Raw genomic sequence first — 55,764 nt, forward strand, 5'->3', positions numbered from 1 at the left:
GGTCGCCGAGCACATCGAGGCGGTCCGGGACCGCAGGCGGTAGCGGCCGGCCCGCGCGTCGGTCAGCGGACGGCGCCGGACGTGGGCCGGTCCGCCGCGCGCCGGGGCGCGTCGGCCGCCGGCCGGGGCGCCGGCGGCACCGGCCGGGGCGCCGCGAGCAGCGTGCCGCGGGCCACTCCCCGCAGGGTCAGCGCGGCGACGACCGCCCAGACGGCGACCAGGACGACGTACAGCCCCGTCGCGAGGACCTCGTAGGCGACCAGGCCGGTGTGCCGGGCCAGGGCGGCGGCGCCGGTCACACAGGTGCCGATCGGGAAGGTGAACGCCCACCACGTCATCGTGAAGCCCATCCCGTGCCGGCGGGCCCGCACCACGTGGGCGGTGGCCAGGCACAGCCACAACAGGGCGAATCCCATGACGGGCACGCCGTAGAGGACGGCGAGGACGGCGAAGCCGCGGCTGTCCGGCGCGGGCACCGCCCCCGGCGCGGCCTCCGCGAAGGCGCCGGCCGCCGTCGTGGACTGTCCGAGCGGTCCGAGGACGAGGAAGAGCGTCGGGGTGAGCGCGAGCGGCAGCGGACCGCCGGTGAGCAGCCGGCCGAAGACCACCGGCAGCATCACGAGCGTGCCGAGCAGGCTCAGACCGAACAGCGCGACACAGGCCAGCAGCAGGGTCTCCCGCGCCTGCCCGGCGGGCAGGCGCGGCACCAGCAGCGGCCCCGACGCCGCCGCCACCATCGGCGCCACCAGCGGCAGCAGCCACACCGGCGTGGCCTGCCCCGGCTCGACGCGGTGGCGTACGGCCATGAGGTACGGCACGGTCACGGCGCCGGCCAGACCGATGGCCGTACCGGCGGTGAAGAGGACGGCGTCGAGGGCGACGGCCGCCCCGGTGCCGATCCAGTCCCGGCCGACGGTGAGCGTGGCGCCCCCGACGGAGACCAGGGCCATGGCGAGGCAGCCGTAGAAGGGAGCCGCCGCCGGGTCGAGCAGGTGGGCGCGGGCCTGGTCGCGGTGGTGGCGCCAGTGCAGGGCGCGCGCGACGAGCAGGGTCAGCAGCAGGGCGAGCGAGAGGGCCCAGAGGGCGGTGCAGGCCTGCCTCGGCGCCGGCCGGGGCAGCGCGGCGCCGGCCGTGGCCACGACGGCGGTGCCCATGACGGTGGCGTACCAGTTCGGGCCGAGGTGGCGGACGGCGGTGATCATGGTCCCACCATGACGCCCGCAAGCGCCCGCGACCAGGGAGGATGTGTCTATGGGGGCATAAACTGGGCTTATGGCCAGTGGGCAGACGGAGACAGGGACATTCACGGAGGAGGGGGCGCGTCCGCCGGGACCGGCGGGCTCGATCGCGCACCGGGTTCCGGACCTCGGGGCGCTGGAACTGCTGCTGGCGGTGGCCCGGCTGGGCAGCCTGGGCGCGGCCGCGCGGGAGCTGGGCATCACCCAGCCGGCCGCCAGCAGCCGGATCCGCTCCATGGAACGGCAGCTCGGGGTGGCCCTGGTGGACCGTTCGCCGCGGGGGTCCCGGCTCACCGACGCGGGGGCGCTGGTCACGGACTGGGCGCGCCGGGTCGTCGAGGCCGCGCAGGCCTTCGACGCGGGCGCGCAGGCGCTGCGGGACCGGCGCGACTCGCGGCTGCGGGTCGCGGCCAGCATGACCATCGCCGAGTACCTGCTCCCCGGGTGGCTGCTCGCCCTGCGCGCGGAGCGGCCGGACACCGCGGTGTCGCTGCTCGCGGGCAACTCCACGGCGGTGGCCGAGCGGCTGCTGGCCGGGGAGGCGGACCTGGGCTTCGTGGAGGGGCTGACGGTGCCGTCCGGGCTCGACTCGGCGGTCATCGCCCACGACCGCCTGATCGTCGTCGCCGCGCCCGCCCATCCGTGGGTCCGGCGGCGGCGCCCGCTGGCCGCGCGGGAGCTGGCGTCGACCCCGCTGATCCTGCGGGAGAAGGGGTCGGGCACCCGGCAGGTGCTGGACGCGGCCCTGGGCGGTCTGGCCCGGCCGCTGATCGAGCTGTCCTCGACGACGGCGGTCAAGGCGGCGGCGGTCAGCGGGGCGGGGCCGGCGGTGCTGAGTGAGCTGGCGGTGGGGGAGGAGCTGGCGATGCGGCGGCTGGTCAGGGTGCCGGTGGAGGGGGTGCTGCTGGCGCGTGATCTGCGCGCGGTGTGGCCGACGGGGCATCGGCCCACGGGGCCTGCGCGGGAGTTGCTGTCGTTGACGCGGGGGTGAGGGGTGGGCCGGGGTCCGGGGGCCGGGTGTTCTCGCCCCCGCCGCCCCTTCCCGTCCCGTCCCCGGGGGCTGCGCCCCCGGACCCCCGCTTCGGCCCTGGACGGGCCTCGTCCTCAAACGCCGGACGGGCTACTGGTGACGGCACCCCCGCCCGCCGCCGCCACCAGCCCCCGCATCACCCGTACGTCCTCGTCCATCTCCGGGTGCCACTGCACCCCCAGCGCCCACCCGCCGGCGTCGGGTGTCAGTTCCACGGCCTCCACCGTGCCGTCCGCCGCGTGCGCCGCCGGGACCAGGCCCGTGCCGAGGCGGTCCACCGCCTGGTGGTGGTAGGTCGGCACGGAGGTCTCCTCCGGGACGAGAGCGGCGTACAGAGTGCCCGGTACCGGCTTCACCGGGTGCCGGCCGAAGACGCCGACGGACTCCGTGTGCCCCTCCAGGTGCTGCGCCAGCGTGCCGCCGACGGCGACGTTCAGCAGCTGCATGCCCCGGCAGATGCCCAGCAGGGGGACGCCCGCGGCCAGGGCCGCGCCGATCAGGGCGAGCTCCCAGACGTCCCGCTCCCGCGCCGGCGGGCCGGTACGGGGGTCGCGTTCGGCGCCGTAGCGGAGCGGCTCCACGTCCGGGCCGCCCGCGATCACCAGACCGTCCAGCCGCGCCACGGTCGCCGCCGCGTGCGCGGGCTCGTCCGGCGGGAGCATCGCGGCCAGCCCGCCCGCCCGCTGCACGAGCCGCGGGTACCCGGCCGGCAGCAGCGCCGCGTCCAGCTCCCAGACGCCCCAGCGCGCCCCGGCCTCCAGATACGTGCTGACGCCGATCAGCGGCCTGCCCGTCACCCTCGCCATGACTCGCTCTCCCACCCGTCGCTCGGATCACCACGGATCGAATGGACGCGGATCGAACCATTGGAGCATGCCCGGTGCGGCCGGGCGTCACGCCAGGAAGCCCCTGAGCAAGGCGGCCGTTCCGGCGCAGTGCTCCCGCATGACCTCCCGCGCCCCGGCCGCGTCGCCGTCCAGCACGGCCTCCACCATGGCCGCGTGCTGGCGCTGGGAGTGCTCCAGGTTGCGCACGAGCAGCGGGATGCAGTCCAGCAGGTCGTTCACCGTCGCCCGGACCGCCGCGTACCGCGCGGTCAGCGACGGTGAGCCGCACAGCTCGGCCAGGGTGAGGTGGAGCAGGGTGTCCCGGCGGCGGTAGTCGGCGAGCGGCGCGTCCCGGGTGCGGGCCAGCGCCCCGCGCAGCCGGCCCCGCTGCTCCTCGGTGAGGCCGTGCTCCGCGCACAGCCCGGCGGCCCCCACCTCGAGCACCTCCCGGAAGCGCAGCACGTCCTCGATGTCGGTCGCGGCGACCCGCCGCCGCAGCTCGTCCTGCCCGGCCGCGTCCGCGCGCGCCAGCACGAACGTTCCGCCGTACCGGCCGCGACGGGACTCCACCAGCCCCTGCTCCTGGAGCACCTTGAGCACCTCGCGCAGCGTCACGCGGCTGATCCCGAGCCGCTCCGCCAGGTCCCGCTCGGCCGGCAGCCGCTCCCCGCCCGGCACCAGGCCCAGCCGGACGACCTGGAGGATCTGCTCCAGCGCCTCCTCGAAGCCGTTCCCCGCCCGCACCGGCCGCAGCACCGGCGCCAGCCGGTCGCCCGCGCCGCCGTCAGCGTCCACCGGCATCTGGCCGTGCCCCCTTCCCAAGCAATGGTTCTCACCCATACCTTAGGCTCCCGGCCGCCCCGCGAACCCGCCAGATCCCCGCACACCGCAGCGCAGAGGAAGCCTGAGGAGGCCCTCCCGTGGCAGACCGCACACCCCCGCTCGCCGTCGAGGAACTGCACGCCCTCGTCGCGGGCGGTGAGATCGACACTGTCGTCCTGGCCTTCCCCGACATGCAAGGGCGTCTCCAGGGCAAGCGGTTCGCCGCCCGCTTCTTCCTCGACGAGGTCCTCCACCACGGCACCGAGGGCTGCGCCTACCTCCTCGCCGTCGACACCGAGATGAACACCGTCGACGGGTACGCGATGTCCTCGTGGGACAACGGCTACGGCGACTTCGCCCTCCACCCCGACCCCGCCACCCTGCGCCGCGTGCCCTGGAACGCCGGCACGGCGATGCTGATGGCCGACCTCGCCTGGCACGACGGCTCCCCGGTCGCCGCCGCCCCCCGCCAGATCCTGCGCCGCCAGCTCGACCGCCTCGCCGGGCTGGGCCTCACCGCCCAGGTCGGCACCGAGCTGGAGTTCATCGTCTTCAACGACACCTACGAGCAGGCGTGGGACTCCGGCTACCGGGGGCTCACCCCGGCCAACCGGTACAACGTCGACTACTCCATCCTCGGCACCGGCCGCGTCGAGCCCCTCCTGCGCCGCCTGCGCAACGACATGGCCGGCGCCGGCCTCACCGTCGAGTCCGCCAAGGGCGAGTGCAACCCCGGCCAGCACGAGATCGCCTTCCGCTACGACGAGGCCCTGGTCACCTGCGACCAGCACGCCGTCTACAAGACCGGGGCCAAGGAGATCGCCGCCCAGGAGGGCGTCTCGCTGACCTTCATGGCCAAGTACAACGAGCGCGAGGGCAACTCCTGCCACATCCACCTCTCCCTCGCGGACGCCGACGGCACCAACGTCATGGCCGGCTCCGCCGAGGACCCGCACGGCATGTCCGACACCATGCGCCACTTCCTCGCCGGACAACTGGCAGCCCTGCGCGACTTCTCCCTCCTCTACGCCCCCAACATCAACTCCTACAAGCGGTTCCAGCCGGGCTCCTTCGCGCCGACCGCCGTCGCCTGGGGCCACGACAACCGCACCTGCGCCCTGCGCGTCGTCGGCCGCGGCCGCTCCCTCCGCTTCGAGAACCGGCTGCCCGGCGGCGACGTCAACCCGCACCTCGCGGTGGCCGGCCTGGTGGCCGCCGGACTGCACGGCGTCGAGCGGAAGCTGGAACTGCCCGACCCCTGCCCCGGCAACGCCTACACCGCCGGCCACGCCCACGTCCCCACCACCCTGCGCGAGGCCGCCGAGCTGTGGGAGAACAGCCCGATCGCGCGGGCCGCCTTCGGCGACGAGGTCGTCGCCCACTACCGCACCATGGCCCGCGTCGAACTGGAGGCCTTCGACGCCGCGGTCACCGACTGGGAGCTGCGCCGCTCCTTCGAACGCCTGTGAAAGGTCACCCCGTGCCCGATCCGCACGACAGCGACAGCGACGGCGCCCCCCTCGCGGCGGACCCGCACCAGCTGACGGTCCTCAACCCCGCCACCGAGGAGGTCATCGCCACCGTCCCCGCCGCCGACGCCGCCGACGTGGACCGCGCGGTCGCCCGCGCCGGCGCCGCCCAGGCGCTGTGGGCCGCCGCCGCCCCCGCCGACCGCGCCCGGCTGCTGCGCCGCTTCGCCGACGTCGTCGACGCGCACGTCGACGAACTGGCGCTGCTGGAGGTACGCGAGGCCGGCCACCTCCTCGGCAACGCCCGCTGGGAGGCCGGAAACGCCCGTGACCTGCTGCTCTACTCGGCGGGCGGGATCGAACGCCTCCTCGGCCGGCAGATCCCCGTCCCCGGCGGCTGGAACGTCACCTTCCACGAACCCCTCGGCACGGTCGGGGTGATCGCCCCCTGGAACTTCCCGATGCCCATCGCCGCCTGGGGCTCCTTCCCCGCCCTCGCCGCGGGCAACGCCGTCCTCCTCAAGCCCGCCGAGACCACCCCGCTCACCGCCCTGCGCCTGGCCGAACTGGCCCTGGAGGCGGGGCTGCCCGAGCACCTCTTCCAGGTGCTGCCCGGACACGGCCGCATCACCGGCCGCGCCCTGGTCGACCACCCGGACGTCGCGAAGATCGTCTTCACCGGGTCCACCCGCACCGGCCGCGAGATCATGGAGCGCTGCGCCCGGCACGTCAAGCCCGTCACCCTCGAACTCGGCGGCAAGAGCCCCAACGTCGTCTTCGCCGACGCCGACCTCAAGGCCGCCGTCGACCCCTTCTCCTTCCTCGACAACGCCGGCCAGGACTGCTGCGCCCGCACCCGCATCCTCGTCCAGGAGACGGTGTACGACGAGGTCGCCGACCTTCTCGCCCGCGAACTGTCCGCCGTGGTGGTCGGCGACCCGGCGGACGAGGACACCCGGATGGGACCGCTGATCTCCCGTCAGCAGGTCGACCGCGTCCGGTCGTTCGTGCCGGACGACGCCCCCGCGCTGCGCGGCAGCGCCCCCGACGGCCCCGGCTTCTGGTTCCCGCCGACCGTGCTCACCGGGGAGCGGCCCGACTCCGCCGCCGCCCGCGAGGAGATCTTCGGACCCGTCGCCGTCCTGCTGCCGTTCACCGACGAGCAGGACGCGATCCGCCTCGCCAACGACACCCCCTACGGCCTCTCCGGCTCCCTGTGGACCCGGGACGTCGGCCGCGCCCTGCGCGTCGCGCAGGCCGTGCGCGCCGGGAACCTGTCCGTCAACTCCCACTCCAGCGTGCGCTACTGGACCCCGTTCGGCGGCTTCAAGCAGTCCGGCGTCGGCCGTGAGCTGGGCCCGGACGCCCTGACCGCCTTCACCGAGACCAAGAACGTCTACCTCAGTACGGAGGGCCCCGCACAGTGACCCCTGAGACCGCACAGACCGTCTGCCGCCGACTGGTCGGCCGTACCGCCGTCATCACCGGGGCCGGCAGCGGCATCGGCCTCGCCACCACGCGCCGCCTCGCCTCCGAGGGCGCCCACGTCGTCTGCGGAGACATCGACGAGACCCGCGGCAAGGCGGCCGCCGACGAGGTGGGCGGCACCTTCGTGAAGGCCGACGTCACCGACCCCGACCAGGTCGAGACCCTCTTCCGGACGGCGTACGACACCTACGGCAGCGTGGACGTCGCCTTCAACAACGCCGGCATCTCCCCGCCCGACGACGACTCCATCCTGGAGACCGGCCTGGAGGCCTGGAAGCGCGTCCAGGAGGTCAACCTCACCTCCGTCTACCTGTGCTGCAAGGCCGCCCTGCCCTACATGCGGCGCCAGGGCCGGGGCTCCATCATCAACACGGCGTCCTTCGTGGCCCGGATGGGCGCGGCCACCTCGCAGATCTCGTACACGGCGTCCAAGGGCGGCGTCCTCGCCCTGTCCCGCGAACTCGGCGTGCAGTTCGCCCGGGAGGGCATCCGCGTCAACGCCCTCTGCCCCGGACCGGTCGACACCCCGCTGCTGCGAGAGCTGTTCGCCAAGGACCCCGAGCGGGCCGCCCGCCGCCTCGTCCACATCCCGCTGGGCCGGTTCGCCGAGGCCGAGGAGATCGCCGCCGCCGTCGCCTTCCTCGCCAGCGACGACTCCTCCTTCGTCAACGCCACCGACTTCCTCGTGGACGGAGGGATCTCCGGCGCCTACGTCACCCCCCTGTAGGCGCCCCGGCCCCCGGGTGCCGGGCCCGCGTCCCGCCCGCCGGGTGCCGGGCCGCGGCCGGCCTACAGGAAGGTACGGCCCTCGCCCCGGTAGGTGGGCACCGTCGCCGTCACCACGTCCCCCTCGACCAGGTGCAGCACGTCGAACCGCTCGCACAGCTCACCGGCCTTCGCGTGCCGGAACCACACCTTGTCGCCGATCAGCAGATCGTCGGCGGGGGAGCCGAGCAGCGGCGTCTGCACCTCGCCGGGACCCTCCTGGGGGTCGTAGCGGAGCCCCTCCGGCAGGTACGGCACCGGCAGCCGGTCCGGTCCGGCCGGGCCGGAGGCCGGGTACCCGCCGCCGAGGACGGTGACCACCCCCACCCCCGGCCGGCGCACCACGGGCTGCGCGAAGAGGGCGGCCGGGCGGCCGCTGAACGAGGTGTAGTGGTCGAACAGCCGCGGCACGTACAGGCCCGAGCCCGCCGCGATCTCGGTCACCGCCTCCTCGGCGGCCGTGTGCTGCACGCTGCCGGTGCCGCCGCCGTTGACGAACTCCAGGTCCGGCGCCACCGCCCGCACCGCCCGCACCACGGCCGCACGGCGCTCGGCGAGCTCCCGGCGCGCGGCGGCCTGCATCAGCCGCACCGCCCGCGACCGCAGCGGCCGTCCGGCGACCGCGTCGCCGACCCCGGCGATGTGCCCCTCGTACGCCATGATCCCCACCAGCCGGAACCCCGGCCGCCGGGCCACCGACCGGGCCAGGTCGGCGACCTGGGCGGGGGAGTGCAGCGGCGAGCGCCGCGCGCCGACCCGCACCCGCCCGCCCAGCATCCTCAGCGAGGTGTCCAACTCCAGGCAGACCCGCACCACTTCGCGTCCGCCGGCCCGCGCGGAGTCGATCAGGTCGAGCTGGGCGACGTCGTCGACCATGACGGTCACCGCCTCGGCGAGCTTGGCGTCGCCGGCGAGTTCCGCGAAGCCGGACCGGTCCGCCGACGGATACGCGAGCAGGACGTCGTCGCATCCGGAGCGCGCCAGCCACAGCGATTCGGCCAGGGTGAAGGACATGACGCCCGCGAAGCCGTCCTTCGCCAGGACGCGTTCCAGCAGGGCGCGGCAGCGGACGGACTTGCTCGCCACGCGGACCGGCTTGCCTCCCGCCCGGCGGACGAGATCGTCCGCGTTGGCGTCGAAGGCGTCGACGTCCACGAGGGCGAGCGGTGCGTCCAGGTGGGCGGTGGCCCGGTCGTAACGGGCCCGGTCGGTGGCGCGCGCAGTCATGGACGCAGCCTGCCAGACCGGATTACCGCGGGGTAGGGGGATGATCCGGGCGGATGCCCCGGGGTCCCGGGACTGGTTCCCGTTCGCGCGGCGACAAGCCGTAGAGTGACGCGCACGCACGGACGAGCGGCTCCGGCCCGGCAGCCGCGCCGGGATGCCGGTCCGCCCGTGCGGGTATGCGTGCCCTGACGGACCCGTAGGTCCGCGCCGGGCCGCCCTGGGCACGAGCAGCGAGCGCCCGCGCAGGAGAACGACGGCCCGGGCACGAGGAAACGGGGGGCGCATGAGCACGGACGCACGCCGCGCCCCGGTCCCCCCGCGCCCGTCCGCCCCACCCCCCGCCGCCGGCACCCCCCAGGCCCCGGGCACACCCGCCGCCCCCACGACGCCGCCGCACCCCACGACCCCGCCGCGCCCGGCCCGGCCGCCGAGGGCGGGGGCGCCCGAGGACGAGGAGACGCCGGAGGCACCCGCCCGCGCCGAGTCGCCCGCGCCCCCGCACGGGGGCGGCCCGGAGCGGCCGACCGCGGCCCGGGGCGCCGGCGACACCGGTCGGGACACCGCGGGGGCCGGGCCCGCCCGTCCCTCCGACGACACCGGCGCTCCCGACGCGCGCCCGAACGGCACCCGCCCCGCCGGCCCGGACGCCACGGACACCCCCCGGCCCCCCGGCTCCGGCACCGCGTGGACCCCGCTGCCCCGGACCTGGGCGCCCAGCCCCGCCGAGCCTCCCCGGGAGGCCCTGTCCACGGCCGTACCCGGACACCGGGCCGGCCAGGCGGCGGGACCCGCGTGGACCCCCACGACACCGGCGCGGCAGTCGCCCTCGGCGGAGGCCGCGCAGTCCTCGCGGGCGTCGTCCGCCGCGCCTGTACGTGGAGGAGTCCCCGAGCGGGACGTGCCGTCCTCGCGGGCGTCGTCCGCCGCGCCCGCGCGCAGCGGCTCCGCCGAGCAGGCCGCGCAGTCCCAGCGGGCGTCGTCCGCCGCGTCTGTGCGAGGGGGCGTCCCCGACCGGGATGTGCCGTCCTCGCGGGCGTCGTCCGCCGCGCCCGCGCGCAGCGGCCTCCCCGAGCAGGACCCACGGTCCCCGTGGGCGTCGTCCGCCGCGCCCGTGCGGGGTGTCCCCGAGCGGGACGTACAGACCTCGCGGGCGTCGTCCGCCGCGCCCGTGCGGGGTGTCCCCGAGCGGGACGTACAGGCCCCGTGGGCGTCGACGACCGCGCCCGTGCGGGGGGAGTCCTCCGAGGACGACTCCCGGCCGGCCTGGACCCCGACGGCGCCCGTGCGGCCCCCCGAGGCCGACGGCCCGGACGGGTCCGGGGCCGTGCGGGTTCCGAGGCCCGCCGGGGCGCCGGAGACGGCGGCCCGGTCCGCCGGCCCGGTCGGACCCGACCCGGCGCTCTCCTGGAGCGCCCCGGCGACACCGGGCGCCGCGCCCCGCGCCACCCGGCCCGTCGTCAGGTTCGCTCGGCCCGAGGGGTACCGGGACCTGCCGCCCCCCCGGCGGAGCCGGACCGTCGCGGCCGCCGTCTGTGTCGTCCTCGGGCTCGGACTCATCGGCGGAGCCGTCACCGGCAGCTGGCTCGTCGGCGACACCGCGGACGCGGGCGAGCGGGGGGCCTACGCCACGGCCGGCGGCCTGTGGCACAACGTCCCCGTCGACCAGCTGTTCCCGCCCACCGTCGACGGACAGGGCGCGGGCCCCGGCGGCGCCGACCGCACCTGGACGCGGATCGCCGTCGCCCCGGACGGCGGCTGCGCCGACGCCTTCGACCCGCTGCTGCTCAAGACGCTCGCCCCGGTCGGCTGCACCCGCCTGCTGCGCGCCACCTACACCGACGCCACCCAGAGCTACGTCACCACCGTCGGCCTGCTGTTCACCAAGGCCGACGCGGCCGGCATGCGCGCGCTCGACGCCCGGTTCGAGAAGGAGGCCCTCGCCGCCCGCACCGACCTGATCCCCCGCCCGTACGCCGCCGAGGACACCGTTGCCGCCGCCTTCGGCGACCAGCAGCGCGCCTCGTGGACGATCTCCGTCCTCACCGACGCGCCCGTCGTCGTCTACGCCGTCTCCGGCTGGGCCGACGGCCGCACGGTCGCCACGCCGCAGCCCGCCGCACAGGCCACCGCGTCCGGCGCCACCACGGCCCCCGCCCAGGGCGGCCTGGGGCACGAGGCGAAGGGCCTCGCCGACCGCATCGAGCGCGCCCTGCGCAGGACCGCCGTCTCCCCCTCGGAGCAGCCCTCATGAGCAGCAGCCGTACGAGCCGGACGACGAGGACGCACCGGGCCGGCCTGCTGTGCTGCCTCCTCGCCGCCTCCCTCGCCCTGCTGCCCGCCGCCCCCGCGCACGCCGACGGCATCCGCGCCCAGCAGTGGGCGCTGGAGGCCCTGCACACCGACGAGGTCTGGCAGACCACCAAGGGCGCGGGCGTCACCGTCGCCGTCCTCGACACCGGGGTCGAGGCCGACCACCCCGACCTCGACGGCAACGTCCTGCCCGGCAAGGACCTCGTCGGCTTCGGCGCACAGGACGGCGACCGCGCCTGGGCCCGCCACGGCACCGCGATGGCCGGCATCATCGCCGGCCACGGACACGGCACCGGCGGCGCCGACGGCGTCATGGGCATCGCCCCGGAGGCCACGATCCTGCCCGTCCGCGTCATCCTGGAGGACGGCGACCCGGCCCGCACCAAGGCCCGCACCACCCGCGGCAACGCCCTCGCCGAGGGCATCCGCTGGGCCGCCGACCAGGGCGCCGACGTCATCAACCTCTCCCTCGGCGACGACTCCGCCTCCGCCCACCCCGAGCCCGCCGAGGACGAGGCCGTCCAGTACGCCCTGAGCAAGGGCGCCGTCGTCGTCGCCTCGGCCGGCAACGGCGGCGAGAAGGGCGACCACATCTCCTACCCGGCCGCCTACCCGGGCGTGATCGCCGCGACCGCCGTCGACCGCTACGGCACCCGCGCCTCCTTCTCCACCCGCCGCTGGTACGCCACGGTCAGCGCCCCCGGCGTCGACGTCGTCATCGCCGACCCGGACCACAAGTACTACGAGGGCTGGGGCACCTCCGCCGCGGCGGCCTTCGTCTCCGGCGCCGTCGCCCTGGTCAAGGCCGCCCACCCGGGCCTGACCCCGGCGCAGATCAAGAAGCTCCTGGAGGACACCGCCCGCAACGCCCCCACCGGCGGCCGCGACGACTCCCGAGGCTTCGGGTTCATCGACCCCGCCGCCGCCATCGAGGCCGCCGCCACCCTCGCCCCGGAGGGGCTGCGCTCGGCCTCGTACGGGGAGGAGTACTTCGGCCCCGGTCCCGACACCGAGGCGGGCGAGGACGAGCCGAGCTGGGCCGGCCCGCTCGCCGGCGGTACCGGGGGAGTGCTGCTGGTGGCCGCGGTGGTGCTGTGGCGGGGCCGCCGCGAGCGGGAGCCGTACGACATCGCCCTGTGAGACGCCACGAGCGGGAGCCGTACGGCATCGCCCCGTGAGACACCGCCCGCCGGCCGTGTGCCCCACCCGCGAGCGCGGCCGGCCGGCCGTCAGGCGTCCGTGAACGCCGACACCGCCGCCTTCGCCGCCGCCTCGACCAGCGTGACGCCCACCGCCTGGGTCGCGTTGCCGTTCGACAGCACGGCCACCAGGAAGTCCCGCCCGCCGGCGGTCACCCGGCCGATGCTGTTGACGTCCCACAGACCGGTCGTGCTCCGCGCCAGCCACCCGTTCTTCAAGGCCCAGGCGGAGGCGTCGGCGGCGGCCGAGACGCCCCAGTCCTGATCGGCGGCGATCGCGCCCATCAGCTCCTGGAGGTACGCCCGCGACGCCTCGCTCAGCCTTGAGTCCTCCCCGAACACCTGCTGGAGCAGGACCAGCTGGTCGGCGGCCGTCGTCTGGGTCAGCCCCCACAACGCGCCGTCGCCGCCCTCCGTCGCCGTCAGCCCGAACCGCTCGTTCGCCGCGTCCAGCCCCGCGGACTGCCCGATCGCGTCCCACAGCGCCGACGCCGACTCGTTGTCGCTGTTCTCGATCATCGCGGTGGCGTACGCCTTCTCCTGCGCGGTGAGCACCCGGCCGTCGTCCTGCGCCTGGAGCAGCAGCGCCGCCAGGATGTCCACCTTGACGATGCTCGCCGTGTCGAAGGGCTCCGTGCCGTACGTGGCGCTGTCCCCGGAGTCCACGTCGAGCACGGCCACGGACAGCGCCGCGCCCCCCGGCACGGTCACCGCCCCCACCGCCTCCGCCAGCAGCGCGTCCCGGTCCACCTCGGGCACGGACTCGGCCACGGACTCCACGGACGCCTCCCCACTCGCCGGAACCGACGCCGCGGCCGACGGCGTCCCCGACGACGATACGGCGCCGGAACCGGAGAGCGGATGCGCCCTCACGTACACGGTCCCGCCCGCCGTGGCGCCGAGGACGGCCACACAGGCCAGCGCGGAGTAGAGGAGGGGACGGCGCCGGGGCGGCCGAGCGCGACGGCTGCGACGTGCTCTGGAGGACTCCATGCCCGCGATGCTGGGGGCGCCGCCTGTGCCTTCCGTTAGACGGACGTTAGATGTGCGTCAGGGAAATCTGAGAAACCCATGAGAGGTGTCACCGCCGTGTTTCCGGCCCCGCACAAGACCAGCAGCATCCCCCCGATAGGGTCGGTGACCGTGGCGAACAAGAACATTCCCGACTCCGGCTTCTCCGACGACGACGGCTCCGCCGACCCCCGGCTGAGCGCCGCGCTCGCCGCCTGGGCCGAGGACCGCACCGCCGTGGGACCGGTGCTGGAGGCGCTCAGGGGCGCCCGGCTGCTGGTGCCGGTGGTGGCCGTGCTCGGGGAGGTCGAGGAGGACGAGAACGGGCTGCGCCGCGAGAAGACCAGCGACATGGCGGTCCCGACCCTGAAGGCCGGCCGGCGCACCGCCCTGCCCGCCTTCACCTCCACCGACTCCCTCGCCCGCTGGGACCCCGGGGCCCGCCCCGTCGCCGTACCCCTGCACCAGGCGCTCCAGGCCGCCGCGCACGAGAAGGCGGACACCGTGGTGCTGGACATGGCCGGACCGGTGGCGTTCGAGCTGACGGGACCGGCGCTGCTCGCCCTCGCCGAGGGACGCGCCACGACCGACCCGCTCGACGACCCCGCGGTGGTGGAGGCGGTCCGGGCCGCCGTCGCCGCCGAGCCCGCCGTCCTCCGCGCCCACCTCGGTCCGGGCCGCTCCGACGGCATCCTCGCCCTCGTCCTGGACCCGGCCGCCGCCCCCGCCGAGGCCGCGCGGGCCGTCGCCCGCCGCCTGGCCGCCGACGAGACACTGAGGGCCCGCCTGGTGCGCGGTCTCGACCTGGCACTGCTGCCGGCCGGGACGACGCCTCCGGGCGAGCCCCTGTACGTGAGGAAGCCGGCTCAGCCGTAGACCGGCCCGGTGTACTTCTCGCCCGGCCCCTGGCCCGGCTCGTCCGGGACGATCGACGCCTCGCGGAACGCCAGCTGGAGCGACTTCAGGCCGTCCCGCAGCGGCGCCGCGTGGAAGGAGCTGATCTCGGTCGCGCTCGCGTCCAGCAGTCCGGCGAGGGCGGTGACCAGCTTGCGGGCCTCGTCCAGGTCCTTGTACTTGTCGCCCTCCTCGGTCAGACCGAGCTTCACGGCCGCGGCGCTCATCAGGTTGACGGCGACCGTCACGATCACCTCGACCGCGGGGACCTCGGCGATGTCGCGGGTCATCTCGTCGAAGCCGGCGGCGCCTGCCGTCTCGGGGGTGTCCGGGGAAGGGGTCTCACTCATGCCCCACACGATAGGGCCCACCGGGCGCCCCCTTGACAGCAGGAGGCGGGAGACACCGGATTAGCGCCCGCCTCCATGAGCTGCTAACCTCGTGTAACGACCGGTCGGACACGCATGCGCCCCAGCAGGCGGGCCCGACCCGCAAGTGGAGGCTCCGAACTCCCACCCGACCACCCTCGCGGGCGGCGGGTCACCCGGTCAGGCGGCCGCCATCGTTCCGTACGGACGATGGAGTCGCCCGGTAGTGCGCCCCGCGATCCTCGCGACGGTGCTCCGGTAGTGCTTGGAGCCCCGCATGTGATCGTTCGGGGCATTTTTTGTGCTTCGGCGTGGTTATAAGCCTGACGAACACAGACGTTACGCGGCCGTCCGCCAGACCGCCGCGTGGTGCTACCGAGGAGGATCCATCAGCGCCGAGCCCCGCATCAACGACCGGATTCGCGTTCCCGAGGTGCGACTTGTCGGTCCCAGTGGCGAGCAGGTCGGCATCGTGCCGCTCGCGAAGGCACTGGAGCTTGCGCAGGAGTACGACCTGGACCTGGTCGAGGTCGCGGCGAACGCCCGCCCGCCGGTCTGCAAGCTCATGGACTACGGGAAGTTCAAGTACGAGTCGGCCATGAAGGCCCGTGAGGCGCGCAAGAATCAGGCGCACACGGTCATCAAGGAGATGAAGCTCCGGCCGAAGATCGACCCGCACGACTATGACACCAAGAAGGGTCACGTCGTCCGGTTCCTCAAGCAGGGCGACAAGGTCAAGATCACGATCATGTTCCGTGGTCGCGAGCAGTCCCGGCCCGAACTGGGCTACCGACTGCTTCAGCGTCTCGCGGAGGACGTCCAGGACCTCGGCTTCGTGGAGTCGAACCCGAAGCAGGACGGCCGCAACATGATCATGGTCCTCGGTCCGCACAAGAAGAAGACCGAGGCGATGGCCGAGGCTCGCCAGGCGCAGGAAGCCCGCAAGGCGGAGGCGAAGGCCAACCCCGGCCGCTCGCAGAACCCCGCGGACTCCGAGGCGCCCGCCGAGGCGCCCGCCGAGGCGTGACCCCCCGGGACGCGAGTCCCAGGACGTAACCGATACAAGAGCGACGCTCCACCGTGCCCGGTTTTCGCGACCGGGCACCGGAGCGCCACCGACGAGGAGAGAACGGCGCCATGCCGAAGAACAAGTCGCACAGCGGTGCCAGCAAGCGCTTCAAGGTCACCGGCTCCGGCAAGGTGCTCCGCGAGCGCGCCGGCAAGCGCCACCTGCTCGAGCACAAGTCGTCCCGTGTGACGCGTCGCCTCACCGGCAACGCCGAGATGGCCCCGGGCGACGCCGCGAAGATCAAGAAGCTTCTCGGCAAGTGACGTCCGGCGCGGACACCGCGCCTGACATCTGACCGGGACCCAATCGTTTCCGGGCCGTGTGAGTCCGACCACGGCCCCGCTACAAGGAGTTAATCAAGTGGCACGCGTCAAGCGGGCAGTCAACGCCCACAAGAAGCGCCGGGCGATCCTCGAGCAGGCCTCCGGCTACCGCGGTCAGCGTTCGCGCCTGTACCGCAAGGCCAAGGAGCAGGTCACCCACTCGCTGGTCTACAACTACAACGACCGCAAGAAGCGCAAGGGCGACTTCCGTCAGCTGTGGATCCAGCGCATCAACGCCGCTGCCCGCGCCAACGGCATGACGTACAACCGCTTCATCCAGGGTCTGAAGGCCGCGAACGTCGAGGTCGACCGCAAGATCCTGGCCGAGCTCGCCGTGAACGACGGTAACGCGTTCGCCGCGCTCGTCGAGGTCGCGCAGAAGGCGCTGCCGAGCGACGTCAACGCGCCGAAGGCGGCGTGACGCCGCACCGGCGCTGAGCCGATGCCGGACGGACCCGCAGGCAGCAAGCCTGCGGGTCCGACTGCGTCCGGGCCCGGCCTCTTCCCGCCCCCGCCGCCCCTTCCCGTCCCGTGCCCGGGGGCTGCCGCCCCCCGGACCCCCGCTTCGGCCCTGGACGGGCCTCGTCCTCAAGCTCCCCCAGAGGGGGGGGGACCCCCAGACGGGCTGACAAACCCAGCCCCTCCGGCGTTTGAGGAGCGGGGTCCGGGGCGGAGCCCCGGAGGACGGGACGGGAAGGGGCGGCGTGGGCGGGACACACCGGGGCCCGCCCGCACCCCCACGTTCCGCCGACCCACCGAAGGTGACCCCCATGCCCCCCGCCACCCCCGACCTCATCTCCCCCCGCTCCTCCCGCGTCTCCGCCGCCCGGCGCCTCGCGCGGCGGAACTTCCGGGGGAAGGAGCGGCTGTTCCTCGCGGAGGGGCCGCAGGCCGTACGGGAGGCCGCCGCGCACGGGGACACGCTCGTCGAGCTGTTCGCCACCCTGGAGGCCGCGGAGCGCCACGCCGACATCATCGGCGAGGCGCGGGGCGCCGGAGCCCGCATCCACCTCGCCGCCGAGCAGGTCATCGAGGACATCTCCACCACCGTCACCCCGCAGGGCCTGGTGGGCGTCTGCCGGTTCCTCGACACGCCCTTCGACGACATCCTCGCCGCCCGGCCCCGGCTCGTCGCCGTCCTCGCCCACGTCCGCGACCCCGGCAACGCCGGCACCGTGCTGCGCTGCGCCGACGCCGCCGGCGCCGAGGCGGTCGTGCTGACCGACGCCTCCGTCGACCTGTACAACCCCAAGGCCGTCCGCGCCTCCGTCGGCTCCCTCTTCCACCTGCCCGTCGCCGTCGGCGTCCCCGTCGAGCGGGCCGTGGCCGGGCTCAAGGAGGCCGGGGTGCGGATCCTCGCCGCGGACGGGGCCGGGCAGCACGACCTCGACGACGAGCTCGACAAGGGCACCATGGGCGGGCCCACGGCGTGGGTGTTCGGCAACGAGGCCTGGGGCCTGCCGGAGGAGACCCGCGCCCTCGCGGACGCCGTCGTCCGCGTTCCCCTCCACGGAAAGGCCGAGAGCCTGAACCTCGCCACCGCCGCGGCCGTATGTCTCTACGCGTCGGCCCGTGCACAGCGCGCCTCCGGAGGGTGCCGCTCCGTCACCGAGAGCTAGTAGGGTGACCAGCTCGGGGGTCCTCGTCTGGGAGGTGGGGTACGAGGATGAGTGTCGGTACGAGCAGCGCACCGGGAGCCGGGAACACGCGGCGCCCGCCCGTGGCCCGACCGGCCGGTGACCTCGCCGGACCGTACGCCGTCGACCCCGACGACCTGCCCGACGGCCTCGTCGTCGCCGACGAGCACGGGCACGTCGTCTGCTTCAACGCGGCCGCCGAGCGCATCACCGCCGTCCCCGCCGCCGAGGCCCTCGGACAGCGCCTCGACAAGGCCCTGCCGCTGGAGGACCTGGAGGGCCGCCGCTGGTGGCAGCTGACCGACCCGTACGGCGGGCTCGCCATCCGGGTGCGGCAGCCCGAGCGGAACCTGCTGCTGCCCGGCGGGCGCGAGGTGCTCGTCTCCGCGCGGTACGTGCGCGCCGAACCCACCGGGCCCGTCCGCCGCGTCGTCGTCTGCCTCCGGGACACCGAGGCCCGCCGCCGCACCGAACGCAGCCACGCCGAGCTGATCGCCACCGTCGCCCACGAGCTGCGCTCCCCACTCACCTCCGTCAAGGGCTTCACCGCCACCCTCCTCGCCAAGTGGTCGCGCTTCACCGACGACCAGAAACGGCTGATGCTGGAGACGGTCGACGCCGACGCCGACCGCGTCACCCGCCTCATCGCCGAACTGCTGGACATCTCGCGGATCGACTCCGGGCGGCTGGAGGTGCGCCGCCAGCCCGTCGACATGGGCGCCGCCGTCGGACGGCACATCCAGGCCTACGTCGCCGCCGGGCAGCCCGCCGACCGCTTCCTGCTCCGCATCGAACAGCCGCTGCCCGCCCTGTGGGCCGATCCCGACAAGGTCGACCAGGTCCTCAGCAACCTCATCGAAAATGCGGTGCGGCACGGCGAGGGAACCGTCACCATTGACATCACGCCCGGCCCGTCCCCCCGCGAGGGAGAGGACGCCGGCACGTCGGTCGTGGTGAGCGACGAGGGCACCGGCATTCCGGAGGAGTCCATGAACCGCGTCTTCACCCGCTTCTGGCGGGGCAGCAAGCGCGGCGGGACGGGCCTCGGGCTGTACATCGTCAAAGGCATCGTCGAGGCCCACGGCGGCACCGTCACGGTCGGACGCGCCCCCGGCGGCGGCGCGGAGTTCCGATTTACGTTGCCCGTGGGGGCCCCGGCGTATCTCACCTGAGAGCCGCCCGAGCAGCCCGCGGGCGCATTCGCGTTCCCCCACCCCGTTAGACTCGGCCTTTGGCACCTTTGTGTCCCAGGGACGGCCCTCAGCCAGTCGCAGAGTCGGTGACGGGGACCTTCAGCCAGCCAATCGGAAGCACGGGAAGAGATGTCGGCACCCAATAAGTCGTACGACCCTGTCGAGGTCGAGGCGTTGAAACCGGAAGAGATCGAGCGCATGCGGGACGAGGCGCTCGCCGCCTTCGCCGCCGCGGGTTCCCTCGACGCGCTCCAGGAGGCCAAGGTCGCCCACACCGGCGGCACCTCCCCGCTGGCCCTCGCCAACCGCGAGATCGGCGCGCTGCCCCCGCACGCGAAGGCCGCCGCCGGCAAGCTCGTCGGCCAGGCCCGCGGCGCGGTGAACAAGGCCCTCGCCGCCCGTCAGGCCGAGCTGGAGGACGAGCGCGACGCGCGGGTGCTGGTCGAGGAGGCGGTGGACGTCACGCTGCCCTACGACCGGGTACCGGCCGGCGCCCGCCACCCGCTGACCACGCTGTCGGAGCGCATCGAGGACGTCTTCGTCGCCATGGGCTACGAGGTCGCCGAGGGCCCGCAGGTCGAGAGCGAGTGGTTCAACTTCGACGCCCTGAACATCGGCCCGGACCACCCGGCCCGCGGTGAGGCGGACACGTTCTTCGTGCAGGGCCCGCAGGGCGGCACCGAGTCCGGCGTCGTGCTGCGCACCCACACCTCGCCCGTGCAGATCCGCTCCCTGATGGAGCGCGAGCTGCCGGTCTACGTGATCTGCCCCGGCCGCGTGTACCGCACCGACGAGCTGGACGCCACGCACACGCCCGTCTTCCACCAGGTCGAGCTGCTCGCCGTGGACGAGGGCCTGACCATGGCCGACCTCAAGGGCACCCTCGACCACATGGTCCAGGCGCTGTTCGGCGAGGGCATGAAGACCCGGCTGCGGCCGAACTTCTTCCCCTTCACCGAGCCGTCCGCCGAGATGGACATGGTGTGCTACGTCTGCCGCGGCGAGTCCGTCGGCAACCCCGACCGGCCCTGCCGCACCTGCTCCTCCGAGGGCTGGATCGAACTCGGCGGCTGCGGCATGGTCAACCCCAAGGTGCTGGCCGCCTGCGGTGTCGACCCGGAGAAGTACAGCGGCTTCGCCTTCGGGTTCGGCATCGAGCGAATGCTGATGTTCCGCCACAACGTCGAAGACATGCGAGACATGGTCGAGGGTGACATCCGGTTCACCCGGCCGTTCGGGATGGAGATCTGATGCGGGTCCCGCTTTCCTGGCTGCGGGAGTACGTCGACCTGCCGGCCACCGAGACCGGCCGTGACGTCCAGGCCAAGCTGATTTCGGCGGGCCTGGAGGTCGAGACGGTCGAACAGCTCGGCCACGACCTCAAGGGGCCGCTCGTCGTCGGCCAGGTGCTGACCATCGAGGAGCTGGAGGGCTTCAAGAAGCCGATCCGCTTCTGCACCGTCGACGTCGGTCAGGCCAACGGCACCGGCGAGCCGCAGGAGATCGTCTGCGGCGCCCGCAACTTCGCCGTCGGCGACAAGGTCGTCGTGGTCCTCCCCGGCGCCACCCTGCCGGGCGGCTTCTCGATCTCCGCGCGCAAGACCTACGGCAAGACGTCCCACGGCATGATCTGCTCCGGCGACGAGCTGGGCATGGGCGACGACGGCAGCCACGGCATCATCGTGCTGCCCCCGGAGACCGAGGTCGGCAAGGACGCCATCGAGCTGCTGCAACTGGTCGACGAGGTGCTGGACATCGCCGTCACCGCCAACCGCGGCGACTGCCTGTCGATCCGCGGCGTCGCCCGCGAGACCGCCATCGCCTACGGTCTGCCGCTGCGCGACCCGGCGCTGCTCGACGTGCCCGGCCCGAACGCCTTCGGCTACCCCGTGCAGGTCTCCGACCCGGCCGGCTGCGACCGCTTCACCGCCCGCACCGTCACCGGACTGAGCCCCGAGGCGCGCTCCCCGATCTGGCTGAAGCGCCGGCTCCAGAAGGTCGGCATGCGCCCGATCTCGCTCGCCGTCGACGTCACCAACTACGTGATGATGGAGCTGGGCCAGCCCCTGCACGCCTACGACCGCTCCCTGGTCCAGGGCACCATCGGCGTGCGCCGCGCCGAGGAGGGCGAGAAGATCGTCACCCTCGACGGCGTCAAGCGCACCCTGCACGCCGAGGACCTGGTCATCACCGACGAGCGCGGCCCGATCGGCCTCGCCGGCGTGATGGGCGGCGCCAACACGGAGATCGCCGACCACACCGAGGCGCAGGGCACCACCGACGTGGTCATCGAGGCCGCGCACTTCGACGAGGTCGCCATCGCCCGTACGGCCCGCCGGCACAAGCTGTCCTCCGAGGCCTCCCGCCGCTTCGAACGCGGTGTCGACCCGCAGGCCGCGGCGGCCGCCGCGCAGCGCACGGTCGACCTGCTGGTGCTGCTCGCGGGCGGCACCGCCGAGGCCGGCGTCACCGAGGTCGTCGCACCGTCCGCGCCGCACACCATCACCTGCCCGGCCGACCACCCCGACAAGGTCGCGGGTGTCACCTACGGCCGCGAGACCGTCGTACGGCGGCTCCAGCAGATCGGCTGCGACGTGTACGGGCAGGACGAGCTGCTCGTCACCGTGCCGTCGTGGCGGCCCGACCTGGCCGAGGCCAACGACCTGGCCGAGGAGGTCATCCGGCTGGAGGGCTACGAGAACCTGCCCTCCACGCTGCCGAAGCTCCCCTCGGGCCGCGGTCTCACCCACCGCCAGCGGCTGCACCGCCGCGTCGGCCGGGCCCTCGCCGGGGCCGGGTACGTCGAGGCGCCGAACTACCCGTTCGTCAGCGAGCAGGTCTTCGACCAGCTCGGCCTGGCCGCCGACGACCCGGCCCGCCGGGTCGTCAAGCTGGTCAACCCGCTCAACGACGAGGAGCCCGCGCTCCGCACCACGCTGCTGCCCGGCCTGCTGGGCGCGCTGCGGCGCAACGACGGCCGCGGCTCGCACGACCTCGCCCTGTTCGAGACCGGGCTGGTCTTCCTGCCGCGCGAGGAGCGGCGCGTCGCCGGCCACCTGCCGGTCGACCGCCGGCCCACCGACGAGGAACTCGCCTCGCTCGACGCCGCGCTGCCCGAGCAGCCGCGCCACGTCGCCGTCGTCCTCGCGGGCGCCCGCGAGCAGGCCGGCTGGTGGGGCAAGGGCCGCCCGGCCGACTGGGCCGACGCCGTCGAGGCGGCGCGCGCGGTCGCCCGCGAGGCGGGCGCCGAGCTGACCGTCCGCAGCGGCCAGTACGGGCCGTGGCACCCCGGGCGCTGCGCCGAGCTGGTCGTCGTCACCGACGGCGCCGAGCGGGTCGTGGGGCACGCCGGTGAGCTGCACCCGCGGGTGCTGAAGGCCCTGGGCCTGCCGGCGCGGACGTCCGCCATGGAGCTGGACCTGGACGTCCTGGAGCAGGTCGGTGACGGCACGCCCCAGGCCCCGGGCATCTCCACGTTCCCGGTCGCCACGCAGGACGTCGCCCTCGTCGTCGACGCGTTCGTGCCGCACGCCGAGGTCGAGTCCGCGCTGCGCGAGGGCGCGGGCGAGCTGCTGGAGGCGATCCGGCTGTTCGACGTGTACGAGAACGCCGAGCAGCTCGGCGACGGCAAGAAGTCCCTCGCCTACGCGCTGCGCTTCCGCGCGGCGGACCGGACGCTGACGGTCGACGAGGCGTCCGCCGCGCGGGACGCCGCGGTCGCCCTGGCGGGCGAGCGGACGGGAGCCGTGCTGCGCGGCTAGCCGCCGTGGGGGGACTGGGTGTGCCGGCCGCGGCATCGCCGTGGCTGATCGCGCAGTTCCCCGCGCCCCTGGTGTGGGGGGCTGCGCCCCCACACCGGCCCCCACCGGCCCACAGCGGTCATCTCACTCGTTCGAGTGAGATCTCCCTGTGACCCGGCTCTCCCGGCCATGACATCGACAGAATCGGACCGGCCTCTCGGGGCCGGTCTGTCTGCGTTGTCAGGCCTGGATGGGGGACCATCGACATGTCGGTCATCGGACGGCCGCTGCGCCGGGCCCTCTCGCCGGGGCTGCCCGCGGTCTGGGGAGCCGTGGCGGTCACCTACAAGCTGGGCTGCCCGCTGGCCCGGCAGGACGGGCTCGGCGCGCGGATCGTCACCAGCGCCGTCTTCTTCGCCGTGGGCACCGGACTGATCCACCACCTACGGCACCGGCTGCTGCGGGAGCTCCGGCAGGCGCGCCGGGTCGCCCGTGCCGCGCAGGGCGTGCTGCTGCGGCCCCTGCCGCCGCGCGTCGACGGACTCGACGTGGCCGCCGCCCGGCTCTCCGCGGAGCGCGGCGCCACCGTCGGCGGCGATCTGTACGAGGTCATCGCCACCGAACACGGCGTACGGGTCGTCATCGGCGACGTGCGCGGCCACGGACTGCCCGCCCTCGGGGCCGTCGCCGCGCTCCTCGGCAGCTTCCGCGAGGCGGTGCACGACGAACCCGACCTCGGCCGTGTGCTGCGCAGACTGGACCGCGCCCTCGCCCGCCACCTGCGGGAACGGCACCGTGAGGAACACCCCGCGAGCGGCCGGGTCCCGGACGCGCCGGTCTCCGAGGAGTTCGTCACCGTCCTGTTGCTGGAGATCGGCGGGGACGGCGAGGTCCGCGCCCTGAACTGCGGCCACCCCTGGCCGTACCTGATCGGCGGCGGCGGTGTCGAGCCGCTGGCCCGGGCCGACCCCCTGCCGCCGCTGGGGCCGTTCCCCCTGCCGCCCGACCTGCCCGCCGTCCCGTGCGGTCCTCTCCGCCCGGGCGACTCCTTGGTCATGTACACGGATGGCGTGGAGGACGCGCGGGACGCCAGGGGCCGCTTCTTCTCCCTGCCGGCCGCCCTGGCCGCGGTGGCACACGACCCTCCGGTCTCACCCCAGAGGATCGTCCGCACGGTCGAGGGCGCCGTCCTTCGGCATACGGCAGGGGCGCCGGCCGACGACGTGGCGTTACTGGCCCTGCGCAACGGCCGGGCGGGCGTGCGCCTCTCAGGGGCGTCGGCGACCGCGCGACCGGCCGCCCTGCTGCCCCACCCGTCCGACCACCGGTGAGCGTGGCCGGACCCGCGGAGCACATCGCCGGGCCGCCGCTTTACGAGGGGGAGCCGACGGCCCGGCGGTCCTCTTGCGAGGCAGTCCAGTCAACCGGGCCCGGCACGCTCCGCGACAGCGCGCACACGGTACGGATGCGCGTACTCCGTTCACACCCCGTGTGAAGACGGACCCTCTACTCTGGCGACACCGACGGCACCTGGCCACCGGGGGGAACCATGCAGCCCAACACGCTGCTCGACGCGATCCTGGACGAGGCGGGCATCTCCCACGCCGGCCTCGCCGCCCACGTCAACCAGGCCGGACGCGCCCGCGGACTCGCGCTGCGCTACGAGCACACGGCCGTCGCCCGGTGGCTGAAGGGGCAGCGGCCGCGCGGCCAGGTGCCGGACCTGATCTGCGAGGTGCTCGCCGGCCGGCTGCGACGGCCCGTCACCCTCGACGACATCGGCCTCGGCGTCCCGGGCGAGCCCGCCACCGGGCACGCCACCTCGCTGTCCGGCTTCGTCGAGCGGGCCACCGCCCTGTGGCGCTCCGACGAACAGCAGCGCCCGCACGTCCTCGGCGCCGCCGCCGTCACCGGCACGCCCGCCGTGATGCCGGTCTGGGAGTGGGAGAACCCGCCCGAGGACGTCGACGTCTCCCGTGGCGGACGGCACCGGGTCACCCCCGCCGACATCGACACCCTGCGCGCCGCCCGCACCCACTACGAGCAGATGTACCGCAAGGCCGGCGGGGTGGCGACCCGCAGCCGGATCGTCGGCTTCCTCAACGCCGAGGCGGCCCCGCTGCTGCGCGGCGGCTACACCGACGCCACCGGCCGTCAACTGCACCGCGCCACCGGCGGACTGGTGGCGGTCGCCGGCATCTGCGCGTACGACTCCGACGCGCACGGACTCGCCCAGCGCTACTTCCACCAGGCGCTGCGGCTGGCGAAGGCCAGCGGCGACCGGGGCCTCGGGGCCTACGTGATCGCGCTGCTGGTGAACCAGTCGCTGTTCATGCGGGAGTTCCGGCAGGCCGTCGCCTTCGCGGAGGCCGCGCTGCGCGCCGCGGGCCGGCACATCACCCCGGCCCTCGCCTCCGACCTGTACGCGATGCAGGCGAAGGCGTACGCCCACCTCGGCGACGGCACGAGCGCCCTGGCGTGCATCCGGCGGGCCGAGACCGCCGCCGACCGCATCCTGCGCGGACGCGAGCCCGACGAGACCGGCTACGTCCAGCCGGGTCTGGTCAACGTCCAGGTGGCGGAGGCCCTGCTGAGCCTCGGCGATCTCACCGCCGCGGCCGAGCACGCCGAGGCCGCCGTCGACACCCCCGCCCACGACCGCGGCCGGGTGCACCGGCTCGCCATGCTCAGCACCATCGAACTGCGCCAGGGAAAAGCCGACAAGGCGGTCGCCACCGCCGTGCGGATGGCCGAACAGGCCCGCGGCATGGAGTCGCAGCGGCTGCGCGACAGACTCCGCGCGGTACGCGAACACCTGGTGCGCAGCGGCTGCGCGGGCACCGCCGAGGCGGCCGAACTGATCGACGGGGCCCTGCGCGTACCGCTGTAGACAGGCCCGCGGCGATCGCCGAGGGCCGGGGACCGAGCACCGGCGCGACACAGTTCCTGCTGCGATATTGCCACTTACTCGACGGAAGGTGGCAGAACCGTGCAGTGGACGAAACAGAACGAACAAACTGTGTATGAGAACCGCTGGTTCCGGGTCAACCTCGCGGATGTCGAACTGCCCGACGGCCGGCACCTCGACCACTTCCTCATACGGCTCAGGCCGGTCGCCGTGGCCACCGTGGTGAACGAGGCCAACGAAGTCCTCCTGCTGTGGCGCCACCGCTTCATCACCGACAGCTGGGGCTGGGAACTCGCGGCGGGCGTCGTCGAGGACGGCGAGGACGTCACCCGCGCGGCCGCCCGGGAACTGGAGGAGGAGACCGGCTGGCGGCCGGGACGTCTGCGCCACCTGATGAGCGTGGAGCCGTCCAACGGCCTCACCGACGCCGTCCACCACGTCTTCTGGTCGGACGAGGGCGAGTACGTCGGGCACCCGGTGGACGACTTCGAGTCGGACCGCAGGGAATGGGTCCCGCTCAAGATCGTCCCCGACCTGGTCGCCCGGGGGGAGGTCCCGGCCACCACCATGGCGGCCGCGTTACTGCTGCTGCACCATCTCAGGCACGGACAGGACGCCGCACCGTGATCAATACACCTAGCGCCCGAAGGCCTGCCAGACCGTCATGACGAGGGCGCCGACGGCCGTGACCGCCGCGAGCGACGGCAGCGGCCAGCGGGCGTGCTCCAGCGTGACGATCCGGGTGTTCAGTTCGTCGATCTCCTTGGCGGTCTCCTCGGTGCGGTGCGTCAGCAGCGCCAGACCCCCCTCGACGCGTGCGTAGGCCACGTCGAGCCGACGGCGTAACTCGGCGAGTTCTCCGTGGACGACGGGATGCTCGCTATCGGCGGTCACGTCTCCACTCCCTTCCCTGGTTGTCGCGCATACCTTGCATGCGCATGATGAGTCAACCCGTCCGGCGGGCCGAGGGGGAGAGTGTGCGAACGGCATATGCGGACCCGGCGCGCACACGCCGTGTGAACGCCGCGGGCCCGGCGCTCACCGAGGCGCCGGGCCCGCGACGGCCGCCGGGAGGGGCGGGCGACCGTAGGCGACGATTCAGCCGTGGACGGCGATCGGTCGTGGTGATGACCAGTCGTGGTGACGATCAGTCGTGGTGACAATCAGCCGTACGTGTAGAAGCCGGAGCCTGTCTTGCGGCCCAGCCGGCCCGCGTCCACCATGCGCTGGAGCAGCGGGGGAGCGGCGTACAGCGGTTCCTTGAACTCGTCGTACATGCTCTGCGCCACCGAGGCGACCGTGTCCAGGCCGATCAGGTCGGACAGCTTCAGCGGGCCCATCGGGTGGGCGCAGCCCAGCTCCATGCCGTTGTCGATGTCCTCGCGGCTGGCGATGCCCGTCTCGAACATCCGGATCGCGGAGAGCAGGTAGGGGATCAGCAGCGCGTTGACCACGAAGCCGGAGCGGTCCTGGGCGCGGATGGCGTGCTTGCCCAGCAGCTTCTCGGCGAACAGCTGGGCCCGGCTCAGCGTGCCCTCGGAGGTCGTCAGCGCCGGGATCAGCTCGACGAGCTTCTGCACGGGGGCGGGGTTGAAGAAGTGGATGCCGACGACCTGGTCGGGCCGCGAGGTGGCGACCGCCAGCCGCACCAGCGGGATGGAGGAGGTGTTGGAGGCCAGGATGGCGTCCGGGCGGGTCACCACCTGGTCCAGCACCTGGAAGATCTCGGTCTTGACCTGCTCGTTCTCGACGACGGCCTCGATGACCAGGTCGCGGTCGGCGAACTCGCCGAGGTCGGTGGTGAAGCCGAGGCGCGCCTGCGTGGCGTCCCGCTCCACCTCGGTGATCTTGCCGCGCTCGGCGGCCTTGGCCAGGGAGTTGAACAGCCGGGTGCGGCCGATCTCCAGGGCCTCGCCGGTGGTCTCGGCGACCTTGACGTCGAGACCGGCGCGGGCGCAGACCTCGGCGATGCCGGCCCCCATCTGGCCGCAGCCCACCACTCCGACGCGTGCGATGTCTCCCGCTGGGATGTCCGTCACATCGTCCCCTTCACTGCGCTGCTCCTGACGCTGATGGCTGGGACAGGTCCGCCGGATCCCGGTCCGCCTGCTCCGATCGTGCACGTTACTAGCAAGTATCGATGATCGATCGGCTGGGTGGGGGCATCCTGGGCGCGGAGACGGTCCGTGACCGAGCGGATCCGCACTGTGTCTGGGGGTGTGTGCGATGGGACGACTGACCCGGCGGGCGTTCGCGCTGGCCGCGCTGGCGGCGTGCACGACGACGGGAGCGGCGGCAGCCGGCCGCGGGCCCGCGGGGCGGCCCGGTGGCCGCCGGGCCGACACCTCGATGCGGGGGGTGTGGCTGGCGACGGTCCACAACCGCGACTGGCCGTCGCGGCCCGGTCTGACCGCCGCCCAGCAGCGCTCCGAACTGCTCGCCTGGCTGGATCTCGCCGTCCGCGACCGGCTCAACACGGTGATGTTCCAGGTGCGGCCCACGGCCGACGCGCTGTGGCCCTCGGCGTACGAGCCCTGGTCGGAGGTGCTCACCGGCACCCAGGGCAAGGAGCCGGGCTGGGACCCGCTGGACACGGCCGTGCGGGAGGCGCACGCCCGCGGCCTCCAGCTGCACGCCTGGTTCAACCCGTACCGGGTCGCCACCCACGCCGACCCCGGGCGGCTCGTCGCCTCCCACCCCGCGCGCCGCCACCCCGACTGGGTGGTGCCCTACGGCGGCAAGCTCCACTACGACCCCGGGCTGCCGGAGGTCCGCGCGTTCGTGCAGGACGCCATCCTCGACGCGGTCCGGAAGTATCCGGTGGACGCCGTCCACTTCGACGACTACTTCTACCCGTACCCCGTGGCCGGCCAGAACTTCGACGACGACGCGTCCTACGACCGCCACGGCGGGAGCTTCCCCAACCGGGCGGCCTGGCGGCGCGACAACATCGACCGGCTGGTCCGGGAGACGGCGGACAGGATCAAGGCGGTCCGGCCGGGCACACAGTTCGGCATCAGCCCGTTCGGGGTGTGGCGCAACGCCTCCACCGACCCGCGCGGCTCGGACACCCGCGCCCTCCAGTCCTACGACGCCATCCACGCCGACACCCGTACGTGGGTGCGCGAGGGCTGGATCGACTACATCGTCCCGCAGCTGTACTGGCACATCGGCCTCTCCGCCGCCGACTACGCCAAGCTCGTGCCTTGGTGGGCGGAGGTGGCGCGGGGGAGCCGGACCCGGCTGTACATCGGGGAGGCGCTCTACCGCGCGGGCGATCCCGCGCAGGACGCCGCCTGGCAGCAGCCGGCCGAGCTGTCCCGGCACCTCACCCTGGCCAAGGGCCACCCGGAGGTGTGCGGACACGTCTTCTTCGCCGCCAAGGACGTGGCGACGGACCGGATCGGCGCCATGGCGAGGGTGCTCGCCGACCACTACCGGCAGCCGGCCCAACCGCCGCGCTGACGCACCGGCCGCCCGGTCGACGGCCGGTCCGGTCGGCGGCCGGTCCGGTCGCGGGCGGGATCTCTCGTGGGCCTACCGGCCGCTCGGTCGACGGCCGGTCCCCTGTGGGCCCACCGGCCGCTCGGTCTGCGGCCGGGGTCTGGTGGGGGGCTACCGGCCGATCGACGGGCCGGTCTCCCGGTGGCGGATCTCGGTGTCGGGGCCGGGCGAGCACAGGCCCTCGTGTCCGTCCTCGAAACGGACGCGGTACGGGGGATTGCCCTCGTGGCCCAGGACTTCGACGATCTCGCCGACCTTGTCGTGTTGGCCGACCACCCTGCCGTGCTGGACAAGCTGGTCGCCCACGGTTGCACGCATCTCTGGGGCCTCCTCAGCGAGAGCGGGTGCAGCGGTCCGTGGCCTTGGTTCTGCGCGGGTTCTGCGGAGCGGAGCGTGGCGGAGAGCCGGCCGTACGGCCCGCTCAGCCACGCGCCCGCTGGGTGACGGCGATGCAGACGAGCACCGCCGCGGCCGTCAGCGGGGCGGCCACTGTCAGGTGCTCGCCCAGCAGCAGCACCGACCACACCAGTGTGAGCAGGGGCTGGGCCAACTGCAACTGGCTGGCCTTGGGAATGCCGATGGCCGCCATGCCCCGGTACCAGACGACCAGGCCCAGGAACTGCGAACCCGCCGCGACCCACAGCAGCCCCGCCACACTGTGCCCGGTGAGCGCGACCGGTTCGTGGGTGAGGGCCAGCACGGTGGCCGGCACGGACAGCGGCAGGCACAGCACCAGCGCCCAGGCGATGACCTGCCAGCCCGGCATGACCCGGGCCAGCCGGCCGCCCTCGGTGTAGCCGGCCGCACACACCACCAGCGCCCCGAAGAGGTACAGGTCGGCGCCGGTCAGGGCGCCACCGCTCTGCTGCACCGTGAACGCCACCACCGCGCCGGCACCCGCCAGCGCCGCGATCCAGAAGGTGCGGGAGGGACGGGAGCCCACGCGCAGGGCGGAGAACAGGGCGGTGGTCAGGGGCAGCAGGCCGACCACGACCGCGGCGTGCGCGGTGGTGGACGTCCGCAGGGCGAGCGTGGTGAGCAGCGGGAAGCCGACGACGACCCCGGCGGCCACCACGGCGATCCCCGGCCAGTGCCGCCGGGCGGGCAGCGGCACGCCCCGCGTCCGGCTCCGCCCGGGTACCGACGTCCGCACGGCCAGCAGGCAGCCGCCCGCTATCAGCGCGGCCAGCACACTGCGCACGGCGACCAGCGACCAGGGGCCGAACCCCTCCAGTCCCCAGGCGGTGGCCGGGAAGGTCAGGGAGAAGGCGACGACACCGAGAGCGGCCTGGAGGGTTCCGGTGGGCCCGGGCCGGGGCGCGGAGGCCGTCGGGGACGTGGTGACTGCTACCGGGTGTGGCGCAGTAGCGCTACTCTGTGTCTTCATGCAAGAGCGTAGCAGTGTGGGTGAACTGGCGGAACGGCTACGGAATGAGCTGGACCGCTACTCACCGGGTGGAAAGCTCCCGTCGAGCCGTGCCCTCGTCGAACGGTTCCGGGTGAGTCCGGTGACCGTCTCGCGCGCCCTGGCGCACCTGGCCGCCGAGGGGCTGGTGGTCACCCGGCCCGGCGCCGGCGCCTTCCGCGCCCGGCCCCGCACGCCCGCCGGGCCGGCCGGCGACACCTCCTGGCAGGAGGTCGCGCTGAGTGCCGACGGCGCCGCCGACCTGGTCCCGCGCTCGGTGGACGCCTCGGGCGTCACCGTCTCGCTGGCCGCCCCGCCGCCCGGCGTGATCGAGTTCAACGGCGGCTATCTGCACCCCGCCCTGCAACCGGAGCGGGCGATGTCCGCGGCGCTGGCCCGGGCCGGACGGCGCCCCGGCGCCTGGGGACGGCCGCCGATCGAGGGGCTGCCGGAGCTGCGCGAGTGGTTCGCGCGCTCCATCGGAGGGGCCGTCACCGCGGCCGAGGTGCTGGTCGCCGCGGGCGGCCAGACGGCCCTCACCACCGCCCTGCGCGCCCTGGCCCCGCCCGGCGCGCCGGTGCTCGTGGAGTCGCCGACCTACCCCGGCATGCTGGCGATCGCCCGGTCGGCGGGGCTGCGGCCCGTCCCCGTGCCGGTCGACCCGGACGGGGTGAAGCCCGAGCTGCTCGCGGACGCCTTCCGGGCGACCGGGGCCCGCGTCTTCGTCTGCCAGCCGCTGTTCCAGAACCCGACGGGCGCCGTCCTCGCCCCGGACCGGCGCGGCGAGGTGCTGCGCATCGCGCGCGAGGCGGGCGCCTTCGTCGTCGAGGACGACTTCGTCCGGCGGCTCGCGCACGAGGACGCCGGTCCGCTGCCGCGCCCGCTCGCCGCCGACGACCCCGACGGCGTCGTCGTCCACGTCGGCTCCCTCACCAAGGCGACCTCGCCGAGCTTCCGGGTCAGCGCCCTCGCCGCCCGCGGCCCGGTGCTGGAGCGGCTGCGCGCCATCCAGGTCGTCGACACCTTCTTCGTGCCGCGCCCGCTCCAGGAGGCCGCCCTCGAACTCGTCGGCTCGCCCGCCTGGCCGCGCCATCTGCGGGCGATCGCGACCGAGTTGAAGGCGCGGCGCGACGCCATGACCCGGGAGCTCGCCCTCCGCCTCCCCGAACTCGCCCTGCCGCACGTCCCGTCCGGCGGCTACCACCTCTGGCTGCGCCTGCCCGACGGCGCCGGCGGCACCTCCCCGGCCTTCGGCTCCGGGGTGGAGCCGGCGTTCACGGCGGCGGCCCTGCGCGCCGGCGTCGCCCTCACCCCGGGCCGCCCGTACTTCAGCGCCGAACCCCCGGCCGCGCACGTGCGCCTGAGCTTCGCGGCGGTCGCGGGGACGGCGGAGATCGGCGAGGGGGTGCGGCGGCTGCGGCAGGCGTGGGACGAGGTGCTCGCGGAATCCGTTCGACAGGGGGCGCGCGGTCTGTGAGGGTCCCCCCATGAGCGACGTCACGCCCCTCGCCGAGGGCTACGAGATCTCCACCGACCCCGCCCGCATCGACGCCGGGAAGGTCCACCGCTGGCTGTCCACGGACGCGTACTGGGCCCTCGGGCGCTCCCGGGAGAAGCAGGACCGGGCGATCGCCGGATCGCTCAACTTCGGGGTGTACGACACCGCCTCGGGGGAGCAGGTCGCCTGTGCGCGCATCGTGACGGACCTGGCGACCTTCGCGTGGCTGTGCGACGTGTACGTGGATCCGGCCGTGCGCGGCAAGGGCATCGGGACCTCGCTCGTCGAGGCCGTCCGCGAGCACCTCCGGCCGCACGGCCTGCGCCGCATCCTGCTCGCCACGCACGACGCGCACGGAGTGTACGAGAAGGCCGGTTTCGCCGACCTGCCGGAGCCCGATCAGTACATGGCGCTGTTTTTCGAGAAGTAACGAGAAGTATTTCGCGAACACCCCTTGCCCTGCCCACGCGGTCGCCGGACCATCGCCGCATGGCAGTCCGGGTCACGTTCGTCGCCAGCGCGCGCAGTTCCCCGCTGCTCGCGGACCGCTTCGAGGACGACCGGCCGCTGGACCGGGCCGGCTGGGACGCGGTGCAACGCGTGGTGGGCGACCTGCTGCCGCTCGCGGCGGCCGAGCTGCGCTACTGCTCGCCGACGCCGCGCAGCCGCGCCACCGGGGACGCGCTCGGGTACGCCCCGCTCGTCCAGCTCGCCCTGCGCGACTGCGACATGGGCCGCTGGCGGGGACTGACCCTCGGTGAGGCGATGGCCCGGGAACCGGCGGCCGTGGACGCCTGGCTGGCCGATCCCCGGGCCACCCCGCACGGCGGTGAGTCGCTGCTGTCGTTCATCTCCCGGGTGGGCGGCTGGCTCGACACCCGGCCGGTGGAGGACGGCTGCCGGATCGTCGCCGTGGCCGAGCCGAGCGTGATCCGGGCCGCCCTGGTGTACGCGCTCAAGGCGCCGCCGTCGTCGTACTGGAACATCGATGTCGGGCCGCTGTCGACGACCACCGTCAGTGGCCGGGGCGGGCGCTGGCACCTGCGCCTCGACGGGACGCCGGCTCAGACCTCGCGCACGTAGTCGGTGGTGAGCAGCAGGTCCTTGGCCGGGCCGGCCACGCGCCAGACCGTGCGCCAGCGGTCCGCGTCCCGGACGGTGAACTCGCCCCGGTAGAGGTCGGCCGCGCACGGGTGGTCGGTGACGTGCCGTCCGCTCGTCAGGTCCAGGTCGTGGAAGGGCCGGCCGTCGGCGAACCGCACGTCCGCCGTGCCGGGGGCCGGGCCGGGCAGGAAGCGCAGGGTCCGCTCGGCGGGCCGGGGGACGCCCCGCCAGGTGAAGGTGCCCGACTCGTGGTGCAGCAGCCCGCCCCCGTCGAGCGGTCCGAAGCCGGTGACGCCGGTGAACGCGCCCTCGTCGCCCCCCGAGAGATCCCGTACGGACCGCTCGACCCGCCACCGGCCGGCCAGGTAGGCCAGGACGTCCGGCACTGGCCAGAACTCGCCCATGGATTCCGTCCTCCGTCCCGTCCGTTGCTGCGCGACCCATTGACGCGCTTCCGCCCCCTCCCTATCTTGCCGTTCGAAGTGCTGACCAGTGTCCGAAATCTCGAACAACTGCGACGATGCCCCACCCGAGCCGCGGAGTATCCATGTCACGCAGCACCGCCCGCACCCGCTGGAGAGCCGGACTCGCCGTCACCGCCCTGCTGACGGCCGGCGCCCTCCTGCCCGCCCCCGCGCACGCCGAGGACGTCACCGACTACGCGATCACCGTCGACCCCACCGCCCGGGGCGCGACGATCGACGACACGATGTACGGCGTCTTCTTCGAGGACATCAACCGGGCCGCCGACGGCGGGCTGTACGCCGAACTCGTGCAGAACCGGTCCTTCGAGTACTCCACCGTCGACAACCGCTCCTACACCCCCCTGACCTCCTGGACCGTCGACGGCACCGCGCAGACCCTGGACGACGACGGCCGTCTCAACGAGCGCAACCGCACCTACCTCTCCGTCGCCGCCGGCACATCGGTCACCAACTCCGGCTACAACACCGGCATCTCCCTGGAGCAGGGCGAGAAGTACGACTTCTCGGTGTGGGCCCGCGCCGAGGCCGGCACCTCGCTCACCGTCTCCCTCCAGGACGCCGACGGCACCCTGGCCACCGCCCGCGAGGTGGCCGCCAAGGGCGGCTGGGCCCAGTACCGGGCGACCCTCACCGCCACCCGCACCAGCACCGCCGGCCGCCTGACCGTCGCCTCGTCCGGCGCGGCGGCCCTGGACATGGTGTCGCTGTTCCCGCGCGACACCTACAAGCACCAGTCCAACGGCCTGCGCAAGGACCTCGCCGAGAAGATCGCCGCCCTGAAGCCGGGCTTCGTGCGCTTCCCCGGCGGCTGCCTGGTCAACACCGGCTCCATGCAGGACTACAGCGAGGCCTCCGACTGGCAGCGCGCCCGCTCCTACCAGTGGAAGGACACCATCGGCCCGGTCGAGGAGCGCGCCACCAACGCCAACTTCTGGGGCTACAACCAGAGCTACGGGCTCGGCTACTACGAGTACTTCCGCTTCGCCGAGGACATCGGCGCGATGCCGCTGCCCGTCGTGCCGGCCCTGGTGACCGGCTGCGGACAGAACCAGGCCGTCGTCGACGACGCGCTGCTGAAGCGGCACATCCAGGACACCCTCGACCTCATCGAGTTCGCCAACGGCCCCGTCACCTCGACCTGGGGCAAGAAGCGTGCCCAGATGGGCCACCCGAAGCCCTTCGGCCTCACCCACGTCGAGGTCGGCAACGAGGAGAACCTGCCCGCGGCGTTCTTCGAGCGCTTCCAGCAGTTCCGCGCCGCCATCGAGGCCGCGTACCCGGACATCACCGTCGTCTCCAACTCCGGCCCCGACGACTCCGGCACGACCTTCGACACCGCCTGGCAGCTCAACCGCGACGCGGACGTCGACATGGTCGACGAGCACTACTACAACAGCCCGCAGTGGTTCCTCCAGAACAACGACCGCTACGACGCGTACGACCGCAGCGGCCCGAAGGTCTTCCTCGGCGAGTACGCCTCCCTCGGCAACACCTTCAAGAACGGCCTCGCCGAAGCGGCCTTCATGACCGGCCTGGAACGCAACGCCGACGTGGTGAAGCTGGCGTCCTACGCCCCGCTGCTGGCCAACGAGGACTACGTGCAGTGGAACCCGGACCTGATCTGGTTCGACAACGACGCCTCCTGGAGCTCGGCCAACTACGAGGTCCAGAAGCTGTTCATGACCAACGTCGGCGACCGCGTCGTCCCCTCGACGGCCACCACCACCCCGTCCGTCAGCGGCCCCATCACCGGCGCCGTGGGCCTGTCGACCTGGGCGACCACGGCGGCGTACGACGACGTGAAGGTGACGGGCGCCGACGGCACCACCCTGCTGTCCGACGACTTCTCCGGTGACGCCTCGCAGTGGACGCACACCGGCGGCGGCAGCTGGTCGCTCCAGGACGGGCGGTACGTACAGACCGACGTGGCCGCCGAGAACACCATGGTCTCCGCCGGCGACACCGGCTGGCACGACTACGACCTGCACGTGAAGGCCACCAAGACGGCCGGCAAGGAGGGCTTCCTCGTCGCCTTCGGCGTGCAGGACACCGGCAACTACTACTGGTGGAACCTGGGCGGCTGGAACAACACCACCAGCGCCGTCGAGCAGGCCGTCGACGGCGGCAAGTCGACGCTCGTCTCCAAGGCCGGGACGATCGAGACCGGCCGGGCCTACGACATCGACGTGAAGGTGCGGGGCCGCCAGGTCACCCTCTACCTCGACGGCCAGGAGTGGGGCAGCTTCACCGACGACAAGCCGGCCGAGCCGTTCCGCCAGGTCGTCACCCAGGACGAGAAGACCGGCGACCTGATCGTCAAGGTCGTCAACGCCCAGTCCGCGGACGCCCGCACCGCGATCGACCTGGGCGGCGCCAAGGCCGCCTCCACGGCCCGGGTGACCACGCTGGCCGCCGCGCCGGACGCGGTCAACACGGAGACGGAGACCCCGGTGACCCCGGTGGCCTCCACCTTCACCGGGGTCGCCGACGAGTTCACGTACACCTTCCCGGCGAACTCGATCACCTTCCTGCGGATCAGGCAGAGGTGAGCCCCGTCAGGCGCCGCCCCGGCGGAACCAACCCCGCCGGGGCGGCGCCTGCGGGGTGGGGGCCTTCGGCACGTGGGGCTGCGGGGCGGGTGCCTGTGGGGAGGGGGCCTGGCCGCCGAACGGGGGCAGCGCCCTGAAACGCGCGTCGAGCGTGACCGTGGGCGTGATCCGGTGCAGGGCCGCGCGGACCAGGGTGAGCGGATGGCCGGGGAACCGCGCGTCCCACCGCTCGTCGTCGCCCACGTGGTACGGCAGCCCGCCGAGCTGCCCGCCGCCCGCGTACGGGTGGGGCCGGAAGTAGTCGGCCGGCCCCACCTCGGCCATCACCACGGCCTCCCGCATCCCGGTCGTCGCCCCCTCGGCGGCCTGCACCTTCACCACCGTGCTGCACCCCGCCTGCGGCACCGTCCAGCTGGCCAGGAAGGCCTGCCCGCGCCGGCCGGTCAGCGGCACCTTCACCAGCTGACGGACCGCGGGAACGCCGTCCACGGCACCGGGCGCCGCTTCGATCAGCCCGCCGCCGGCCGCGGCCACGCTCCGCGCGAGCCCCGCGCGGAGCCGGTCCGTCTCGTGCAGCGGTGCCGGCAGGTCCGGAACGAGCGGGAAGAAGTGGACCGACAGGACGACGCCCGCCGCGTCGGTCCACACCCCCGGCTCCCGCTCGGTGAAGCCGGTGAGGTCCAGGCCGGTGATCGGAGTCATGACGATCATCATGCCGGGTGTGTCGTGCTGGTCACAGGGCCGGGTCGTCGGCAGCCGGCCCGGAACACGTTCCCCGTCGGGGAGGTTACGCAGACGGATGGCCTGGGCACGGATCGCCCGGAGCGCACGGGCGCCTGAATAGATTGCATAAACGTGCAGCGAAACGTATAGTCATGCCATCCAAGAGGAGGAGTCCATGGCGGTACGTGCGGCAGTGGCCGGAGCGAGCGGGTACGCGGGCGGCGAAGTGCTGCGCCTGCTCCTCGCCCACCCCGAGGTCGAGATCGGCGCCCTGACCGGCGCCTCCAACGCGGGGCAGAGGCTGGGCGCGCTCCAGCCGCACCTGCTGCCCCTGGCCGACCGGGTGCTGGAGCCGACGACCGCCGAGGTCCTCGCCGGACACGACGTCGTCTTCCTCGCGCTCCCGCACGGACAGTCCGCCGCCGTCGCCGAACAGCTCGGCCCGGACGTCCTCGTCGTCGACATGGGCGCGGACTTCCGGCTGAAGGACCCGGCCGACTGGGAGCGGTTCTACGGCTCGGCCCACGCCGGCACCTGGCCCTACGGCCTCCCCGAACTGCCGGGCGGCCGCAGCGCGCTGGAGGGGTCCAAGCGCATCGCGGTCCCCGGTTGCTACCCCACGGCCGTCTCCCTCGCCCTCTTCCCGGCGTACGCGGCGGGGCTGGCCGAGTCCGAGGCCGTGATCGTCGCCGCCTCCGGCACCTCCGGCGCGGGCAAGGCGCCCAAGCCGCACCTGCTGGGCAGCGAGGTCATGGGCTCCATGTCGCCGTACGGCGTCGGCGGCGGCCACCGGCACACGCCGGAGATGATCCAGAACCTCAGCGCGGCGGCCGGCGAGCGGGTCTCCGTCTCTTTCACGCCGACCCTCGCGCCGATGCCCCGCGGCATCCTCGCCACGTGCAGCGCGAAGGCGAAGGACGGTGTCACCGCCGACTCCGTCCGCGCCGCCTACGAGAAGGCCTTCGCCGACGAGCCCTTCGTCCACCTGCTGCCCGCCGGCCAGTGGCCCGCCACCGCGTCCGTGTACGGCTCGAACGCCGTCCAGGTCCAGGTCGCCCATGACGCGGACGCGGGACGGATCATCGCGATCAGCGCCATCGACAACCTGACCAAGGGCACCGCGGGCGGTGCCGTCCAGAGCATGAACATCGCCCTGGGTCTCGACGAGACCACCGGCCTTTCCACGATCGGAGTCGCACCGTGAGTGTCACGGCAGCCAAGGGGTTCACGGCGGCGGGCATCGCCGCCGGGATCAAGGAGAACGGCAACCCGGACCTGGCCCTCGTGGTCAACACCGGGCCGCGCCGCGCCGCCGCGGGCGTCTTCACCTCCAACCGCGTCAAGGCCGCCCCGGTGCTCTGGTCCGAGCAGGTCCTCAAGAGCGGCGAGCTCGCCGCCGTCGTCCTCAACTCCGGCGGCGCCAACGCCTGTACCGGACCGAAGGGCTTCCAGGACACGCACGCCACCGCCGAGAAGGCCGCGGACGTGCTCGGCGTGGGCGCGGGCGAGGTCGCGGTCTGCTCCACCGGCCTGATCGGCGTCCTGCTCCCGATGGACAAGCTCCTGCCGGGCGTGGAGACCGCCGCCGCCCAGCTCTCCGAGCACGGCGGCGAGAAGGCCGCCATCGCCATCAAGACCACCGACACCGTCCACAAGACGTCCGTCGTCACCCGGGACGGCTGGACCGTCGGCGGCATGGCCAAGGGCGCGGGCATGCTCGCCCCCGGCCTCGCCACCATGCTCGTCGTCCTCACCACCGACGCCGACCTGGACGCCGCGGCCCTGGACGGGGCGCTGCGCGCCGCCACGAAGGTCACCTTCGACCGCGTCGACTCCGACGGCTGCATGTCCACCAACGACACCGTCCTGCTCCTCGCCTCCGGCGCCTCCGGGGTCACCCCGCGGGAGGCGGATTTCGCCGAGGCCGTCCGGGCCGTCTGCGACGACCTGGGACAGCAGCTGATCCGCGACGCCGAGGGCGCCAGCAAGGACATCAGGATCGAGGTCGTCAACGCCGCCAGCGAGGACGAGGCCGTCGAGGTGGGCCGCTCCATCGCCCGCAACAACCTCCTCAAGTGCGCCATCCACGGCGAGGACCCCAACTGGGGCCGCGTGCTCTCCGCGATCGGCACCACCCGCGCCGCCTTCGAGCCCGACCGGCTCAACGTCGCCATCAACGGCGTCTGGGTGTGCAAGAACGGCGGCGTCGGCGAGGACCGCGAGAAGGTCGACATGCGCTACCGCGAGGTGCACATCGTCGCCGACCTCGCGGCGGGCTCCGAGACCGCCACGATCTGGACCAACGACCTGACCGCCGAATACGTCCACGAGAACAGCGCGTACTCGTCATGAGCACTACTCGTAAGCACACCGCCCTGCCCAAGGCCCAGATCCTCATCGAGGCGCTGCCCTGGCTGGTCCGCCACAACGGCAGGACCGTCGTCATCAAGTTCGGCGGCAACGCCATGGTCGACGAGGACCTGAAGGCCGCCTTCGCACAGGACGTCGTGTTCCTGCACCACGCCGGCCTCAAGCCCGTCGTCGTGCACGGCGGCGGCCCGCAGATCAGCGCCGCCCTCGACAAGCACGGCATCGTCAGCGAGTTCAAGGCCGGCCTGCGCGTCACCACCGAGGACGCCATGGACGTCGTCCGCATGGTCCTCGCCGGGCAGGTGCAGCGCGAACTGGTCGGACTGCTCAACCAGCACGGCCCGCTCGCCGTCGGCCTCACCGGCGAGGACGCCCACACCATCACCGCCACCCGGCACCAGCCCGAGATCGACGGCGAACGGGTCGACATCGGACGGGTCGGCGAGATCACCTCGATCGACACGGGCGCCATCGAGGCCCTCATCGCCGACGGCCGCATCCCGGTCGTCTCCTCGATCGCCCGCTCCGAGGACGACGGACACGTCTACAACGTCAACGCCGACACGGCGGCCGCGGCGCTCGCCGCCGCCCTGGGCGCCGAGACCCTCATGGTCCTCACCGACGTCGAGGGCCTCTACGAGGACTGGCCGAACTCCGACGAGGTGATCAGCCGCCTCACCGCTTCCCAACTGGAGAAGCTGCTGCCGGAGCTGTCCTCCGGCATGGTGCCGAAGATGGAGGGCTGCCTGCACGCCGTGCGCAACGGCGTCACCACCGCCCGTGTCATCGACGGACGGGTCCAGCACTCGATCCTGCTGGAGATCTTCACGGATGAAGGAATCGGCACGATGGTCGTGCCCGACGAGAAGCCGGCCGAACAGGGGGAGCCGTCATGAGCAACCAGGAACTGACCGCGCGGTGGCAGGGCGCGCTCATGGACAACTACGGCACCCCGAGGCTCCCGCTCGTGCGCGGTGAGGGCACCCGGGTGTGGGACGCCGACGGCAAGGAGTACCTCGACTTCGTCGGCGGCATCGCGGTCAACGCGCTCGGCCACGCCCACCCGGCCGTCGTGGAGGCCGTGAGCCGGCAGATCGCGTCGCTGGGCCATGTCTCCAACCTCTTCGTCGCCGAACCGCCCGTCGCCCTCGCCGAACGGCTGCTCCAGCACTTCGGCCGGGACGGCAGGGTCTACTTCTGCAACTCCGGCGCCGAGGCCAACGAGGGCGCCTTCAAGATCGGGCGGCTGACCGGGCGGACCCACATGGTCGCCACCCAGGGCGGCTTCCACGGCCGCACCATGGGCGCCCTCGCGCTCACCGGCCAGCCCGGCAAGCAGGACGGCTTCCACCCCCTGCCCGGCGACGTCACCCACGTCCCCTACGGCGACGCGCAGGCACTGGCCGCCGCCGTGACCGAGGAGACCGCCCTCGTGGTCATCGAGCCGGTCCAGGGCGAGAACGGCGTCGTCGTGCCGCCGGCCGGCTACCTGAAGGCCGCCCGGGCGATCACCGCGGCCACCGGCTCCCTGCTGGTGCTGGACGAGGTGCAGACCGGGATCGGCCGCACCGGGCACTGGTTCGAGTACCAGGCCCACGAGGGCGTCCTGCCGGACGTCGTGACGCTGGCGAAGGGCCTCGGCGGCGGGCTGCCGATCGGCGCGACCGTCGCCTTCGGCCGCGCCGCGGAGCTGCTCCGGCCCGGCCGGCACGGCACGACCTTCGGCGGCAACCCCGTCGCGTGCGCCGCCGGGATCGCCGTCCTCGACACCATCGCCGACGACGGCCTGCTGGAGAACGTCAAGCGGCAGGGCGAGAGGCTGCGCGACGGGATCGAGGGCCTGGGCCACCCGCTGGTCGATCACGTCCGGGGCGCCGGCCTCCTCCTGGGTATCGTGCTCACCGAGCCGCTCGCGCCCCAGGTGCAGCAGGCGGCTCAGGAGGCCGGTCTCCTCGTGAACGCGCCCGCCCCCGACGTCATCCGGCTCATGCCGCCGCTGAACCTGCGGGACGACGAGGTGGACGCCTTCCTCGGAGCGCTGCCCGGCCTCCTCGACGCAGTGGGCGGGGACGGACGAACCGGGGAATGAGACGACGATGAGCCAGGCGCAGGACCACGACGAGCAGCCGGGGGCGAACGGGCCCGCCGTGCCGCAGACGCGCACCGCCCGCCACCGCCGGATCGTCGACATCCTCAACCGGCAGGCCGTGCGCTCCCAGAGCCAGCTGGCGAAGCTGCTCGCCGACGACGGGCTGAGCGTCACCCAGGCGACGCTCTCCCGGGACCTGGACGAGCTGAACGCGGTCAAGATCCGCAACACCGACGGCGACCTGATCTACGCGGTGCCCAGCGAGGGCGGTTTCCGTACGCCGCGCGCACCGCTGGGGGAGTCGGCGAAGGAGGAGCGGATGCGGCGGCTCTCCCAGGAGCTGCTGATCTCGGCGGAGGCCTCGGCGAACCTCGTGGTCCTGCGCACCCCTCCGGGGGCGGCGCAGTTCCTCGCCTCGGCGATCGACCAGGCGGAGCTGCACGACATCCTGGGCACGATCGCGGGCGACGACACGCTGCTGCTGATCAGCCGGGAGCCGACGGGGGGACAGGCCCTGGCCGACCACCTGCTCCGGCTGGCGCAGAACGGCCACTGAGCCGCTGGGCGACCATGGGTGTGACCGTGGTTCGCCGCCTGCGGGGGCGTGGGGGCTGGTGGTACGACGCCTGCGGGGGCGTGGGGGCTGGTGGTACGACGCCTGCGGGTGCGTGGGGGCCGATCGCGCGGTTCCCCGCGCCCCTTCAGGTCCGTTGAGCTGCGGGAGTCGTGCGTGCCCCGCGGCTCAGCCCAGCCGCCTCGCCAACCCGCCGGTGCACCGCACCTCGTCGCCGGCCGTGATCAGCAGTGCCTCCACGTCGGGCAGCGACTCCAGCCAGGCCAGCCCCTCCCGCGACCCCATCGCGAACGCGGCCGTGGCCCAGCAGTCCGCCCAGGTCAGTTCGGGGGCGACGACGGTGACGGCCACCAGGTCCGTCACCGCGGAGCGGCCCGTGCGGGGGTCGACGATGTGCGCGCCCCGCTCCGCCGTACCCGACGTGGCCACCGCCAGCTCGTCCGCGCCGGCCGCCGACACCACGGCCGCGAGCCCACCCGGCCGCAGGGGGTCCGAGACGCCCACCCGCCACGGCCGCTCCGGGCCGGGCACGCCCAGCAACTGCACATCGCCGCCGCCGTTGACGCTGACCCCGCTCACCCCGGCCCCGGCGACGATCCGGGCCGCCCGCTCGGCGGCCCACCCCTTCACGATCCCGGTCGGGTCGAGCGGGCCGTCGTAGCGCAGGCTGAACCAGCCCCCGCTCACCCGCTCCGCCTCGGCGCCCAGCTCCAGCACCTCGGCCACCTCGGGATCGCACTCCCCGACGCCCAGCTCCCCGCGCACCAGCCGGGAGACCTGGCTGTCCTCGCGGTAGGTGCTGAACACCTCGTCGACCCGGTGCAGCGAGGCGACCGCCGCCCGCAGCGCCGTCCGCACCGCGCCGGGTTCCCCGCCGCGGACGTCGAAGGAGAAGACCGTCCCCATGACCTCCTCCACGTGACGCACCGCGGCGGGAGCCTGCGCCGACTCGGCCACCGCGTCAGCCACCGGCCCGGTCCAGCGCCGACTGGAGGGACTCCTGGTAGCCCGCGCTGGTGTACGTGGCCCCGGACACCGCGTCGATGTCCGCGCTGCCGGCCGCGACGGCCGCCTGGTTGAGCCGGGGCACGGCGTCCGCGGTGACCTGGTCGCTCCGGCCGCCCTTCGGCGCCTGCACCGCCTCCGCCTTGGTGATCTTCCCGTCCGCGACGGTGATGCGGACCTGCACCGCGCCGTACTGGGTCTGGGCCGCGTCCCCGGTGAAGGTGCCGGACGCCTGCGCGCTCCCGGAGCCCTGCGACCCCGACTCCTGCGCTCCCGGCTCCGGCGACTGCGACTCCTGCGCCCCCTCCTGCGCCCCGGAGTCCTGCGCCGACGACCCCGCGCTGGCGTTCGCTTTGTCGATCGCGGACTGGAGGGACTTCTTGTACCCGGTGCTGGTGTAGGTCGCCCCGGAGACCGTGTCGATGTCGGGGCTCTGCCCGGCCACCGTCGCCTGGTTGAGCTCGGGTACGGCGTTCGCGGTGATCTGGTCGCTCCGGCCGCCCTCGGGCGCCTGCACCGCCTCCGCCTTGGTGATCCGGTTCTTGCTGACGGTGATGCGGACCTGCACGACCCCGTACTGGGTCTGGGCCGCGTCCCCGGTGAAGGTGCCCGTGACCTGGACGGTGCCGGACCCCTGGGAAGCGCCCGCGCCCGCCTTCACCTTGTCCAGCGCCGACTGCAACGACTTCTTGTAGCCCTCGCTGGTGTAGGTGGCCCCGGAGACGGAGTCGATGTCCGCGCTCTGCGCGGCGACCGCGGCCTGGTTGAGCTTGGGCACGGCGTTCGCGGTGATCTGGTCGCTCTGGCCGCCCTTGGGCGCCTGGACCGCGTCCGCCTGTGTGATCTTCCCGTCGGCGACGGTCAGCCGGACCTGCACGACCCCGTACTGGGTCTGGGCCGCGTCCCCGGTGACCGTGCCGGTTGCCGCGGCCTGGGCACCGCCCTGGACCGAGGACTGCGCGGGCGCCGTGCCCGCCGCGGAGGCCGGGTCCGACGACGGCTTCAGCGCCAGCAGCAGCACGATCCCGGAGACGGTGGCGGCACCGGCGAGCACGACGCGCCGGAAGGGGTGGCTCTTCCTCATCGCTTCCTGAGCTCCTGATTCCCGTCGCTCACATCTCGAACGACTCGTGATGGATGCGGCGGGCGGGGACCCCGGCGCCGCGCAAGGCCTCGTACACCGACTGGGCGAAACCGTTCGGCCCGCACATGAAGACGTCGTGGCGGTCGATGTCGGGGATCTTCCGTTGCAGCGACTCCGCCGAGATGTCGGGGCGCTCCCCGTCGGGGCTGTTGACCGCGTACATCAGCCGCGCCCCGCGCTCGTCGGCGATCTTCGCCAGCTCGTCCCACAGGGCCAGGTCCTGGGTGCTGTTGGCCCGGTAGAGCAGGGTGATGTCCCCGGCCGCGCCCGGCAGCGTCTCGAACAGCGCCCGCATCGGGGTGATCCCGACCCCGCCGGCCACCAGCAGCACCTTGCCGCGGCTGCGGCGGGACGCCGTCATCGCGCCGTACGGGCCCTCGGCCCACACCTTCGTGCCGGGCTTCAGCCCGCGCAGGGCGGCGCTGTGGTCACCGATCGCCTTGACGGTGATCCGCAGCATCTCCGGGCGGGGCGCCGCCGACAGCGAGTACGGGTGGGAGCTGAACCGCATCCCCGGCGCCAGGAACCGCCACCGGAAGAACTGCCCGGCCTCCGCGCCCATCCGGTGCAGCCTGCGGCCGCCGATCAGCACCGACACGATCCCCGGCGTCTCCTCGATGACCGCCTCGACGTACAGGCGGTGACGCAGGTTCAGCCGGAGCGGGGTGAGGACGCGGTACCAGACGACCAGCGCGGTGACCGACCCGTACAGCGCGTACCAGGCGGTCTTCGCGGCCGGCTGGACGGCGAAGTCGTTGCCGGTGGTGATCTGGTGCCAGAACGTCAGGAACACCGCGGCGTACGTCATCAGATGGACGTGGTACCAGGTGTCGTAGGGCATCCGGCGGCGGACCGGGCCGATCGAGACCAGGCCGATGACCAGCAGCAGGCCGGTGCCGAGGGCGGCCTTGCCCATGTCGGGCAGCTGGTTCACGGAGTCGACGGTCTGCTGGACGACGTCGCCGAGCGACTTGCCGGCCTGGAGCGCGTAGCCCCACATGATGAGGAACACGTGCGCGAAGGTGAGGCAGAGGGTGTACCGGCCGGTCATCGCGTGCCAGCGGGCGACCCGGTCCGAGCCCACCCGCCGCTCCAGGGCCGGCACCCTGGCCATCTGGAGGACGACCAGTGCCATCAGGTAGCCGGCGAGCAGACCGGTGATGCGTCCCGCGTTCACGACCCGGCCGGTGTCGTCCGCGATGGACGGCGTGTTGTCCCACCACAGCCACAGCACGCCCGCGGCGCCCGCCCAGACGGCGATCAGCAGCGGGACGGCCGGGGAGCGGCGCGGGCGGATGCGGCGCATCGTCTGGCGGCGGGCGGCGCGGCCGCCGGCGATCGTCGTGGTCACGGTTCCTCCGTGGGTACGGACCCTTGACCCACGAATACGTGCCGGCACCGCGGAGTGTTCAGCCGCCCGCCGAGTCGAGGGCCGACTGGAGCGACCGGCGGTAACCGTCGCTCGTGTAGGTGGCCCCGGAGACCGTGTCGATGTCGGCGCTCTGCGCCTGGAGCGCCTCCGTCCGCAGCCGGGGCAGGGCGTAGCTGTTGATCTCCTGGTCCCGAGGGTTGTCCGTGGGGTAGTCGACGGCGGTGACGTCGGTGAGCTTGCCGTTCTCGAGCGTCACACGGACCTGGACGGGGCCCCAGCGCGTCTGCGCGGAGTCGCCGGTGACGGTCGTGCCGCCGGCCGTCGGGCCGCTCGTGCCGCCGGAGGGGGCGGTCGCGGGGGCGGGGACGGCCGGCGTGTCGTGCGGCTTCAGCGACAGCAGCAGGACCATGCCGGAGACGGTGGCGGCGCTCGCCAGCACGATCCGCCGCAGCGGGCGGTTCTTCCTCAGCGCGTGCACGGGTGGGACCTCACAGTTCGAAGGACTCGTGGTGGATGCGGCGGTCCGGCACCCCCGCGGCGCGCAGGGCCGCGTACACGTCCCGGGCGAAGCCGGGCGGACCGCACAGGTACACGTCGTGGTCGGCGAGACCGGGCACGCTCGCGCGCAGCGCCCCGGCGCTCAGGTCCGGCCGCCGCCCGTCCGGCCCGTTCAGCGCGTACCGCACCCGCCCGCCGCGCCACCGCGCCAGCGCCTCGAGCTCACCGCCCAGCGCGAGGTCCCGGGCCGTCCGCGCCCGGTAGACGAGGGTGACCTCGCCCGGCAGCGTCTCGAACAGCGCCCGCAGCGGGGTGACGCCCACCCCGCCCGCGATCAGCAGCGCCCTGGGCGCCGTCCGCCGCTCGGCGGTCAGCGCGCCGTAGGGCCCCTCGGCCCACACCCGGGTGCCCGGCCGCAGCAGCGCGACGGCCGTGCTGTGGTCGCCGAGCGCCTTGACCGTGATGCGCAGCCGGTCCGGCTGCGGCGGCGCCGACAGCGAGTACGGCGTCGACGTCCACCGCAGGCCCCCGGTGAGGAACCGCCAGCGGAGGAACTGCCCCGCCCGCGCCCCCAGTTCGTCCAGCGCCCGGCCGCGCACGACGACCGACCACACGCCCGGCGCCTCCTGGTGCACGGACTCCACCCGCAGCCGGTGCCGCAGGTTCAGCCGCACCGGGGCGAGGATCCGGAACCACAGCACCAGCGCCGCCACCCCCAGGTACAGCGCGTACCAGGCGGCCCGCGCCGGTCCCGCCGTGAGGTCGGAACCCAGCTGGACCTGGTGGAAGAAGGCCAGGAAGACGGCCGCGTAGGTGAGCAGGTGGACGTGGTACCAGAACTCGTGTCCGACCCGGCGGCGCACGGCACGCGCGGAGGAGACGCCGACCACGAGGAGGATCAGCGTGCCCGCGGTGGCCTTCAGCATCTCCGGGTAGTCCAGGACCACCGTCGTCGTCTCGTGCAGGAGCGAGGCGCCGTCCTGGGCGGCATAGCCGGCGAGGATCAGCACGATGTGCGCGAGCAGCAGGCAGACCGTGTAGCGGCCCGCCATCGCGTGCCAGCGCGCCACCCGGTCGGAGCCGACGCGGCACTCCAGCAGCGGGACGCGGGCCATCAGCCCGACGAGCACGGCACACGCGTAGCCGCACAGCAGTCCGGCGATCCGCCCGGCGTTCGTCAGCCAGCCGGCCGTGCCGACCACCGACCCGGCGTTCAGCCACCACAGGGCCACCGCGGCCGCCGCCCCGGCCCACAACAGGGCGAGCAGCGGTCCCGCGGGGGAGCGCCGGGCGGCGAGCGGCACGGCCGGCGCCGTCCGCTCGTACAGGGCGGTCATGGGTACGTCCTTTCTCCCGTCCGGCTCGTCACTGTGCGCGCCGAACCTCTCAGCACGCTCTGAGAAGGCGCCCCGCTGAGGAGACTCAGAGGGAACTCAGAGCCTCCGCGGGCGTCCGCGCACCCGGCGAGGGGCGATGCTGGAGAGGCCATGAACACCACGCGCTCCGGCCGCCCCGCCCTCACCCGCCCCGACGGCACCCCGCTGCGGGTCCTCGTCGTCGACGACGACCCCGACCTCGCGGAGGTGCTGAGCGGTGCGCTGCGCTACGAGGGCTGGCGGGTCCGCACCGCCGGCGACGGGGCCTCGGCGCTCACCGCGGCCCGGGAGCTGCTGCCCGACGCCGTCGTCCTGGACGTGATGCTCCCGGACACCGACGGCTTCGCCGTGCTGCGCTCCCTGCACACCGTGCGGCCCGACGTGTGCGTGCTCTTCCTCACCGCGCGGGACGCCGTGGAGGACCGTATCGCCGGCATCACCGCCGGCGGCGACGACTACGTCACCAAGCCCTTCAGCCTGGAGGAGGTCGTGGCGCGGCTGCGCGGCCTGCTGCGCCGCGCGGGCATGGCCCGGCAGCAGGAGGACGGCCCGCGGCTGACCGTCGGCGACCTGGTGATGGACGAGGAGGCCCACGAGGTGCTGCGCGCCGGCGAGCTGATCGAGCTGTCCCCCACCGAGTTCGAGCTGCTGCGCTTCCTCATGCGCAACCCGCGGCGCGTGCTCAGCAAGGCGCAGATCCTCGACCGCGTGTGGTCCTACGACTTCGGCGGCCGCGCCCATGTCGTCGAGCTGTACATCTCCTACCTGCGCAAGAAGGTCGACGCGGGACGCGAGCCGATGATCCACACCGTGCGCGGGGCGGGGTACGTCCTCAAACCGGTCACCCGATGACCTGCCCGGCCCGCCGGATCCCCCGGCCGCACACCCTGCGCGCCCGGCTCACCCTCGGGCTGGTGGTGCTGCTCGCGATCAGCTGTGCCGCCGTCGGCGTCGCCGCGGTCCTCGGGGTGCGGGCCTTCCTCACCAGCCGGCTCGACGAGCAGCTGACCGAGGCCGGCAACCGGTTCGCGGTCAGCCTGGAGCACGGCGGGGAGCCCGAGCGCGCCGACCATGACGGCGACGAGCACGGCGACACCCGGCGGCAGGCCACGGGCACCTTCGGCGCCCGGCTGGTGGACGGCACGGTGACCAACGCGGCCGTCGTCCGCACCACCGGCACGCTCGACGTCCGCCTCACGGACGCCGACCGGGAAGGGCTCGCCGCGGTCCCGCCCGACGGCCGCGGCCACAGCGTGGCCCTCTCCGCCCTGGACGGCTACCGGCTGCTCGCCTCCCGGGGCATCGACGGCGACGTCCTGATCACCGGTCTGCCCCTGGAACCCGTCGAGGCCACCGTCCACCGCCTGGAACTGGTCGCCGGGATCGTCTTCGGGGCCGCCCTGACGGTGACCGGCGTCGCGGGCGCCCTGTGGGTGCGCTGGTCCCTGCGCCCGCTGAGCCGGGTCGCGGAGACCGCCGCCCGGGTGAGCGAACTCCCGCTGGCCAGCGGGGAGGTGGCGCTCCCGCCGCGCGTCCCGGAATCCGATCCGCGCAGCGAGGTGGGCCGGGTCGCCGGCGCCTTCGACCACATGCTCGGCCATGTCGAGGACGCCCTCACCAAGCGCCACGCCAGCGAGGAACGGCTGCGCAGCTTCGCCGCCGACGCCAGCCACGAACTGCGCACCCCGGTCGCCTCGGTCCGCGGCCACGCCGAACTCGCCCTGCTGCACCCGGGACCGGTCCCGCCGGAGGTCACGCGGGCCCTGGAACGCATCACCGCCGAGTCGACCCGGATGAGCGCGATGGTCGACGACCTGCTGCTCCTGGCCCGCCTGGACGCGGGCCGGCCGCTGGAGGCCCTGCCGGTCGACCTGACCCGCCTGGTCCTCGACGCGGTCACGGACGCACGGGCCACCGGCCCCCGTCACCGCTGGGAACTGGACCTCCCCGAGGCCCCGGTCACGGTGACCGGCGACGCGCACCGCCTCCCGCAGGTCCTGGCCAACCTGCTGACCAACGCCCGTGTGCACACGCCCGCCGGCACCAAGGTGACGGTCACCCTCGGCACGGACGCGCAGGAGGCCGTGCTCACCGTCCACGACGACGGCTCGGGCATCCCCGAGGACGTCCGGCCGGGCGTCTTCGAGCGCTTCACGCGGGCCGACCGGCGCACCAAGACGGAGAGCGGCGGGGCGGGCCTGGGCCTGTCGATCGTGGCGGCGGTGGTGGAGGCGCACGGCGGAACCGTGGCCGTGGAGAGCGAACCGGGCTCGACGGCGTTCACCGTGCGCCTGCCGCTGCCCCCTGAGGCCGGCCCCGGGACCGCGTGACGGCGGTGGCGCCCCGGTGGGTGACGCCGCCTCCCCCCGGCGTCCTCCGCTCAGGCGCCCAGCGGGTTGAGCAGGTCCGCCCGCCCCTCGAAGGCGTGCAGCAGCAGATCGGTCATCTCGAAGACGTCCTTGGCGCTGCGCGCCGGGTCGGGGCTGAGGAAGGGGCGCCAGAAGGGGTCGCGCACGATGGAGTGGCGGCTGCCCTCCATCGCCCGGTGGAAGACCTCGGCGACGATCCGCCCGCCGACGCCGGTCAGCCGCCCGCTGCCGTTCACCTCGGCCTCGCGCAGGATGTAGAACCACAGCGGGCAGTGGTCGACGAGCTTGGCCGCCAGGTCGCTGCTCAGCTGGGCCCCGGAACCGTTCGCGAAGTCGGAGGCGAGCAGCGGCTTGACGCCGAGCGCCTTGGCCATCTGCTGTCCCGTGGCGAGGCGGACCATGGTGCCCCGGGTGAGGTTGCGGAAGGCCAGGTTGAGCTCGTTGGTGTCCTCCGGCGCGTTGGGCCGGCTCCCGAAGGAGCCCAGCGGCAGCTCGGCGAGCGGGTTGACCAGCAGTGTGTCGATCCTCTTCGCCACGTTGAACTTGGCCGCCGGCACACCCAGGTCCGGCCGGCCGCCGGCCGGGAAGTCGAACAGCCGCCGGAGGTCGGCGATCCAGTTGGTGGGCAGCCGCTCGAACCGGCCGGCGTCCGGGTCGTCCGGGTCGTCGGGCGGCGGGGAGAGGATGCCGCTGGTGCCGCTGAACCGGAACAGCAGGCCCAGGGTGCCCGCGCCGTCGTCGAAGATCCGGTTCCAGTTGTAGGCCCCGCGGACCATGCTGTGGCCCAGCCGGTAGGCGGCCACCGAGAACTCGATCGGCATCGTCGGGCGGTCGTCCTCGCCGGCCCTGGGCTCGAAGAACCTGCGCCCTTGGGTGAACACCTGGTCCACGATGGCCGGTTCGACGATCCGGCCGAGGAAGTCGTGCCGCAGCATCCACTGGTAGTGCTTGACGACCGTCTCCCGGGCGGTCTCGAACAGCACCGCGCTGGAGACGCCCTTGTCGACGAGGTCGGCCACGACCCTGTTGTGGAAGCGGATGAACGCGGCGTGGATCTGGGCGACGGCCAGGTTCTCGTCGTTGCGCGGGTCCGGGATGAGCGGCCGGCGCCGCTCGGAGATCAGCGAGCCGACGCCCGCCCGGGGCAGGTCGAACCCGGTGAGGGACAGGCCGACCAGGGGGTCCGCGCCGGGGCGGGGCAGACCCTGGGTGGTGCCGGTCCGCAGGCGCAGCCCGTCGTCCTCATAGAAGCGGCGGTCGACGGGGTGGTCCGGTCCGAGCCCGTAGAGGCTGTCCAGGTCCAGTGCCGGGGAGCGGCCCTGGAGGAGCTGGTCGACGGTGACGTCCTTGCCCAGGTGGGCGGCGGTGGCGTCCAGGGTCAGGTCGTGGTCGACGAACTGGCCGAGATAGGTGAAGCCGGCCGGGACCGCGGGGTTGTCGGAGTCGGGCTGGTTGCCGGAGGCGGTCATCGCCTCGGCGAGCGCCACGCGGTCGCCGGGTTCGAGCAGGTGCTCGGGCCGGGCCTGGGGCCCCAGACGGGAGAACCGGAACTTGCGCAGGGCCGCGAGGGCCGACGGTATGACCGGTGTCACCGGCCCCTTGCCCCCGTCGTCGGTGAGCACACCCTCACCGACGACGAAGAACGAGGAGCGGACATGGCGTTTGCTCTGCGGTTCGCGTGAGGAGCGGAACATGTTTCCCCCATGTGTTCCTGTCGGCGCGCATGATGGCGCCCACGCTAGGTGACCCGAGCGCCGGACGGGAGAATTCCGTCAAATACCGCAGTGATCCTATATTTCTGTACATTCAGTCAATCTGCGTAAACCGGACAGGTGGGAGGGGGAGGGGGACGCCCGGCAGTCCGTCGATGCTCGTCGCGATGTGCTCCTTCTTCTCGAAGTACGCGCTGAGCGAGGCGTCGTCCTCCCGGGCGAACCGCTTCCCGTGCAGCTCACGGTCCTCGTCGTACGTCATGAAGGGCACCGCGTACCCGCAGGTGTCCCGCACGAGTTCGGCGTGCACGAGGATGACCGCGCGCAGACCGTGCGGCGCCGGGTCGATGTCCGGGAAGTGGGTGAGGAGCGGGCCGAAGCGCGGGTCGTCGCGGAAGACCGGCTCGCCGCGGCCGTGCACCCGCACGATGTTCGGCGGGCCCTGGAACGCGCACCACATCAGGGTGATCCGGCCGTTCTCGCGCAGATGCGCGACGGTCTCGGCGTTGGAGCCGGCGAAGTCGAGGTAGGCCACGGTGCGGTCGTCCACGACGGCGAACGACCCCTTCAAGCCCTTGGGGGAGAGGTTGACCGTGCCGTCGGCGGACAGGGGCGCGGTCGCGGTGAAGAACAGGGGCTGCTCCTCGATGAACGTACGGAGCCTGCCGTCTATGCGCTCATAGGTCTTTCCCATGTCCGGTGATTATCCGGGACTTTCCTTCGTTCGGCTGAGGAAATCTTGGGGTGGGGCCCGGACACCGCGACGGCCGCCCCGGCCGGCGCTCCACGGGGCGGCCGCCGCGCCTGTCACGTCACTGGTTCAACGTGCAGGCGGCCAGGGCGTCGAGGCCTTCGGGGCGGGCGGCGGTGCGGCCGATGGCGATCGCGATGCGGTCGACGGTGGCGATGCGTTTGTCCTCGAGGGGGCCGAGGATGGCGTTCTGGACGAAGTTCGGGCCGCCTTGGCCGACGGTGTCGGCGAGGCGTTGGTTGGCTTCGGCGATCTGGGTGTCGAGCAGGGCGAGGTTGCGGTCGACCTCGGCCTGTGCGGTGGCGGGGACGGCGGGGAGCTGCGAGGCCACGTCCGGGCAGGTGATCGTACCGACGCCGGTGCCGGTGTCGCCCGTGTCCCCGGCGTTCCCCGCGTCGTCGGCGTCGTCGGCCCCGCCCGTCGATTCGGTCGCCGTGGCGCTCGGGGTGGCCGTGGCGCCGGCGGTGTCGAGGGTGCACGGCGCCAGGGCGTCGAGGCCTTCGGGGCGGGCGGCGGTGCGGCCGATGGCGATCGCGATGCGGTCGACGGTGGCGATGCGTTTGTCCTCGAGGGGGCCGAGGATGGCGTTCTGGACGAAGTTCGGGCCGCCTTGGCCGACGGTGTCGGCGAGGCGTTGGTTGGCTTCGGCGATCTGGGTGTCGAGCAGGGCGAGGTTGCGGTCGACCTCGGCCTGTGCGGTGGCGGGGACGGCGGGGAGCTGCGAGGCGACGTCCGGGCAGGTGATCGTACCGGGGGAGGCGAGTGTCCTGGCGTCCGTGCCGCTCTTCCCGGACGACTCCCCGGCGAGGGCGGAGTTCACGACCACGGCGCCGGTCAGCGCCAGAGCGGCGGCGGCGCCGATGGCCGCCACACGACGCTTGTTGTACTTCGGAAGAGCCCTGGACATGCGGATGCCTCACTTGGGTCAGGGACGGGTGGACGGACCGGCGCCGGCGGGTTCAGCGGTGAGTACGGGTAAGCGGTTGCCGGCGTTCAAGGGGTCCGCGAAATGTTCGCCCGGAGCGGGGTGCCCGGGGGGACACCCCAGAGCCGGGCCCTGATTGACGAATCATGCAGAGTTCTGCATACTCATGCATGCCAGTGACGGCAGGTGGAACGGGGCACCGTCCGAGCGGATCCGGACACCATCCAGGCGGATCATCCACACCCCTTGCGAGGAGCAGCACAAGTGAGCAGCAACAGCGGTGACGTCCGGCTCTGGGGCGGCCGTTTCGCCGACGGTCCCGCCGAGGCCCTGGCCAAGCTGTCCGCGTCCGTCCACTTCGACTGGCGGCTCGCGCCGTACGACATCGCCGGTTCGCGCGCCCACGCGCGCGTGCTGCACAAGGCGGGCCTGCTCGCGGACGACGAGCTGACGGGCATGCTCGCGGGCCTGGACCGGCTCGAGGCGGACGTGGCGGACGGCTCCTTCACCGGCACCGTCGCCGACGAGGACGTGCACACCGCCCTGGAGCGCGGCCTCCTGGAGCGCCTCGGCCCCGACCTCGGCGGCAAGCTGCGCGCGGGACGGTCGCGGAACGACCAGGTCGCCACCCTCTTCCGGATGTACCTGCGGGACCACGCCCGGATCATCGGCGGCCTGATCGCCGAGCTCCAGGACGCGCTGATCGGCCTGGCGGAGGCCCACCCCGACGTGGCGATGCCCGGCCGCACCCACCTCCAGCACGCCCAGCCGGTCCTCTTCGCCCATCACGTCCTCGCGCACGTGCAGTCCCTCTCCCGGGACGCCGAGCGGCTGCGCCAGTGGGACGAGCGCACGGCGGTCTCGCCGTACGGCTCCGGCGCGCTCGCGGGGTCGTCGCTCGGTCTCGACCCCCAGGCGGTCGCCGAGGACCTCGGCTTCGAGCACGGCAGCGTCGGCAACTCCATCGACGGCACGGCGTCCCGCGACTTCGTCGCCGAGTTCGCCTTCATCACCGCGATGATCGGCGTCAACCTCTCCCGGATCGCCGAGGAGATCATCATCTGGAACACGAAGGAGTTCTCCTTCGTCACCCTGCACGACGCGTTCTCCACCGGCTCGTCGATCATGCCGCAGAAGAAGAACCCGGACATCGCCGAGCTGGCGCGCGGTAAGTCGGGCCGTCTGATCGGCAACCTGACGGGCCTGCTGGCCACCCTGAAGGCGCTGCCGCTCGCGTACAACCGTGACCTCCAGGAGGACAAGGAGCCGGTCTTCGACTCCTGCGACCAGCTCGAGGTCCTCCTCCCCGCCTTCACCGGCATGATCGCCACGCTCACCGTCCACCGCGAGCGCATGGAGGAACTGGCCCCGGCTGGCTTCTCGCTCGCCACCGACATCGCCGAGTGGCTGGTCAAGCAGGGCGTGCCGTTCCGGGTGGCGCACGAGGTCGCCGGCGAGTGCGTGAAGGTCGCCGAGGCCGAGGGCAAGGAGCTTGACGAGCTCACCGACGAGCAGTTCGCGAAGATCTCCGCCCACCTCACCCCCGAGGTGCGCTCCGTCCTCAACGTCCCCGGCGCCCTCGCCTCCCGCGACGGCCGCGGCGGCACCGCGCCCAGCGCGGTCGCGATCCAGCTGTCCGAGGTCAAGCGGAACGTGGCGGCCCAGCACGCATGGGCGACGGCGAAGAAGAAGGACTGAGGCAAGCGCCCTGAAGGGGCGCGGGGGACAAGTGTCCTGAAGGAGTGCGGGAACGAGTGCCCTGAAGGGGCGCGGGGACGAGTGCCCTGAAGGGGCGCGGGGAACTGCGCGACGAGCCACGACGATCCCGCACTCGCCACAGCACCGCGGCGACCGCGGCGACCGCGGCGACGGATCTCTCGGACGAAGGTCATCGCGGGTTACGTTGGTCGAAGCCGTACCGGACCGACCGAACGGAGCCCGCGATGCCCTTCGCCCGCCTCGCCTCAGCGACGACCCCCACCTGCCACCTCGGACTGGGTCTCGCCGCCGTCGGCCGCCCCGGCTACATCAACCTCGGCCGGGACGGCGACCTCGGAGAGGACCGCAGCGTCGAGGCGCTGCGCGCCCGCACCGGCGAACTCCTCGACGCCGCCTACGCCCAGGGCGTCCGCTACATCGACGTCGCCCGCTCCTACGGCCGTTCCGAGGAGTTCCTCGCCGACTGGCTCCGGGCCCGCCCCGACGTCGACGACGTCGTCGTCGGCAGCAAATGGGGCTACACCTACACCGCCGGCTGGACCACCGACGCCGAGCGGCACGAGGTCAAGGAGCACGGCCTCGCCACGTACGAGAGGCAGCGCGCCGAGACGGCCGAGCTGCTCGGCGACCGGCTCGACCTCTACCAGATCCACTCGGTGACCCCCGACAGTCCGGCCCTCACCGACAAGGCACTCCACGCGAAGCTGGCCGAGGCCGCGGCCGGGGGCCTCACCGTCGGCTTCTCCACCACCGGCCCCGCCCAGGCCGACGCGATCCGCGCCGCCGTCGCGATCACGGTCGACGGCGCCCCCCTCTTCCGTACCGTCCAGTCGACGTACAACGCGCTGGAGACCTCCGCGGGGCCCGCCCTCGCCGAGGCCCACGCGGCCGGACTGACGGTGATCGTCAAGGAGGGCATGGCCAACGGGCGTCTCGCGGAACCGCACGCGCCGGACGCCCTGCGGGCCGTCGCGGCCGAGACCGGCCTGGGCTGCGACGCCGTCGCCCTCGCCCTGGTCCTCGCACAGCCGTGGGCCGGGGTCGTCCTCTCCGGCGCCGCGACCACCGCCCAGC

At 73.6% G+C, this 55,764-nt stretch carries 52 protein-coding genes (2 of these 52 only partly in view); 32 read left to right on the top strand and 20 right to left on the bottom strand.

All coding sequences use genetic code 11. The features are described from left to right. Positions 1-43, top strand: partial view of a helix-turn-helix domain-containing protein gene (locus ACZ3KJ_RS14975; RefSeq protein WP_467527117.1) — the end only. It extends 524 nt beyond the left edge of the window; the window shows 43 of its 567 coding nt (coding positions 525-567); the start codon falls outside the window, past its left edge; its stop codon occupies positions 41-43. A 19-nt stretch (positions 44-62) separates the two neighbouring features. On the opposite strand, the gene ACZ3KJ_RS14980 is transcribed toward ACZ3KJ_RS14975, so the two are convergent. Continuing rightward, complete coding sequence (locus tag ACZ3KJ_RS14980) at positions 63-1,202, bottom strand: TDT family transporter (RefSeq protein ID WP_467527118.1); 1,140 nt, start codon at positions 1,200-1,202, stop codon at positions 63-65. A gap of 70 nt (positions 1,203-1,272) precedes the next feature. On the opposite strand from ACZ3KJ_RS14980, the gene ACZ3KJ_RS14985 reads away from it, so the two are divergent. After that, positions 1,273-2,229 (top strand): LysR family transcriptional regulator, encoded by a 957-nt coding sequence (locus tag ACZ3KJ_RS14985; RefSeq protein ID WP_467527120.1) that lies wholly within the window; start codon positions 1,273-1,275, stop codon positions 2,227-2,229. A gap of 113 nt (positions 2,230-2,342) precedes the next feature. Here the strand turns inward: ACZ3KJ_RS14985 and ACZ3KJ_RS14990 are convergent, their stop codons facing one another. Together ACZ3KJ_RS14990 and ACZ3KJ_RS14995 are read right to left on the bottom strand one after the other, a co-directional pair. Further along, positions 2,343-3,065 carry a gamma-glutamyl-gamma-aminobutyrate hydrolase family protein gene (locus ACZ3KJ_RS14990; protein ID WP_467527433.1) on the bottom strand — a complete coding sequence of 241 codons (723 nt, stop codon included), beginning with the start codon at positions 3,063-3,065 and terminating at the stop codon, positions 2,343-2,345. Positions 3,066-3,161: 96 nt separating this feature from the next. Beyond that, positions 3,162-3,896, bottom strand: coding sequence for a FadR/GntR family transcriptional regulator (locus ACZ3KJ_RS14995; protein WP_467527121.1), 735 nt, complete (start codon positions 3,894-3,896; stop codon positions 3,162-3,164). A gap of 119 nt (positions 3,897-4,015) precedes the next feature. On the opposite strand from ACZ3KJ_RS14995, the gene ACZ3KJ_RS15000 reads away from it, so the two are divergent. Genes ACZ3KJ_RS15000 through ACZ3KJ_RS15010 form a run of 3 tightly spaced genes read left to right on the top strand, consistent with a single transcriptional unit; the run spans position 4,016 to position 7,601 of the window. Continuing rightward, positions 4,016-5,386, top strand: coding sequence for a glutamine synthetase family protein (locus tag ACZ3KJ_RS15000; protein WP_467527123.1), 1,371 nt, complete (start codon positions 4,016-4,018; stop codon positions 5,384-5,386). Positions 5,387-5,397: 11 nt separating this feature from the next. Next, a complete protein-coding gene (locus ACZ3KJ_RS15005; protein ID WP_467527124.1) occupies positions 5,398-6,813 on the top strand; it encodes an aldehyde dehydrogenase family protein in 1,416 nt (471 codons plus the stop codon). After that, on the top strand, positions 6,810-7,601 hold the full coding sequence (locus ACZ3KJ_RS15010) for a 3-oxoacyl-ACP reductase (protein WP_467527126.1): 792 nt from the start codon (positions 6,810-6,812) through the stop codon (positions 7,599-7,601). Before ACZ3KJ_RS15005 ends, ACZ3KJ_RS15010 begins: the two co-directional genes overlap by 4 nt. A gap of 62 nt (positions 7,602-7,663) precedes the next feature. Here the strand turns inward: ACZ3KJ_RS15010 and ACZ3KJ_RS15015 are convergent, their stop codons facing one another. Further along, positions 7,664-8,866 carry an amino acid deaminase/aldolase gene (locus ACZ3KJ_RS15015; protein ID WP_467527128.1) on the bottom strand — a complete coding sequence of 401 codons (1,203 nt, stop codon included), beginning with the start codon at positions 8,864-8,866 and terminating at the stop codon, positions 7,664-7,666. 283 nt (positions 8,867-9,149) lie between these two features. Between ACZ3KJ_RS15015 and ACZ3KJ_RS15020 the strand changes: the two genes are divergently transcribed. Together ACZ3KJ_RS15020 and mycP are read left to right on the top strand one after the other, a co-directional pair. Continuing rightward, a complete protein-coding gene (locus ACZ3KJ_RS15020) occupies positions 9,150-11,117 on the top strand; it encodes a hypothetical protein (protein ID WP_467527130.1) in 1,968 nt (655 codons plus the stop codon). Next, complete coding sequence (gene mycP / locus ACZ3KJ_RS15025) at positions 11,114-12,316, top strand: type VII secretion-associated serine protease mycosin (RefSeq protein ID WP_467527132.1); 1,203 nt, start codon at positions 11,114-11,116, stop codon at positions 12,314-12,316. Before ACZ3KJ_RS15020 ends, mycP begins: the two co-directional genes overlap by 4 nt. 89 nt (positions 12,317-12,405) lie before the next feature. On the opposite strand, the gene ACZ3KJ_RS15030 is transcribed toward mycP, so the two are convergent. Further along, positions 12,406-13,368, bottom strand: a complete 963-nt coding sequence (locus ACZ3KJ_RS15030; protein ID WP_467527134.1) for a serine hydrolase — start codon at positions 13,366-13,368, stop codon at positions 12,406-12,408. 150 nt (positions 13,369-13,518) lie between these two features. Here ACZ3KJ_RS15030 and ACZ3KJ_RS15035 point away from each other — a divergent pair, with 150 nt between their 5' ends. After that, positions 13,519-14,262: an SseB family protein gene (locus ACZ3KJ_RS15035; protein WP_467527136.1), complete on the top strand. Its 744-nt coding sequence runs from the start codon at positions 13,519-13,521 to the stop codon at positions 14,260-14,262. Here the strand turns inward: ACZ3KJ_RS15035 and ACZ3KJ_RS15040 are convergent. Further along, complete coding sequence (locus ACZ3KJ_RS15040) at positions 14,253-14,630, bottom strand: DUF1844 domain-containing protein (protein WP_467527138.1); 378 nt, start codon at positions 14,628-14,630, stop codon at positions 14,253-14,255. The two genes, ACZ3KJ_RS15035 and ACZ3KJ_RS15040, sit on opposite strands and share 10 nt — an antisense overlap. 406 nt (positions 14,631-15,036) lie before the next feature. Between ACZ3KJ_RS15040 and infC the strand changes: the two genes are divergently transcribed. The 10 genes from infC (at position 15,037) to ACZ3KJ_RS15090 (ending at position 26,145) form a co-directional block, all read left to right on the top strand. Beyond that, positions 15,037-15,675 carry a translation initiation factor IF-3 gene (gene infC, locus ACZ3KJ_RS15045; RefSeq protein WP_467527435.1) on the top strand — a complete coding sequence of 213 codons (639 nt, stop codon included), beginning with the start codon at positions 15,037-15,039 and terminating at the stop codon, positions 15,673-15,675. 110 nt (positions 15,676-15,785) lie between these two features. Next, positions 15,786-15,980 carry a 50S ribosomal protein L35 gene (gene rpmI, locus ACZ3KJ_RS15050; RefSeq protein WP_004933563.1) on the top strand — a complete coding sequence of 65 codons (195 nt, stop codon included), beginning with the start codon at positions 15,786-15,788 and terminating at the stop codon, positions 15,978-15,980. A gap of 97 nt (positions 15,981-16,077) precedes the next feature. Then, on the top strand, positions 16,078-16,461 hold the full coding sequence (rplT, locus tag ACZ3KJ_RS15055) for a 50S ribosomal protein L20 (RefSeq protein ID WP_355553974.1): 384 nt from the start codon (positions 16,078-16,080) through the stop codon (positions 16,459-16,461). Between the two features lie 349 nt (positions 16,462-16,810). Then, entirely contained in the window at positions 16,811-17,659 is an 849-nt protein-coding gene (locus tag ACZ3KJ_RS15060; protein ID WP_467527140.1) for a TrmH family RNA methyltransferase, read from the top strand. Between the two features lie 47 nt (positions 17,660-17,706). After that, complete coding sequence (locus ACZ3KJ_RS15065) at positions 17,707-18,849, top strand: sensor histidine kinase (RefSeq protein WP_467527142.1); 1,143 nt, start codon at positions 17,707-17,709, stop codon at positions 18,847-18,849. Between the two features lie 150 nt (positions 18,850-18,999). After that, positions 19,000-20,121, top strand: coding sequence for a phenylalanine--tRNA ligase subunit alpha (gene pheS / locus ACZ3KJ_RS15070; protein WP_467527143.1), 1,122 nt, complete (start codon positions 19,000-19,002; stop codon positions 20,119-20,121). After that, positions 20,121-22,631, top strand: a complete 2,511-nt coding sequence (pheT, locus tag ACZ3KJ_RS15075; protein WP_467527145.1) for a phenylalanine--tRNA ligase subunit beta — start codon at positions 20,121-20,123, stop codon at positions 22,629-22,631. The genes pheS and pheT overlap by 1 nt, the downstream gene beginning before the upstream one ends. Before the next feature lie 245 nt (positions 22,632-22,876). Beyond that, positions 22,877-23,941, top strand: coding sequence for a PP2C family protein-serine/threonine phosphatase (locus ACZ3KJ_RS15080; protein ID WP_467527146.1), 1,065 nt, complete (start codon positions 22,877-22,879; stop codon positions 23,939-23,941). 218 nt (positions 23,942-24,159) lie between these two features. Then, positions 24,160-25,500 (top strand): transcriptional regulator, encoded by a 1,341-nt coding sequence (locus tag ACZ3KJ_RS15085; RefSeq protein WP_467527148.1) that lies wholly within the window; start codon positions 24,160-24,162, stop codon positions 25,498-25,500. 99 nt (positions 25,501-25,599) lie between these two features. Continuing rightward, positions 25,600-26,145, top strand: a complete 546-nt coding sequence (locus ACZ3KJ_RS15090; protein WP_467527150.1) for an NUDIX hydrolase — start codon at positions 25,600-25,602, stop codon at positions 26,143-26,145. A gap of 9 nt (positions 26,146-26,154) precedes the next feature. Here the strand turns inward: ACZ3KJ_RS15090 and ACZ3KJ_RS15095 are convergent, their stop codons facing one another. Then, a complete protein-coding gene (locus tag ACZ3KJ_RS15095; RefSeq protein WP_467527152.1) occupies positions 26,155-26,412 on the bottom strand; it encodes a hypothetical protein in 258 nt (85 codons plus the stop codon). 269 nt (positions 26,413-26,681) lie between these two features. Beyond that, a complete protein-coding gene (locus ACZ3KJ_RS15100; protein WP_467527154.1) occupies positions 26,682-27,557 on the bottom strand; it encodes a 3-hydroxybutyryl-CoA dehydrogenase in 876 nt (291 codons plus the stop codon). A gap of 187 nt (positions 27,558-27,744) precedes the next feature. On the opposite strand from ACZ3KJ_RS15100, the gene ACZ3KJ_RS15105 reads away from it, so the two are divergent. After that, the gene (locus ACZ3KJ_RS15105; RefSeq protein WP_467527156.1) at positions 27,745-28,983 is read left to right on the top strand and encodes a glycoside hydrolase family 10-like protein; all 1,239 of its coding nucleotides are present in this window, start codon (positions 27,745-27,747) and stop codon (positions 28,981-28,983) included. Between the two features lie 150 nt (positions 28,984-29,133). Here ACZ3KJ_RS15105 and ACZ3KJ_RS15110 read toward each other — a convergent pair whose 3' ends face one another. Both ACZ3KJ_RS15110 and ACZ3KJ_RS15115 read right to left on the bottom strand, forming a co-directional pair. Next, positions 29,134-29,340, bottom strand: a complete 207-nt coding sequence (locus ACZ3KJ_RS15110) for a DUF1918 domain-containing protein (RefSeq protein WP_385072712.1) — start codon at positions 29,338-29,340, stop codon at positions 29,134-29,136. Positions 29,341-29,443: 103 nt separating this feature from the next. Beyond that, positions 29,444-30,409 (bottom strand): DMT family transporter, encoded by a 966-nt coding sequence (locus ACZ3KJ_RS15115; protein ID WP_467527158.1) that lies wholly within the window; start codon positions 30,407-30,409, stop codon positions 29,444-29,446. Between ACZ3KJ_RS15115 and ACZ3KJ_RS15120 the strand changes: the two genes are divergently transcribed. The 3 genes from ACZ3KJ_RS15120 to ACZ3KJ_RS15130 are packed head-to-tail and all read left to right on the top strand — an operon-like array spanning position 30,408 to position 33,008. After that, positions 30,408-31,904, top strand: a complete 1,497-nt coding sequence (locus tag ACZ3KJ_RS15120; protein ID WP_467527160.1) for an aminotransferase-like domain-containing protein — start codon at positions 30,408-30,410, stop codon at positions 31,902-31,904. The genes ACZ3KJ_RS15115 and ACZ3KJ_RS15120 overlap by 2 nt on opposite strands. Before the next feature lie 10 nt (positions 31,905-31,914). Next, complete coding sequence (locus tag ACZ3KJ_RS15125) at positions 31,915-32,355, top strand: GNAT family N-acetyltransferase (protein ID WP_467527161.1); 441 nt, start codon at positions 31,915-31,917, stop codon at positions 32,353-32,355. Between the two features lie 59 nt (positions 32,356-32,414). Then, positions 32,415-33,008: a histidine phosphatase family protein gene (locus ACZ3KJ_RS15130; RefSeq protein ID WP_467527162.1), complete on the top strand. Its 594-nt coding sequence runs from the start codon at positions 32,415-32,417 to the stop codon at positions 33,006-33,008. On the opposite strand, the gene ACZ3KJ_RS15135 is transcribed toward ACZ3KJ_RS15130, so the two are convergent. Next, positions 32,990-33,433 (bottom strand): DUF6314 family protein, encoded by a 444-nt coding sequence (locus ACZ3KJ_RS15135; protein WP_467527163.1) that lies wholly within the window; start codon positions 33,431-33,433, stop codon positions 32,990-32,992. The genes ACZ3KJ_RS15130 and ACZ3KJ_RS15135 overlap by 19 nt on opposite strands. A 143-nt stretch (positions 33,434-33,576) precedes the next feature. Between ACZ3KJ_RS15135 and ACZ3KJ_RS15140 the strand changes: the two genes are divergently transcribed. After that, positions 33,577-36,063 (top strand): alpha-L-arabinofuranosidase C-terminal domain-containing protein, encoded by a 2,487-nt coding sequence (locus ACZ3KJ_RS15140; protein WP_467527164.1) that lies wholly within the window; start codon positions 33,577-33,579, stop codon positions 36,061-36,063. Between the two features lie 6 nt (positions 36,064-36,069). Here the strand turns inward: ACZ3KJ_RS15140 and ACZ3KJ_RS15145 are convergent, their stop codons facing one another. Beyond that, complete coding sequence (locus ACZ3KJ_RS15145; protein ID WP_467527166.1) at positions 36,070-36,765, bottom strand: hypothetical protein; 696 nt, start codon at positions 36,763-36,765, stop codon at positions 36,070-36,072. A 196-nt stretch (positions 36,766-36,961) separates the two neighbouring features. On the opposite strand from ACZ3KJ_RS15145, the gene argC reads away from it, so the two are divergent. The 5 genes from argC to ACZ3KJ_RS15170 are packed head-to-tail and all read left to right on the top strand — an operon-like array spanning position 36,962 to position 41,801. Beyond that, the gene (gene argC / locus ACZ3KJ_RS15150) at positions 36,962-37,990 is read left to right on the top strand and encodes an N-acetyl-gamma-glutamyl-phosphate reductase (RefSeq protein ID WP_467527167.1); all 1,029 of its coding nucleotides are present in this window, start codon (positions 36,962-36,964) and stop codon (positions 37,988-37,990) included. Next, positions 37,987-39,138 carry a bifunctional glutamate N-acetyltransferase/amino-acid acetyltransferase ArgJ gene (gene argJ / locus ACZ3KJ_RS15155; protein ID WP_467527169.1) on the top strand — a complete coding sequence of 384 codons (1,152 nt, stop codon included), beginning with the start codon at positions 37,987-37,989 and terminating at the stop codon, positions 39,136-39,138. The genes argC and argJ overlap by 4 nt, the downstream gene beginning before the upstream one ends. Continuing rightward, entirely contained in the window at positions 39,135-40,052 is a 918-nt protein-coding gene (gene argB, locus ACZ3KJ_RS15160; protein ID WP_467527171.1) for an acetylglutamate kinase, read from the top strand. Before argJ ends, argB begins: the two co-directional genes overlap by 4 nt. Beyond that, complete coding sequence (locus ACZ3KJ_RS15165; RefSeq protein WP_467527173.1) at positions 40,049-41,245, top strand: acetylornithine transaminase; 1,197 nt, start codon at positions 40,049-40,051, stop codon at positions 41,243-41,245. Before argB ends, ACZ3KJ_RS15165 begins: the two co-directional genes overlap by 4 nt. Positions 41,246-41,252: 7 nt before the next feature. Further along, on the top strand, positions 41,253-41,801 hold the full coding sequence (locus ACZ3KJ_RS15170) for an arginine repressor (protein WP_385072742.1): 549 nt from the start codon (positions 41,253-41,255) through the stop codon (positions 41,799-41,801). Positions 41,802-41,987: 186 nt separating this feature from the next. On the opposite strand, the gene ACZ3KJ_RS15175 is transcribed toward ACZ3KJ_RS15170, so the two are convergent. Genes ACZ3KJ_RS15175 through ACZ3KJ_RS15195 form a run of 5 tightly spaced genes read right to left on the bottom strand, consistent with a single transcriptional unit; the run spans position 41,988 to position 47,175 of the window. After that, positions 41,988-42,725, bottom strand: a complete 738-nt coding sequence (locus ACZ3KJ_RS15175; protein WP_467527436.1) for an FAD:protein FMN transferase — start codon at positions 42,723-42,725, stop codon at positions 41,988-41,990. Between the two features lie 55 nt (positions 42,726-42,780). Continuing rightward, positions 42,781-43,908 carry an FMN-binding protein gene (locus ACZ3KJ_RS15180; protein ID WP_467527175.1) on the bottom strand — a complete coding sequence of 376 codons (1,128 nt, stop codon included), beginning with the start codon at positions 43,906-43,908 and terminating at the stop codon, positions 42,781-42,783. Between the two features lie 28 nt (positions 43,909-43,936). Then, positions 43,937-45,319, bottom strand: coding sequence for a ferredoxin reductase family protein (locus tag ACZ3KJ_RS15185; RefSeq protein WP_467527176.1), 1,383 nt, complete (start codon positions 45,317-45,319; stop codon positions 43,937-43,939). Between the two features lie 58 nt (positions 45,320-45,377). Next, positions 45,378-45,818 (bottom strand): FMN-binding protein, encoded by a 441-nt coding sequence (locus ACZ3KJ_RS15190; RefSeq protein WP_467527177.1) that lies wholly within the window; start codon positions 45,816-45,818, stop codon positions 45,378-45,380. Between the two features lie 10 nt (positions 45,819-45,828). Beyond that, positions 45,829-47,175, bottom strand: a complete 1,347-nt coding sequence (locus tag ACZ3KJ_RS15195) for a ferredoxin reductase family protein (protein WP_467527178.1) — start codon at positions 47,173-47,175, stop codon at positions 45,829-45,831. A 150-nt stretch (positions 47,176-47,325) separates the two neighbouring features. Between ACZ3KJ_RS15195 and ACZ3KJ_RS15200 the strand changes: the two genes are divergently transcribed. Then, complete coding sequence (locus tag ACZ3KJ_RS15200; RefSeq protein ID WP_389519737.1) at positions 47,326-48,066, top strand: response regulator transcription factor; 741 nt, start codon at positions 47,326-47,328, stop codon at positions 48,064-48,066. After that, on the top strand, positions 48,063-49,544 hold the full coding sequence (locus tag ACZ3KJ_RS15205; protein ID WP_467527180.1) for a sensor histidine kinase: 1,482 nt from the start codon (positions 48,063-48,065) through the stop codon (positions 49,542-49,544). Before ACZ3KJ_RS15200 ends, ACZ3KJ_RS15205 begins: the two co-directional genes overlap by 4 nt. A 50-nt stretch (positions 49,545-49,594) precedes the next feature. Here ACZ3KJ_RS15205 and ACZ3KJ_RS15210 read toward each other — a convergent pair whose 3' ends face one another. The 3 genes from ACZ3KJ_RS15210 to ACZ3KJ_RS15220 form a co-directional block, all read right to left on the bottom strand. Continuing rightward, positions 49,595-51,277 (bottom strand): peroxidase family protein, encoded by a 1,683-nt coding sequence (locus tag ACZ3KJ_RS15210; RefSeq protein WP_467527182.1) that lies wholly within the window; start codon positions 51,275-51,277, stop codon positions 49,595-49,597. Between the two features lie 112 nt (positions 51,278-51,389). After that, on the bottom strand, positions 51,390-51,989 hold the full coding sequence (locus ACZ3KJ_RS15215; RefSeq protein ID WP_467527183.1) for a pyridoxamine 5'-phosphate oxidase family protein: 600 nt from the start codon (positions 51,987-51,989) through the stop codon (positions 51,390-51,392). A 118-nt stretch (positions 51,990-52,107) separates the two neighbouring features. Beyond that, a complete protein-coding gene (locus tag ACZ3KJ_RS15220; RefSeq protein ID WP_467527184.1) occupies positions 52,108-52,953 on the bottom strand; it encodes a hypothetical protein in 846 nt (281 codons plus the stop codon). A 282-nt stretch (positions 52,954-53,235) separates the two neighbouring features. Between ACZ3KJ_RS15220 and argH the strand changes: the two genes are divergently transcribed. Continuing rightward, entirely contained in the window at positions 53,236-54,669 is a 1,434-nt protein-coding gene (gene argH, locus ACZ3KJ_RS15225) for an argininosuccinate lyase (RefSeq protein WP_467527185.1), read from the top strand. Positions 54,670-54,914: 245 nt separating this feature from the next. Beyond that, positions 54,915-55,764, top strand: the 5' portion of a protein-coding gene (locus ACZ3KJ_RS15230; protein ID WP_467527187.1) for an aldo/keto reductase. The gene runs 122 nt beyond the window's last position; the window shows 850 of its 972 coding nt (coding positions 1-850); it begins with the start codon at positions 54,915-54,917; its stop codon lies beyond the right edge, outside the window.

Source organism: Streptomyces sp. NPDC003248, assembly GCF_055563235.1.

Excerpts from the sequence above, each read along its gene's own strand:
- ACZ3KJ_RS14980 (WP_467527118.1), bottom strand. The coding sequence starts at position 1,202 with ATGATCACCGCCGTCCGCCACCTCGGCCCGAACTGGTACGCCACCGTC.
- ACZ3KJ_RS14985 (WP_467527120.1), top strand. The coding sequence starts at position 1,273 with ATGGCCAGTGGGCAGACGGAGACAGGGACATTCACGGAGGAGGGGGCG.
- ACZ3KJ_RS14995 (WP_467527121.1), bottom strand. The coding sequence starts at position 3,896 with ATGCCGGTGGACGCTGACGGCGGCGCGGGCGACCGGCTGGCGCCGGTG.
- ACZ3KJ_RS15015 (WP_467527128.1), bottom strand. The coding sequence starts at position 8,866 with ATGACTGCGCGCGCCACCGACCGGGCCCGTTACGACCGGGCCACCGCC.
- ACZ3KJ_RS15020 (WP_467527130.1), top strand. The coding sequence starts at position 9,150 with ATGAGCACGGACGCACGCCGCGCCCCGGTCCCCCCGCGCCCGTCCGCC.
- mycP (WP_467527132.1), top strand. The coding sequence starts at position 11,114 with ATGAGCAGCAGCCGTACGAGCCGGACGACGAGGACGCACCGGGCCGGC.
- ACZ3KJ_RS15030 (WP_467527134.1), bottom strand. The coding sequence starts at position 13,368 with ATGGAGTCCTCCAGAGCACGTCGCAGCCGTCGCGCTCGGCCGCCCCGG.
- ACZ3KJ_RS15040 (WP_467527138.1), bottom strand. The coding sequence starts at position 14,630 with ATGAGTGAGACCCCTTCCCCGGACACCCCCGAGACGGCAGGCGCCGCC.
- rpmI (WP_004933563.1), top strand. The coding sequence starts at position 15,786 with ATGCCGAAGAACAAGTCGCACAGCGGTGCCAGCAAGCGCTTCAAGGTC.
- ACZ3KJ_RS15060 (WP_467527140.1), top strand. The coding sequence starts at position 16,811 with ATGCCCCCCGCCACCCCCGACCTCATCTCCCCCCGCTCCTCCCGCGTC.
- ACZ3KJ_RS15065 (WP_467527142.1), top strand. The coding sequence starts at position 17,707 with ATGAGTGTCGGTACGAGCAGCGCACCGGGAGCCGGGAACACGCGGCGC.
- pheS (WP_467527143.1), top strand. The coding sequence starts at position 19,000 with ATGTCGGCACCCAATAAGTCGTACGACCCTGTCGAGGTCGAGGCGTTG.
- pheT (WP_467527145.1), top strand. The coding sequence starts at position 20,121 with ATGCGGGTCCCGCTTTCCTGGCTGCGGGAGTACGTCGACCTGCCGGCC.
- ACZ3KJ_RS15080 (WP_467527146.1), top strand. The coding sequence starts at position 22,877 with ATGTCGGTCATCGGACGGCCGCTGCGCCGGGCCCTCTCGCCGGGGCTG.
- ACZ3KJ_RS15085 (WP_467527148.1), top strand. The coding sequence starts at position 24,160 with ATGCAGCCCAACACGCTGCTCGACGCGATCCTGGACGAGGCGGGCATC.
- ACZ3KJ_RS15105 (WP_467527156.1), top strand. The coding sequence starts at position 27,745 with ATGGGACGACTGACCCGGCGGGCGTTCGCGCTGGCCGCGCTGGCGGCG.
- ACZ3KJ_RS15110 (WP_385072712.1), bottom strand. The coding sequence starts at position 29,340 with ATGCGTGCAACCGTGGGCGACCAGCTTGTCCAGCACGGCAGGGTGGTC.
- ACZ3KJ_RS15120 (WP_467527160.1), top strand. The coding sequence starts at position 30,408 with ATGCAAGAGCGTAGCAGTGTGGGTGAACTGGCGGAACGGCTACGGAAT.
- ACZ3KJ_RS15115 (WP_467527158.1), bottom strand. The coding sequence starts at position 30,409 with ATGAAGACACAGAGTAGCGCTACTGCGCCACACCCGGTAGCAGTCACC.
- ACZ3KJ_RS15125 (WP_467527161.1), top strand. The coding sequence starts at position 31,915 with ATGAGCGACGTCACGCCCCTCGCCGAGGGCTACGAGATCTCCACCGAC.
- ACZ3KJ_RS15130 (WP_467527162.1), top strand. The coding sequence starts at position 32,415 with ATGGCAGTCCGGGTCACGTTCGTCGCCAGCGCGCGCAGTTCCCCGCTG.
- ACZ3KJ_RS15135 (WP_467527163.1), bottom strand. The coding sequence starts at position 33,433 with ATGGGCGAGTTCTGGCCAGTGCCGGACGTCCTGGCCTACCTGGCCGGC.
- ACZ3KJ_RS15140 (WP_467527164.1), top strand. The coding sequence starts at position 33,577 with ATGTCACGCAGCACCGCCCGCACCCGCTGGAGAGCCGGACTCGCCGTC.
- ACZ3KJ_RS15145 (WP_467527166.1), bottom strand. The coding sequence starts at position 36,765 with ATGACTCCGATCACCGGCCTGGACCTCACCGGCTTCACCGAGCGGGAG.
- argC (WP_467527167.1), top strand. The coding sequence starts at position 36,962 with ATGGCGGTACGTGCGGCAGTGGCCGGAGCGAGCGGGTACGCGGGCGGC.
- argB (WP_467527171.1), top strand. The coding sequence starts at position 39,135 with ATGAGCACTACTCGTAAGCACACCGCCCTGCCCAAGGCCCAGATCCTC.
- ACZ3KJ_RS15165 (WP_467527173.1), top strand. The coding sequence starts at position 40,049 with ATGAGCAACCAGGAACTGACCGCGCGGTGGCAGGGCGCGCTCATGGAC.
- ACZ3KJ_RS15170 (WP_385072742.1), top strand. The coding sequence starts at position 41,253 with ATGAGCCAGGCGCAGGACCACGACGAGCAGCCGGGGGCGAACGGGCCC.
- ACZ3KJ_RS15175 (WP_467527436.1), bottom strand. The coding sequence starts at position 42,725 with ATGGGGACGGTCTTCTCCTTCGACGTCCGCGGCGGGGAACCCGGCGCG.
- ACZ3KJ_RS15180 (WP_467527175.1), bottom strand. The coding sequence starts at position 43,908 with ATGAGGAAGAGCCACCCCTTCCGGCGCGTCGTGCTCGCCGGTGCCGCC.
- ACZ3KJ_RS15195 (WP_467527178.1), bottom strand. The coding sequence starts at position 47,175 with ATGACCGCCCTGTACGAGCGGACGGCGCCGGCCGTGCCGCTCGCCGCC.
- ACZ3KJ_RS15200 (WP_389519737.1), top strand. The coding sequence starts at position 47,326 with ATGAACACCACGCGCTCCGGCCGCCCCGCCCTCACCCGCCCCGACGGC.
- ACZ3KJ_RS15205 (WP_467527180.1), top strand. The coding sequence starts at position 48,063 with ATGACCTGCCCGGCCCGCCGGATCCCCCGGCCGCACACCCTGCGCGCC.
- ACZ3KJ_RS15210 (WP_467527182.1), bottom strand. The coding sequence starts at position 51,277 with ATGTTCCGCTCCTCACGCGAACCGCAGAGCAAACGCCATGTCCGCTCC.
- ACZ3KJ_RS15215 (WP_467527183.1), bottom strand. The coding sequence starts at position 51,989 with ATGGGAAAGACCTATGAGCGCATAGACGGCAGGCTCCGTACGTTCATC.
- ACZ3KJ_RS15220 (WP_467527184.1), bottom strand. The coding sequence starts at position 52,953 with ATGTCCAGGGCTCTTCCGAAGTACAACAAGCGTCGTGTGGCGGCCATC.